This window comes from Paenibacillus sp. FSL R7-0312 (assembly GCF_038004445.1).
Taxonomy (GTDB): Bacteria; Bacillota; Bacilli; order Paenibacillales; family Paenibacillaceae; genus Paenibacillus_AQ.
On the sequence record NZ_JBBORE010000001.1, the window covers coordinates 1,209,900 to 1,267,570 of the forward strand.

Annotated in this window: 50 protein-coding genes, 11 tRNA genes, 5 rRNA genes, 1 other RNA gene and 2 riboswitches (2 of these 69 cut by a window edge); of the genes, 14 read left to right on the top strand and 53 right to left on the bottom strand. The window is 50.8% G+C overall.

Features of this window, described 5'->3' with window-relative positions; all coding sequences use genetic code 11:
- The 32 genes from lgt to rpoE form a co-directional block, all read right to left on the bottom strand.
- Positions 1–110: the 5' portion of a prolipoprotein diacylglyceryl transferase gene (gene lgt / locus MKX70_RS05055; RefSeq protein ID WP_042231547.1), read on the bottom strand. The gene continues 922 nt to the left of window position 1, outside the view; only the first 110 of its 1,032 coding nucleotides appear in the window; the start codon lies at positions 108–110; the stop codon falls past the left edge of the window.
- Between the two features lie 12 nt (positions 111–122).
- Positions 123–1,061 carry an HPr(Ser) kinase/phosphatase gene (hprK, locus tag MKX70_RS05060; RefSeq protein WP_042132736.1) on the bottom strand — a complete coding sequence of 313 codons (939 nt, stop codon included), beginning with the start codon at positions 1,059–1,061 and terminating at the stop codon, positions 123–125.
- 287 nt (positions 1,062–1,348) lie between these two features.
- Positions 1,349–2,470: an ABC transporter ATP-binding protein gene (locus tag MKX70_RS05065; protein ID WP_042231545.1), complete on the bottom strand. Its 1,122-nt coding sequence runs from the start codon at positions 2,468–2,470 to the stop codon at positions 1,349–1,351.
- Positions 2,471–2,579: 109 nt separating this feature from the next.
- A complete protein-coding gene (locus MKX70_RS05070; protein ID WP_052415844.1) occupies positions 2,580–3,677 on the bottom strand; it encodes a PucR family transcriptional regulator in 1,098 nt (365 codons plus the stop codon).
- Between the two features lie 116 nt (positions 3,678–3,793).
- A complete protein-coding gene (locus tag MKX70_RS05075; RefSeq protein ID WP_340839643.1) occupies positions 3,794–4,738 on the bottom strand; it encodes an NAD(P)/FAD-dependent oxidoreductase in 945 nt (314 codons plus the stop codon).
- A gap of 157 nt (positions 4,739–4,895) precedes the next feature.
- A tRNA-Lys gene (locus tag MKX70_RS05080) sits at positions 4,896–4,968 on the bottom strand.
- 11 nt (positions 4,969–4,979) lie between these two features.
- A tRNA-Tyr gene (locus tag MKX70_RS05085) sits at positions 4,980–5,062 on the bottom strand.
- A 4-nt stretch (positions 5,063–5,066) separates the two neighbouring features.
- Positions 5,067–5,142: transfer RNA gene (locus MKX70_RS05090), tRNA-Phe, on the bottom strand.
- Positions 5,143–5,169: 27 nt separating this feature from the next.
- Positions 5,170–5,247: transfer RNA gene (locus tag MKX70_RS05095), tRNA-Asp, on the bottom strand.
- Between the two features lie 17 nt (positions 5,248–5,264).
- Positions 5,265–5,340 (bottom strand) — tRNA-Thr (locus tag MKX70_RS05100).
- Positions 5,341–5,370: 30 nt separating this feature from the next.
- Positions 5,371–5,446: transfer RNA gene (locus MKX70_RS05105), tRNA-Val, on the bottom strand.
- A gap of 9 nt (positions 5,447–5,455) precedes the next feature.
- Positions 5,456–5,532: transfer RNA gene (locus tag MKX70_RS05110), tRNA-Met, on the bottom strand.
- Positions 5,533–5,556: 24 nt separating this feature from the next.
- Positions 5,557–5,648, bottom strand: a tRNA-Ser gene (locus MKX70_RS05115).
- 82 nt (positions 5,649–5,730) lie between these two features.
- Positions 5,731–8,659 (bottom strand): 23S ribosomal RNA (locus tag MKX70_RS05120).
- A 291-nt stretch (positions 8,660–8,950) separates the two neighbouring features.
- Positions 8,951–9,026: transfer RNA gene (locus MKX70_RS05125), tRNA-Ala, on the bottom strand.
- A 28-nt stretch (positions 9,027–9,054) separates the two neighbouring features.
- Positions 9,055–9,131: transfer RNA gene (locus tag MKX70_RS05130), tRNA-Ile, on the bottom strand.
- Positions 9,132–9,175: 44 nt separating this feature from the next.
- Positions 9,176–9,292 (bottom strand): 5S ribosomal RNA (gene rrf, locus MKX70_RS05135).
- 124 nt (positions 9,293–9,416) lie between these two features.
- A 16S ribosomal RNA gene (locus MKX70_RS05140) occupies positions 9,417–10,972 on the bottom strand.
- The 16S, 23S and 5S rRNA genes sit together here with 10 tRNA genes alongside, the layout of an rRNA operon.
- A 302-nt stretch (positions 10,973–11,274) precedes the next feature.
- Entirely contained in the window at positions 11,275–11,541 is a 267-nt protein-coding gene (locus MKX70_RS05145; protein ID WP_042231541.1) for a pro-sigmaK processing inhibitor BofA family protein, read from the bottom strand.
- Positions 11,542–11,568: 27 nt separating this feature from the next.
- Positions 11,569–11,835 (bottom strand): DUF2508 family protein, encoded by a 267-nt coding sequence (locus MKX70_RS05150; RefSeq protein ID WP_052415842.1) that lies wholly within the window; start codon positions 11,833–11,835, stop codon positions 11,569–11,571.
- Positions 11,836–12,033: 198 nt separating this feature from the next.
- Positions 12,034–12,633 carry a recombination mediator RecR gene (gene recR, locus MKX70_RS05155; RefSeq protein ID WP_036698882.1) on the bottom strand — a complete coding sequence of 200 codons (600 nt, stop codon included), beginning with the start codon at positions 12,631–12,633 and terminating at the stop codon, positions 12,034–12,036.
- A 36-nt stretch (positions 12,634–12,669) separates the two neighbouring features.
- Positions 12,670–12,981 carry a YbaB/EbfC family nucleoid-associated protein gene (locus MKX70_RS05160; protein WP_039309650.1) on the bottom strand — a complete coding sequence of 104 codons (312 nt, stop codon included), beginning with the start codon at positions 12,979–12,981 and terminating at the stop codon, positions 12,670–12,672.
- A 52-nt stretch (positions 12,982–13,033) separates the two neighbouring features.
- Positions 13,034–14,800 carry a DNA polymerase III subunit gamma/tau gene (dnaX, locus tag MKX70_RS05165; protein WP_042231539.1) on the bottom strand — a complete coding sequence of 589 codons (1,767 nt, stop codon included), beginning with the start codon at positions 14,798–14,800 and terminating at the stop codon, positions 13,034–13,036.
- 271 nt (positions 14,801–15,071) lie between these two features.
- Positions 15,072–15,340: signal recognition particle sRNA large type (ffs, locus tag MKX70_RS05170), an RNA gene on the bottom strand.
- Positions 15,341–15,400: 60 nt separating this feature from the next.
- Entirely contained in the window at positions 15,401–15,598 is a 198-nt protein-coding gene (rpmE, locus tag MKX70_RS05175) for a 50S ribosomal protein L31 (protein ID WP_039309646.1), read from the bottom strand.
- A gap of 123 nt (positions 15,599–15,721) precedes the next feature.
- Positions 15,722–16,999, bottom strand: coding sequence for a radical SAM protein (locus tag MKX70_RS05180; protein ID WP_042231536.1), 1,278 nt, complete (start codon positions 16,997–16,999; stop codon positions 15,722–15,724).
- Positions 17,000–17,024: 25 nt separating this feature from the next.
- Positions 17,025–18,383, bottom strand: coding sequence for a transcription termination factor Rho (gene rho, locus MKX70_RS05185; RefSeq protein ID WP_042231535.1), 1,359 nt, complete (start codon positions 18,381–18,383; stop codon positions 17,025–17,027).
- Between the two features lie 166 nt (positions 18,384–18,549).
- Positions 18,550–19,803 carry a UDP-N-acetylglucosamine 1-carboxyvinyltransferase gene (locus MKX70_RS05190; RefSeq protein ID WP_042231533.1) on the bottom strand — a complete coding sequence of 418 codons (1,254 nt, stop codon included), beginning with the start codon at positions 19,801–19,803 and terminating at the stop codon, positions 18,550–18,552.
- A gap of 246 nt (positions 19,804–20,049) precedes the next feature.
- Positions 20,050–20,904 (bottom strand): class II fructose-1,6-bisphosphate aldolase, encoded by an 855-nt coding sequence (gene fba / locus MKX70_RS05195; RefSeq protein ID WP_039309634.1) that lies wholly within the window; start codon positions 20,902–20,904, stop codon positions 20,050–20,052.
- 206 nt (positions 20,905–21,110) lie between these two features.
- Positions 21,111–21,497 (bottom strand): response regulator, encoded by a 387-nt coding sequence (locus tag MKX70_RS05200; RefSeq protein WP_039309632.1) that lies wholly within the window; start codon positions 21,495–21,497, stop codon positions 21,111–21,113.
- A gap of 343 nt (positions 21,498–21,840) precedes the next feature.
- Entirely contained in the window at positions 21,841–23,448 is a 1,608-nt protein-coding gene (locus MKX70_RS05205) for a CTP synthase (protein WP_042231532.1), read from the bottom strand.
- A 393-nt stretch (positions 23,449–23,841) separates the two neighbouring features.
- Positions 23,842–24,405: a DNA-directed RNA polymerase subunit delta gene (gene rpoE / locus MKX70_RS05210; RefSeq protein WP_042231529.1), complete on the bottom strand. Its 564-nt coding sequence runs from the start codon at positions 24,403–24,405 to the stop codon at positions 23,842–23,844.
- Positions 24,406–24,825: 420 nt separating this feature from the next.
- On the opposite strand from rpoE, the gene MKX70_RS05215 reads away from it, so the two are divergent.
- Complete coding sequence (locus MKX70_RS05215) at positions 24,826–26,025, top strand: S8 family peptidase (RefSeq protein ID WP_340781401.1); 1,200 nt, start codon at positions 24,826–24,828, stop codon at positions 26,023–26,025.
- Positions 26,026–26,116: 91 nt separating this feature from the next.
- Here MKX70_RS05215 and argS read toward each other — a convergent pair whose 3' ends face one another.
- From argS to MKX70_RS05240, 5 genes are all read right to left on the bottom strand, one after another.
- The gene (gene argS / locus MKX70_RS05220; RefSeq protein WP_340781402.1) at positions 26,117–27,802 is read right to left on the bottom strand and encodes an arginine--tRNA ligase; all 1,686 of its coding nucleotides are present in this window, start codon (positions 27,800–27,802) and stop codon (positions 26,117–26,119) included.
- The gene (locus tag MKX70_RS05225) at positions 27,799–28,242 is read right to left on the bottom strand and encodes a DUF1934 domain-containing protein (RefSeq protein ID WP_042231520.1); all 444 of its coding nucleotides are present in this window, start codon (positions 28,240–28,242) and stop codon (positions 27,799–27,801) included. The genes argS and MKX70_RS05225 overlap by 4 nt, the downstream gene beginning before the upstream one ends.
- A 115-nt stretch (positions 28,243–28,357) precedes the next feature.
- Positions 28,358–29,026, bottom strand: a complete 669-nt coding sequence (locus tag MKX70_RS05230; protein ID WP_340781404.1) for a GNAT family N-acetyltransferase — start codon at positions 29,024–29,026, stop codon at positions 28,358–28,360.
- 47 nt (positions 29,027–29,073) lie between these two features.
- The gene (locus MKX70_RS05235; RefSeq protein ID WP_042231516.1) at positions 29,074–29,742 is read right to left on the bottom strand and encodes a GNAT family N-acetyltransferase; all 669 of its coding nucleotides are present in this window, start codon (positions 29,740–29,742) and stop codon (positions 29,074–29,076) included.
- A gap of 15 nt (positions 29,743–29,757) precedes the next feature.
- A complete protein-coding gene (locus MKX70_RS05240) occupies positions 29,758–30,615 on the bottom strand; it encodes a carbon-nitrogen hydrolase family protein (RefSeq protein ID WP_042231512.1) in 858 nt (285 codons plus the stop codon).
- Positions 30,616–30,837: 222 nt separating this feature from the next.
- Between MKX70_RS05240 and MKX70_RS05245 the strand changes: the two genes are divergently transcribed.
- The 3 genes from MKX70_RS05245 (at position 30,838) to MKX70_RS05255 (ending at position 34,440) form a co-directional block, all read left to right on the top strand.
- A complete protein-coding gene (locus MKX70_RS05245) occupies positions 30,838–32,910 on the top strand; it encodes a transglycosylase domain-containing protein (RefSeq protein ID WP_340839644.1) in 2,073 nt (690 codons plus the stop codon).
- A 99-nt stretch (positions 32,911–33,009) separates the two neighbouring features.
- A complete protein-coding gene (locus MKX70_RS05250; protein WP_076248769.1) occupies positions 33,010–33,690 on the top strand; it encodes a DNA-3-methyladenine glycosylase in 681 nt (226 codons plus the stop codon).
- A gap of 270 nt (positions 33,691–33,960) precedes the next feature.
- The gene (locus MKX70_RS05255) at positions 33,961–34,440 is read left to right on the top strand and encodes an AbrB/MazE/SpoVT family DNA-binding domain-containing protein (RefSeq protein ID WP_340839645.1); all 480 of its coding nucleotides are present in this window, start codon (positions 33,961–33,963) and stop codon (positions 34,438–34,440) included.
- 93 nt (positions 34,441–34,533) lie between these two features.
- Here the strand turns inward: MKX70_RS05255 and MKX70_RS05260 are convergent, their stop codons facing one another.
- Positions 34,534–35,040, bottom strand: a complete 507-nt coding sequence (locus MKX70_RS05260) for a YwhD family protein (RefSeq protein ID WP_042132720.1) — start codon at positions 35,038–35,040, stop codon at positions 34,534–34,536.
- Positions 35,041–35,144: 104 nt separating this feature from the next.
- Here MKX70_RS05260 and MKX70_RS05265 point away from each other — a divergent pair, with 104 nt between their 5' ends.
- The 6 genes from MKX70_RS05265 to MKX70_RS05290 all read left to right on the top strand — a co-directional run bounded on the left by MKX70_RS05265 (position 35,145) and on the right by MKX70_RS05290 (position 41,089).
- Positions 35,145–37,160, top strand: a complete 2,016-nt coding sequence (locus tag MKX70_RS05265; protein ID WP_042132719.1) for a M1 family metallopeptidase — start codon at positions 35,145–35,147, stop codon at positions 37,158–37,160.
- 44 nt (positions 37,161–37,204) lie between these two features.
- On the top strand, positions 37,205–38,002 hold the full coding sequence (locus tag MKX70_RS05270) for a hypothetical protein (protein ID WP_340839646.1): 798 nt from the start codon (positions 37,205–37,207) through the stop codon (positions 38,000–38,002).
- Positions 38,003–38,219: 217 nt separating this feature from the next.
- A riboswitch (cyclic di-AMP (ydaO/yuaA leader) is annotated at positions 38,220–38,358 on the top strand.
- 57 nt (positions 38,359–38,415) lie between these two features.
- Positions 38,416–38,844, top strand: coding sequence for a C40 family peptidase (locus MKX70_RS05275; RefSeq protein ID WP_042140612.1), 429 nt, complete (start codon positions 38,416–38,418; stop codon positions 38,842–38,844).
- A gap of 387 nt (positions 38,845–39,231) precedes the next feature.
- A riboswitch (cyclic di-AMP (ydaO/yuaA leader) is annotated at positions 39,232–39,375 on the top strand.
- A gap of 5 nt (positions 39,376–39,380) precedes the next feature.
- Positions 39,381–39,872 carry a C40 family peptidase gene (locus MKX70_RS05280; RefSeq protein ID WP_042231491.1) on the top strand — a complete coding sequence of 164 codons (492 nt, stop codon included), beginning with the start codon at positions 39,381–39,383 and terminating at the stop codon, positions 39,870–39,872.
- Positions 39,873–40,120: 248 nt separating this feature from the next.
- Positions 40,121–40,606 (top strand): GNAT family N-acetyltransferase, encoded by a 486-nt coding sequence (locus MKX70_RS05285; protein ID WP_042231489.1) that lies wholly within the window; start codon positions 40,121–40,123, stop codon positions 40,604–40,606.
- Between the two features lie 126 nt (positions 40,607–40,732).
- Entirely contained in the window at positions 40,733–41,089 is a 357-nt protein-coding gene (locus MKX70_RS05290; protein WP_042241255.1) for a c-type cytochrome, read from the top strand.
- Positions 41,090–41,194: 105 nt separating this feature from the next.
- Here the strand turns inward: MKX70_RS05290 and MKX70_RS05295 are convergent, their stop codons facing one another.
- A complete protein-coding gene (locus MKX70_RS05295; RefSeq protein WP_042231486.1) occupies positions 41,195–41,470 on the bottom strand; it encodes a 4a-hydroxytetrahydrobiopterin dehydratase in 276 nt (91 codons plus the stop codon).
- 212 nt (positions 41,471–41,682) lie between these two features.
- On the bottom strand, positions 41,683–41,976 hold the full coding sequence (locus MKX70_RS05300; RefSeq protein ID WP_042231484.1) for a hypothetical protein: 294 nt from the start codon (positions 41,974–41,976) through the stop codon (positions 41,683–41,685).
- 205 nt (positions 41,977–42,181) lie between these two features.
- On the opposite strand from MKX70_RS05300, the gene motA reads away from it, so the two are divergent.
- Both motA and motB read left to right on the top strand, forming a co-directional pair.
- Positions 42,182–42,982 carry a flagellar motor stator protein MotA gene (gene motA, locus MKX70_RS05305; protein ID WP_039303855.1) on the top strand — a complete coding sequence of 267 codons (801 nt, stop codon included), beginning with the start codon at positions 42,182–42,184 and terminating at the stop codon, positions 42,980–42,982.
- On the top strand, positions 42,966–43,784 hold the full coding sequence (gene motB, locus MKX70_RS05310; protein WP_042231482.1) for a flagellar motor protein MotB: 819 nt from the start codon (positions 42,966–42,968) through the stop codon (positions 43,782–43,784). Before motA ends, motB begins: the two co-directional genes overlap by 17 nt.
- 99 nt (positions 43,785–43,883) lie before the next feature.
- Here the strand turns inward: motB and rluF are convergent, their stop codons facing one another.
- Both rluF and MKX70_RS05320 read right to left on the bottom strand, forming a co-directional pair.
- Positions 43,884–44,585: a 23S rRNA pseudouridine(2604) synthase RluF gene (gene rluF / locus MKX70_RS05315; RefSeq protein ID WP_042132713.1), complete on the bottom strand. Its 702-nt coding sequence runs from the start codon at positions 44,583–44,585 to the stop codon at positions 43,884–43,886.
- Positions 44,586–44,590: 5 nt separating this feature from the next.
- Positions 44,591–46,903, bottom strand: coding sequence for an ATP-binding protein (locus MKX70_RS05320; RefSeq protein WP_042231479.1), 2,313 nt, complete (start codon positions 46,901–46,903; stop codon positions 44,591–44,593).
- A gap of 308 nt (positions 46,904–47,211) precedes the next feature.
- Between MKX70_RS05320 and tadA the strand changes: the two genes are divergently transcribed.
- Positions 47,212–47,715 (top strand): tRNA adenosine(34) deaminase TadA, encoded by a 504-nt coding sequence (tadA, locus tag MKX70_RS05325; protein WP_268794628.1) that lies wholly within the window; start codon positions 47,212–47,214, stop codon positions 47,713–47,715.
- Between the two features lie 47 nt (positions 47,716–47,762).
- The gene (locus MKX70_RS05330) at positions 47,763–48,329 is read left to right on the top strand and encodes a GNAT family N-acetyltransferase (RefSeq protein ID WP_340781415.1); all 567 of its coding nucleotides are present in this window, start codon (positions 47,763–47,765) and stop codon (positions 48,327–48,329) included.
- Positions 48,330–48,421: 92 nt separating this feature from the next.
- On the opposite strand, the gene MKX70_RS05335 is transcribed toward MKX70_RS05330, so the two are convergent.
- The 11 genes from MKX70_RS05335 to MKX70_RS05385 all read right to left on the bottom strand — a co-directional run.
- The gene (locus tag MKX70_RS05335) at positions 48,422–49,510 is read right to left on the bottom strand and encodes a DUF6612 family protein (protein ID WP_042132709.1); all 1,089 of its coding nucleotides are present in this window, start codon (positions 49,508–49,510) and stop codon (positions 48,422–48,424) included.
- Between the two features lie 103 nt (positions 49,511–49,613).
- Positions 49,614–49,766 (bottom strand): small acid-soluble spore protein P, encoded by a 153-nt coding sequence (locus MKX70_RS05340; RefSeq protein ID WP_042132708.1) that lies wholly within the window; start codon positions 49,764–49,766, stop codon positions 49,614–49,616.
- A 12-nt stretch (positions 49,767–49,778) separates the two neighbouring features.
- Positions 49,779–50,120, bottom strand: coding sequence for a hypothetical protein (locus tag MKX70_RS05345; protein ID WP_042231474.1), 342 nt, complete (start codon positions 50,118–50,120; stop codon positions 49,779–49,781).
- Between the two features lie 158 nt (positions 50,121–50,278).
- Positions 50,279–50,367: transfer RNA gene (locus tag MKX70_RS05350), tRNA-Ser, on the bottom strand.
- A gap of 65 nt (positions 50,368–50,432) precedes the next feature.
- Complete coding sequence (gene serS, locus MKX70_RS05355; protein WP_042231473.1) at positions 50,433–51,722, bottom strand: serine--tRNA ligase; 1,290 nt, start codon at positions 51,720–51,722, stop codon at positions 50,433–50,435.
- Between the two features lie 89 nt (positions 51,723–51,811).
- Positions 51,812–52,396: a pyridoxal 5'-phosphate synthase glutaminase subunit PdxT gene (gene pdxT, locus MKX70_RS05360; protein ID WP_042231471.1), complete on the bottom strand. Its 585-nt coding sequence runs from the start codon at positions 52,394–52,396 to the stop codon at positions 51,812–51,814.
- An 18-nt stretch (positions 52,397–52,414) separates the two neighbouring features.
- Complete coding sequence (gene pdxS, locus MKX70_RS05365) at positions 52,415–53,296, bottom strand: pyridoxal 5'-phosphate synthase lyase subunit PdxS (RefSeq protein ID WP_042231469.1); 882 nt, start codon at positions 53,294–53,296, stop codon at positions 52,415–52,417.
- Positions 53,297–53,414: 118 nt separating this feature from the next.
- A complete protein-coding gene (locus MKX70_RS05370) occupies positions 53,415–54,773 on the bottom strand; it encodes a D-alanyl-D-alanine carboxypeptidase family protein (protein ID WP_042241254.1) in 1,359 nt (452 codons plus the stop codon).
- A 167-nt stretch (positions 54,774–54,940) separates the two neighbouring features.
- Positions 54,941–56,398 carry an IMP dehydrogenase gene (gene guaB / locus MKX70_RS05375; protein ID WP_042241251.1) on the bottom strand — a complete coding sequence of 486 codons (1,458 nt, stop codon included), beginning with the start codon at positions 56,396–56,398 and terminating at the stop codon, positions 54,941–54,943.
- A 388-nt stretch (positions 56,399–56,786) separates the two neighbouring features.
- A 5S ribosomal RNA gene (gene rrf / locus MKX70_RS05380) occupies positions 56,787–56,903 on the bottom strand.
- Positions 56,904–57,030: 127 nt separating this feature from the next.
- Positions 57,031–57,671: ribosomal RNA gene (locus MKX70_RS05385) — 23S ribosomal RNA — on the bottom strand; it runs 2,288 nt beyond the window's last position.

Consider the following 57,671-nt stretch of genomic DNA (forward strand, 5'->3'; position numbering starts at 1 on the left):
GCAAGGAATAATCCGGCTAATGCACCAAGACCCAGTATCAAACCATACCAATGAACAGGCAGCGAACCGATGGAGAAGACAATCGGATTAATCGCTAATGAAAAAAACATGCTCTCACACTCCTAGTCCAGATCATCCATGTCTTCAGAGATGGTGGCTGTAAGTTTATTCGTAAATTGTAGAGCTGCGTTAAAGCCCATTTGTTTCAACCGGTAGTTCATCGCTGCAACCTCGATAATTACCGCAAGGTTACGTCCCGGACGTACGGGGATCGTTACAAGCGGCACATCGGTGTCAATGATCCTTGTAGTCTCCTCGTCCAGTCCGAGCCGGTCATATTGTTTATCCTGCTGCCAGGCCTCAAGTCTAACGACCAGTGTGATCCGCTTATGATTACGGATAGCTCCGGCACCGAAGAGAGTCATTACATTAATAATCCCTACCCCGCGGATTTCGAGCAAGTGACGAATGAGCTCCGGAGCTGTACCATGCAGCTGGTTATCCGAGGTCTGACGGATCTCTACTGCATCATCGGCGATCAGGCGGTGCCCGCGTTTAACCAGTTCAAGCGCCGTTTCACTTTTACCGATACCGCTGCTGCCTGTAATCAGCATACCTACACCATATACATCACAGAGAACACCGTGGATTGTTGCCGTAGGGGCCAGTCTGCCTTCCAGGAAGCTTGTCAGTCTGCTCGAGAAAATAGTAGTCGCCATCGAGCTGCGCAGCACAGGCAGTCCCTTTTCGTTACTAATTTCAATAAGCTCCTGCGGAACATCCAGCGCACGGGTAATTACAATACAAGGGGTATTATCGTTGCAAATTCCGCGAATCCGGCTTTTGCGTTCTTCCTCAGGAAGCATTGAGAAAAAGGCCAGCTCTGTTTTGCCCAGCAGCTGAACACGTTCTTCCGGATAATATTCGAAATAACCGGCCATTTCCAGTCCCGGACGATTCAAATCATCCACTGTAATCGGTCTTTTCAGACCCTCCTGTCCGGAAACAACCTCTAATTGAAAATGCTGTACCAGTTCCGATACCTTTACCTTCTTAGCCATGTATGTCCGTCCTTTCGTCACCTGCGGTTGTGTCCGCTTCCTGCACCCGGGTTCACAACTTTTCCCATTCCAGCTACAGGTAATTCTCCTGCTATCTTAATTGATAACGCCTATGAATGCAATCTTATTACCTATGGTATTGCTAAGCCTGTCCTGACGGAACACCCTGCTTTCCGGGTCTTTGGACCAATAGGTTTTATCTCCGGCTCCACATGCCCAATACAAGAAAAAGCCGCCTGTGAGGGCGGCTTTCTTCTATTATAACCTGTATCCCACTGTGCTTTGTCTTATCCCAGCAGAATGTTCAGTTCGGATTCTTTATCGAAGAGGTGAATTTTGTTCATGTCGATTGCCAATTTAGGCTTGCTGCCTTCACGGGTAGTGGAACGTCCATCTACACGGGCAATTACAGTGTTAGCGCCAAGGCCGCTCAAGTAGAGGAGCATTTCATGACCAAGGTTTTCAGTAACATCAACGAGCGAAGTGAAGATTGTATTCGGAGAAGCTTCCAGGAATACTGGCTCTTCATGAATATCTTCTGGACGAACGCCCATGATTACATCCTTGCCGATATAACCTTTGTTACGCAGCATTGTAGCTTTGCCGCCTGGAACTTCAACATCAAGGTTATCTGCGCGGAAACGGACAGCGCCGCCAACATCGGAGAGTGTACCATTGATAAAGTTCATTGTTGGGGATCCGATGAATCCTGCAACGAACAGGTTTGTAGGCTCATTGTACAATTCTTCAGGAGAAGCTGCTTGTTGAATGATACCATCGTACATAACTACGATACGGTCACCCATTGTCATAGCTTCTGTCTGGTCATGCGTTACATAGATACAAGTAGTTTCAAGGCGTTTAACCAGCTTAGTGATTTCAGCACGCATTTGACCACGAAGTTTAGCATCCAAGTTGGAAAGAGGCTCATCCATCAGGAAGACTTGCGGATCACGGACAATAGCGCGGCCTAGAGCGACACGTTGGCGTTGACCACCGGACAGTGCCTTAGGTTTGCGTTCCAGCAAATGCTCGATATCGAGAATTCTTGCTGCTTCGCGTACTTTCTTGTCGATTTCTTCTTTCTTCACTTTACGCAGTTTCAGACCGAAAGCCATGTTCTGATACACGCTCATATGCGGGTACAGGGCGTAGGATTGGAATACCATCGCGATATCGCGGTCTTTAGGAGCCACGTCATTCACTACACGGTCACCAATGTACATTTTACCTTCAGAAATTTCTTCAAGACCTGCGATCATACGAAGTGTTGTGGATTTACCGCAACCGGAAGGACCAACCAGTACGAGAAATTCCTTATCTTTAATATCAAGATTGATATCGATTACTGTTGCTTTATCAGAACCCGGGTATTTTTTGAAAATATGCTCTAAACGTACGCCTGCCATTGTATTTCCCCCTCGAGTCAATTATTGGATTAGAAAATCAAACGCTTTCTTGTACACTTATCTTACCCCAGACCTGGCCTCCTGGCTATTTGTAAGGTTCACAAAAATCCTATTTTCTTTTCGTCACTTTATACAATAACATGGCTAACTTCACAATCGCAGCATCCCCGAAACTCCGGACATCGGCTCCCGTTTCCTGTTTGATCTTGTCGAGTCTGTACAAGAGCGTATTCCGGTGGATATACAGCTTCTTCGCGGTTTCGCTGACATTGCAGTCCATTTCAAAAAAAGTTTCCAGCGTCAGCAGCATTTCCTTATCCGCCAGCACCGCCGTATAATCCCCGATCTGACCCAGCAGCTGTCTGCGGCGGTCATCGGGGATACTGTTCACCAGACGCTCCATATGAAGCTCCCAAGGCAGATGGATATAATCGCCTACCTGGAAGATCCGGCCCAGAATAATCGTCTCGCGCAGCAGAGCCACGGAGCCTGTCAGGCCCTTAACCGGAATGATGGCCGGGGAAACCGCCAGATGGAAGACGCCAACCCATTCACTGGCGATCAGTTCATGCAGACCCATAGAGGTCTGAGACAGCAGATCCTCAGCACTTTCTTCCTCATCTTCCTTATCATCTCCGCCGGTGAGCAGTTCCTTACGGGCTAAAATTAACCATTCCTTATCCAACAAGGGAATTAACAGGACTTCGTTCTCGAAATAACTGCGCAGCAGCTTCATTAAAGAACGATACGTCATCTGCGGATTATGGACATTCTCACTAACCAGCAAAAAAGGAATCATATCCCCGAACAGCCGGCCTTTTAGCGTAATATCATCCGGAATTTCCGTATCATCCTTCTCTTGCTCGAGCTGCGAGTTCAACCAGCCGCTAAGCTGACGGGCCTCCATCTCTCCTTCTTCCTTAAGGCCGGTGGCCTTGAGGGCTACCGCAAAATTACGGCCCGCATAATTGACCAGCTGCAGTTCCAGAGGCGACAGCCCTTCTGTCTCCACCCACACCGCGGTTATACGCCCGTCATTCTCATATAGGGGAATCCACAAATATCCCTCATGAAAGACTGCCTGCTCTTGATCCTTCTCCGTGCCCATGCCAAAAAGAGAAGCTGAATGCTGCCTCCCGAGCTGCTTGATTCCGGTTCTCTTTCCGGTGAGTTGCTCCAATTTTTGACGCAAAACCTCACTATCCATCGTCACCATTCTCCACCACTTTTGCTCTTTTCGCCTATTTTATCATATTTTGCTGCAAATTGCGGAATAGCTCTTCTGAACCCTGAGTGACATTTGATCAGCAGTGTATCAAAAGTCTATTTTGCTGCATAATGCTTCTTCGAAGGAGGCAGAATTACCGGATTCATCTTTTTCAAAGTCTTATGCATCCAGATCCCGGCAATGGCTCCCTCACCCATAGCGACCGTCGCCTGCTCCGCATGCACTGCAACATCTCCTGCCACCCATACATGCTCAATATTAGTCATTAATGAGCGTTTATTCGCCTCCACATGCTTATTCTTATGGAGCGTTACTCCCAGCTGTACGGCTAGCTCAGAATGTACCGGATTCTGTCCAAAAGCAATAAACCCGCGCTCTGCCGACAGCACCTCACCGTTCTCCATGGCTACCGCCTTAATTCTTCCGTTCTCTTCCTCAATGCGGGCAACCGGTTCTTCGATATACTGTATATCCTCATCCTGCAGCCGGTTACGATTTTCCGCCGAAACGGGTGTACGTTCATGATTAATGTAGGTCAAATCACCTGTGCGTTCCCTTAAAACAAAAGCCATATTAGCGCCTACATCACCAGAGCCTATCAATACGGTCTGCCGGTTCTGAATTTCAAAGCCATCACAGTCCGGGCAAACATAGATTGTCATACCAAGGGCAGGCAGTAAGCCCGGCAGCTCAGGAAACCGGTCCATTACTCCAGTAGCAAGCAACAGAGTCCGGCCTACATATTGCTGCCCCCCGGTTCCGTGAAGTATGAATAATTCATCCGGCTTCTCGGCCTTAACTATTCTATCCTTCTGAAACGTTACACCTGCCCTTTCCGCCTGAAGCCTCCCCCTGGCCCGCAGTTCCTCACCCGGCACACCGTCAGGCCAGCCCAATATATTATGATAATTCCGGCATATGCTTGATCTTCCGCCTCCTGCATCAATTACAAGCACCTGATGGACCGAGTAACGTCCCAATTGAATAGCCGCCTGAAGCCCCGCAAAACCGCCGCCCACTATAATCGCATCATATATCAATTGTCATTCCCTCATTTCTACAGCATTATAGACTTATAATTAAACGAGGGGAGCTATTTTAAACGACTTCCGGGTAATTTATATACTTTTTATTATACAGACCTCCTGAAAACATAAAAAAAGCCATCACATGAAAGTGATGACTTCTGAATTAGGATGAGCCATGAAGGACTCGAACCTTCGACACCCTGATTAAAAGTCAGGTGCTCTACCAACTGAGCTAATGGCTCATAAAAAGGGATGGAGGCTGATGGATTCGAACCACCGAACACGTACGTGAGCAGATTTACAGTCTGATGCGTTTGGCCACTTCGCTAAGCCTCCATAATGGTGGCGCGGGAGGGAATCGAACCCCCGACACAAGGATTTTCAGTCCTTTGCTCTACCGACTGAGCTACCGAGCCATAAAATAAGCCTTAAAACAAAAAAAATGGCGGAACCGACGGGATTCGAACCCGCGATCTCCTGCGTGACAGGCAGGCATGTTAGGCCAACTACACCACGGTTCCACAATTTGTTGTAAAAATGGTGCCGGCGAGAGGACTTGAACCCCCAACCTACTGATTACAAGTCAGTTGCTCTACCAGTTGAGCTACACCGGCACGGTGTAAGGCGGATCTAAAATTTAAAAATGGTGGAGGCTGAGGGGTTCGAACCCCCGACCCTCTGCTTGTAAGGCAGATGCTCTCCCAGCTGAGCTAAGCCTCCGGGTATGTATGGTAGCGGCAGAGGGGATCGAACCCCCGACCTCACGGGTATGAACCGTACGCTCTAGCCAGCTGAGCTACGCCGCCACACTACAAGTATTGGATTTATAATGGCGGAGAGAGAGGGATTCGAACCCTCGCACCGCTTACGCAGTCTAACCCCTTAGCAGAGGGTCCCCTTATAGCCACTTGGGTATCTCTCCAAATAAATGGTAGCCATGTAAATCCGCACAGGAAATTAATTCCTGAAAACTGAATCCGAAACGAATCTGCGCTCTAAGAAATTTGGATAAGCCCTCGACCGATTAGTATTGGTCAGCTCCGTGCATTGCTGCACTTCCACCTCCAACCTATCTACCTCGTCGTCTTCAAGGGGTCTTACTAGTTGGGAAATCTCATCTTGAGGGGGGCTTCACGCTTAGATGCTTTCAGCGCTTATCCCGTCCGTACGTAGCTACTCAGCCATGCTCCTGGCGGAACAACTGATGCACCAGCGGTACGTCCATCCCGGTCCTCTCGTACTAAGGACAGCTCCTCTCAAATTTCCTGCGCCCACGACAGATAGGGACCGAACTGTCTCACGACGTTCTGAACCCAGCTCGCGTACCGCTTTAATGGGCGAACAGCCCAACCCTTGGGACCTACTTCAGCCCCAGGATGCGATGAGCCGACATCGAGGTGCCAAACCTCCCCGTCGATGTGGACTCTTGGGGGAGATAAGCCTGTTATCCCCAGGGTAGCTTTTATCCGTTGAGCGATGGCCCTTCCATGCGGTACCACCGGATCACTAAGTCCGACTTTCGTCCCTGCTCGACTTGTAGGTCTCGCAGTCAAGCTCCCTTATGCCTTTGCACTCTGCGAATGATTTCCAACCATTCTGAGGGAACCTTTGAACGCCTCCGTTACTCTTTAGGAGGCGACCGCCCCAGTCAAACTGCCCGCCTGACACGGTCCCCGTACCCGCTTAGGGTACTAGGTTAGAACCTAGATACGATCAGGGTGGTATCCCAACGGCGCCTCCGCAGAAGCTTGCGCTCCTGCCTCAACGGCTCCCACCTATCCTGTACAGATCGTACCCAAATTCAATATCAAGCTGCAGTAAAGCTCCATGGGGTCTTTCCGTCTTGTCGCGGGTAACCTGCATCTTCACAGGTATTAAAATTTCACCGGATCTCTCGTTGAGACAGCGCCCAAGTCGTTACGCCATTCGTGCGGGTCAGAATTTACCTGACAAGGAATTTCGCTACCTTAGGACCGTTATAGTTACGGCCGCCGTTTACTGGGGCTTCGGTTCACAGCTTCGGGTTGCCCCTAACCACTCCCCTTAACCTTCCAGCACCGGGCAGGCGTCAGCCCGTATACTTCGCCTTGCGGCTTCGCACAGACCTGTGTTTTTGCTAAACAGTCGCTTGGGCCTTTTCACTGCGGCCCCCTCGGGCTATTCACCCTACCGAGGCACCTCTTCTCCCGAAGTTACGAGGTCATTTTGCCGAGTTCCTTAACGAGAGTTCTTCCGCGCGCCTTAGAATTCTCTTCTCGCCTACCTGTGTCGGTTTGCGGTACGGGCACCTTCTCCTGGCTAGAGGCTTTTCTTGGCAGTGTGAGATCATGACCTTCGCTACTACAATTTTCGCTCCCCATCACAGCCCAGCCTTATTGATGTGCGGATTTGCCTACACATCAGCCTCACTGCTTAGACGGACACATCCATCAGTCCGCGTCACTACCCTCCTGCGTCACCCCATCGCTCATAGCGGATTACGGTGGTACAGTAATTTCAAACTGTTGTCCTTCGACTACGCCTTTCGGCCTCGCCTTAGGTCCCGACTTACCCTGAGCGGACGAGCCTTCCTCAGGAAACCTTGGGCTTTCGGCGGATCAGATTCTCACTGATCTTTTCGTTACTCATACCGGCATTCTCACTTGTATGCTGTCCAGCGCTCCTTACGGTACACCTTCAACCCACATACAACGCTCCCCTACCCCAGATACAAAGTATCTAGCCATAGCTTCGGTGGTGTGTTTAGCCCCGTTACATTTTCGGCGCAGAGTCACTCGACCAGTGAGCTATTACGCACTCTTTCAATGGTGGCTGCTTCTAAGCCAACATCCTGGTTGTCTGTGCAACTCCACATCCTTTCCCACTTAACACACACTTGGGGACCTTAGCTGATGGTCTGGGCTGTTTCCCTTTTGACAATGGATCTTAGCACTCACTGTCTGACTCCCGGCAAGAAGTTAATGGCATTCGGAGTTTGACTGAGCTTGGTAACCCTTGCGGGCCCCGCACCCAATCAGTGCTCTACCTCCACCACTCCATTCACCGAGGCTAGCCCTAAAGCTATTTCGGGGAGAACCAGCTATCTCCGAGTTCGATTGGAATTTCTCCGCTACCCCCACCTCATCCCCGCATTTTTCAACATGCGTGGGTTCGGGCCTCCAGTGCGTGTTACCGCACCTTCACCCTGGACAGGGGTAGATCACACGGTTTCGGGTCTACGTCCACATACTCATTCGCCCTATTCAGACTCGCTTTCGCTGCGGCTCCGTCTTCTCGACTTAACCTTGCATGTTAAACGTAACTCGCCGGTTCATTCTACAAAAGGCACGCCATCACCCAGTAATAGGGCTCTGACTTTTTGTAAGCACACGGTTTCAGGTTCTATTTCACTCCCCTTCCGGGGTGCTTTTCACCTTTCCCTCACGGTACTGTTTCACTATCGGTCGCCAGGTAGTATTTAGCCTTAGCAGATGGTCCTGCTGGATTCATACGGGGTTTCACGTGCCCCGCACTACTCGGGATCCGTCTCGGAGAGAACACAGTTTAGGCTACAGGGCTTTTACCTCTATCGCGGGCCTTTCCAGACCTCTTCACCTACCATATTCCTTTGTAACTCCATGTGAGACGTCCCACAACCCCAAGGGGCAAGCCCCTTGGTTTAGGCTGTTCCGCGTTCGCTCGCCGCTACTGACGGAATCACTATTGTTTTCTCTTCCTCAGGGTACTTAGATGTTTCAGTTCCCCTGGTCTGCCTCTGCGTATCCTATGTATTCAGATACGAGTAACTGCGAATTACCACAGCTGGGTTTCCCCATTCGGACACCCCCGGATCAAAGCTTGCTTACAGCTCCCCGAGGCAGTTTCGTTGTTCGCCACGTCCTTCGTCGGCTCCTGGCGCCTAGGCATCCTCCGTGTGCTCTTATTAGCTTAACCAATCGCTCCGGTATTGGCTCATTCGCTCATCTTGTTTTAAACAGCGCTTCCGGATGAATCCGTCCGCTAGTCTGTTTAAAGCCAAAAGTCGCTCATAATCCAAAACCATCGCTCAGCATGACTAATAACTATTTCAACTTGCTTATACAAGTTTCAGCTAAAAGATGTTCTAAAACGCAAATTCGTTTCGGTATCCAGTTTTCAAGGATCAAGGTGCTGTTATTATGAAACAATCACGACTGTGATGTTCGGAATAACAGACAATGTGCATATAATCTTGTAAAGAAGTATTGGTGGAGCCAAGCGGGATCGAACCGCTGACCTCCTGCTTGCAAGGCAGGCGCTCTCCCAGCTGAGCTATGGCCCCATAAAGGTATTCAATTCTAAATGTTATATGGTGGGCCTTGGTGGACTCGAACCACCGACCTCACCCTTATCAGAGGTGCGCTCTAACCAACTGAGCTAAAAGCCCATATAACAGATAACATTGTGAATCAACCAATAAATTGATTGTTCGCTTGGCGGCGTCCTACTCTCCCAGGACCCTTCGGTCCAAGTACCATCGGCGCTGGAGGGCTTAACGGTCGTGTTCGGGATGGGTACGTGTGGAACCCCTCCGCTATCGCCACCAAACGCATACGAAAGAGACTTGCTCTTTCAAAACTGAACACGAGTGAGTGTCCGAACCCGAAGGTTCATTGTGGAAGCTTTAGCTTCCGATTTGAATGTTTCCGTTGCAGGAAACGATTCTCCATAGAAAGGAGGTGATCCAGCCGCACCTTCCGATACGGCTACCTTGTTACGACTTCACCCCAATCATCTACCCCACCTTCGGCGGCTGGCTCCCTTGCGGGTTACCCCACCGACTTCGGGTGTTGTAAACTCTCGTGGTGTGACGGGCGGTGTGTACAAGACCCGGGAACGTATTCACCGCGGCATGCTGATCCGCGATTACTAGCAATTCCGACTTCATGCAGGCGAGTTGCAGCCTGCAATCCGAACTGAGACCGGCTTTGCTGGGATTGGCTCCACCTCGCGGTTTCGCTTCCCGTTGTACCGGCCATTGTAGTACGTGTGTAGCCCAGGTCATAAGGGGCATGATGATTTGACGTCATCCCCACCTTCCTCCGGTTTGTCACCGGCAGTCACTCTAGAGTGCCCAGCCTTACCTGCTGGCAACTAAAGTCAAGGGTTGCGCTCGTTGCGGGACTTAACCCAACATCTCACGACACGAGCTGACGACAACCATGCACCACCTGTCTCCGATGCTCCGAAGAGGGGCACTATCTCTAATGCTTTCATCGGGATGTCAAGACCTGGTAAGGTTCTTCGCGTTGCTTCGAATTAAACCACATACTCCACTGCTTGTGCGGGTCCCCGTCAATTCCTTTGAGTTTCAGTCTTGCGACCGTACTCCCCAGGCGGAGTGCTTACTGTGTTAACTTCGGCACCAAGGGTATCGAAACCCCTAACACCTAGCACTCATCGTTTACGGCGTGGACTACCAGGGTATCTAATCCTGTTTGCTCCCCACGCTTTCGCGCCTCAGCGTCAGTTACAGCCCAGAAAGTCGCCTTCGCCACTGGTGTTCCTCCACATATCTACGCATTTCACCGCTACACGTGGAATTCCACTTTCCTCTTCTGTACTCAAGTCACCCAGTTTCCAGTGCGACCCCAGGTTGAGCCCAAGGTTTAAACACCAGACTTAAATGACCGCCTGCGCGCGCTTTACGCCCAATAATTCCGGACAACGCTTGCCCCCTACGTATTACCGCGGCTGCTGGCACGTAGTTAGCCGGGGCTTTCTTCTCAGGTACCGTCACTCCGGTAGCAGTTACTCTACCGGACGTTCTTCCCTGGCAACAGAGCTTTACGATCCGAAAACCTTCATCACTCACGCGGCATTGCTCCGTCAGGCTTTCGCCCATTGCGGAAGATTCCCTACTGCTGCCTCCCGTAGGAGTCTGGGCCGTGTCTCAGTCCCAGTGTGGCCGTTCACCCTCTCAGGTCGGCTACGCATCGTCGCCTTGGTGGGCCGTTACCCCACCAACTAGCTAATGCGCCGCAGGCCCATCCCCAAGTGGCAGATTGCTCCGCCTTTCATTCTCTCTTCAGGAGAGGAAAGAAATTATCCGGTATTAGCTACCGTTTCCGGTAGTTATCCCAGTCTTGAGGGCAGGTTGCCTACGTGTTACTCACCCGTCCGCCGCTAAGTTAATCCAGAGCAAGCTCCTTCATAACTCCGCTCGACTTGCATGTATTAGGCATGCCGCCAGCGTTCGTCCTGAGCCAGGATCAAACTCTCCAAATTGGTTTTAGAAAGAGCGATTGCTCATTTTGAAACATCTGACGAGAATTTTCATTCTCTATTTTGGAAGTCACTTTCGTGATTTCCCACTCACTCGTTGTTCAGTTTTCAAAGATCAATGTCTCATCTTTCGTCGCCGATGTTTGTTTCAGCAGCGACCTTTATAATATATCACAGCACCTTTGTTTCAGTCAAGCGTTTTTTTAATTTCTTTTTTCGCTTCAGCTTTCAGCAAGTTATCCGAGAACATCTTGCTCAAAGGGCCGAGACTTAATGTATCATAAATCAACAACCCTCGTCAACCACTAAAACAAAGTTAATTTTAAACCCAGCAGCATTAGTACCCCGGGCAGCCCAAGAATCGTTACTGCGCCTATGGTTGTGGGATTCAGCGGGATGTGTACATTCGTTAGAATACCGGAGAAGTTAACAATATAGATGCCGATTGCCGCCAGAATAAGATGAGTTCCGAATACGCTTATCCAGGCCCACCCCAATTTTTTTCTGAATACAATTAGAATTAGCAGGAGCCCCGACAGAATCAGCACACCCATTGCAACAGTTCTTAGCATTGTGATCCTCCTCAATAGTTATTCCGGTTACATCGGCAGCCGGCTCCGGTTCAGCCCCAGTCTCTTGGCATGCTTAAGATGAATCTGGTATTTACGCTCGGCCGCCTCAAGTATATAGATGGCATAATCAATCTGGTCCTGACCCAGCGCCTCATCAAACATCAGATATGCCCGTTCCCACTCCGACTGCGCTTTGCGGACCTCATGGTACACCGTACCCCACTCATCTTCTATATGGGCATTATTCGCCCCTTCTGCATCTCTGCCCAGCCATTTCGTGTTCCACCATCCCATTGCAATCCCCTCCTATGATTGATTACTGGCGCAGCCGGGGCCGCACACCCGTTAATCTCATACATATCGGAATAGGGACAAACTTAGAACCATGAGTCAGTGCTCTTTTGTTGAATGCTGGCCGTCCTCCTGGAGTCTATACCTAATAAAAAAGAGGCCCCCAAGGGCCTCTTCAAATACAATTCAATGTCAGAACACTCAGAACAGCTCACGACGGCCTTCCAGCGCCTTCGACAGGGTTACCTCATCCGCATACTCAAGATCGCCGCCTACAGGCAAGCCATGGGCGATTCTCGTGATCTTGATCTCGAACGGACGGACTAGACGGGAGATATACATAGCCGTGGCCTCGCCCTCAATGTTGGGATTGGTCGCCATAATCAGCTCCTTCACCCGCTCATCACTGAGTCTGGTCAGCAGCTCCTTCAGCCGTATATCATCAGGTCCGATGCCCTCCATAGGCGAGATGGCGCCCTGCAGCACATGATAGTAACCGTCAAACTCTTTGGTTCTCTCTATGGCTACCAGATCCTTGGAGTCCTGAACCACACAGATTACCGAGGCATCGCGGGTTTTGTCCTGACAGATCCTGCACGGGTCAGTATCGGTAATATTACAGCAGACCGAGCAATAATGAAGGTTCCGTTTGACACTGACCAGAGCTTTGGCGAAATCAATCACCTCATCCTCCTTCATGTTAAGCACATGAAAGGCCAGCCGGGCCGCTGTCTTCGGGCCAATCCCGGGTAGACGTGTAAAAGCTTCTATCAGCTTGGCTAGCGGTTCTGGATAATACAAAGTAATGGTTCTCCTTTGGTCGGGAGTGGAGTAAGCCTAGAATAAGCCAGGGATCTTCATTCCGCCGGTGAATTTACCCATATCGTTGTTAGCCAACTCTTCAGCCTGGGTAAGAGCATCATTAACAGCAGTGATCACCAGATCCTGCAGCATTTCGATATCTTCCGGATCAACAACCTCCGGTTTAATCTGAATAGACAGCAGTTTTTTGTGGCCGTTCACCTGAACGGTAACCACGCCGCCGCCGGATGAGCCTTCAATGGTCTTACCGCCTAGTTCTTCCTGGGCTTTGAGCATCTGCTCCTGCATTTTTTTAACCTGCTTCATCATTTGGTTCATATTATTCATACATCGTCTCTCCTTTGGGATGCGCGTTATCTGCGCTAGTATGCTTGAGGCTCTATTCCTTTATGACAACAAGGTCTTCTCCAAAGAGCTGGATCGCCTCGTCAATCCATGGTTCGGGTTTGGCTTCTATAGTCTCGTGCTCATGCTCCAGATGCAGTTCTTCTGTACTGGCCTTGGAAGCCGACTTGGTTGCAGCCTCATTCCAGTCACGCAGCAGCATCGTCACCAGCCGATATGGCTTACCCAGCTTAGCAGACATCACGTTCTCGATGACCTGGCGGTTGGCCGGCTTCTCAGTCGTATCCCGGTGAATTGTATTCTTGAAGGCGACCAGCACTGCATCTTCCATAACTGCCACTGGCTCTCCATCTACAAACCACGCATGCACAGTTACTTTCTCTTCCTTCACGCCCTGCAGAACCTGGCTCCACTGCTTATACACATTGCCAAAGTCAGCGCTGTCTTTACCCGCAATGAACTTATCGAGCTGCGGCGGAAGCTTGCCTGCAGAGGATACTCTTGGAGCGCTTGGTGGGGCGGCCGCTCTCTGCGGGGCAGCCTGCTCACGCCCGCCGGCCACACCTCCGGATTGGATTGCCTGCTCAAGCTTCTTCTCCAGCGCGGCAATCTGCCGTTTGAGTACATCCAGTTCCCCCGAATCCACTGGTGAAGAACTTCTTCCCGCTTCCGGCGATACAGCACTCAAGGACGGGGCACCCGCTGAAGGAGCCTCCTGCTGGGTACTGCACAGCTTCATCAGCGCTACTTCAAATAAAGTCTGCGGATGAGTGGCATATTTCATCTCACCCAGATATCGGCTTAGGGTCTCCACAATCAGGAATAGCCGGTCACGGGTAAAGGCTGCTGCCATATCACGGAATTCCGCCGGATTCAGTACACGGTCGGTCAACTGGTCTGCCCCCGGCACCATCTTGATCATAAGTAAATCACGGAAATAATACAAAAGATTCTCCAGACATTTGTCGGCACTTTTGCCCTCGTGCATCAACTGCTCGACAAGCTCCAGCAGCAGCCCCATATCACTCTCCAAAATGGCTGTAGCCAGACGGGCAAACTGTTCGGATGGAATTCCTCCGGTCATGCCCAGCACCTGCTGATACGTCACATTCCCGTCTGTGAAAGACGAGATCTGATCAAGTATGCTCAGCGCATCACGCATCCCTCCGTCGGACAGACGGGCGATGTACTGGAGTGCGTCCGCATCTGCCGTAATGCCTTCCTTCTGGCATATCTCTCTCAGCCGGCCAGTCTGCTCCTCCAGAGAAACCCGGCGGAAGTCAAACCGCTGGCAGCGTGAAATGATCGTAGCCGGCAGTTTGTGCGGCTCTGTCGTAGCAAGAATAAACATGACATGCGGCGGCGGTTCTTCCAGCGTCTTAAGCAGGGCATTGAATGCTTCTGTTGTCAGCATATGCACCTCATCAATAATATACACTTTACGGCGTACTTCGGTAGGTGCATATTTCACCTTATCCCGCAGATCGCGAATCTCTTCAACACCCCGGTTGGAGGCCGCATCAATCTCCTGGACATCCATTACGTTGCCCGCTGTGATCCGCAGACAAGACGGACATTCATTGCACGGCTCCGGACCCGGGCCCCGCTCGCAATTGACCGCTTTGGCCAGCACCTTGGCCGCGCTCGTCTTACCGGTCCCCCGCGGGCCGCTGAACAGATACGCATGCGATACCCGCTGTTCACGGATCGCATTCTGCAGCGTCTGGATAATATGCTGCTGCCCTACCATATCCTGAAACGACTGCGGCCGCCAAGCACGGTACAGCGCGATATGTTCCACTATGCATTACCCTCTCTCAGGCTGCCGCTTTCCGGCATTTGTCGCTAATTTATTATACTATATTCCCCAGTCTTTGACCAAGCAGAAGCGCTTTCGCCATCCTCTAACGAGGACTATGCTTCCGATACAGCGATACTACGTATCGCTCTCAGGTAACCGCATCAGTGGGAAGTATTAGGATATAAAGTATGATAAAGCATATATTTCTTATCTTTCAAAAAACAAAAAGCATCTTCGCTTGTGGCAAAGACGCTACATAATAGTATTTAAACCGTGCACCCGTTATTGATGACTGCGATCCAAGCGGCAACCCTACAAAACTGCTCGGGCTAGGCCACCCTCCGGCACAAGAGTAAACTCACTTATGGCTGCTTCCTTCCGGACCTGACCAGGTTCATAAGCACTCATTGCGGAGGACCCAACCGTCAACACAGCCCATAGGAACCAAGGCCTCACATCGACAGCACCTCTAACAGGAATTCAACCTCGCTACAGCGGATTGCGAGTTACAGGGCACCGCTACCTCCCCGTCTAGCACGGCGAAGATAAGTATAGCTTACAGCCGGGCAAAAATCAACTAACATTAAAATGGAAAACCAATTAGATGCCGTATTTCTTCTTAAACTTATCCACGCGGCCGCCGGCATCCAGGAACTTCTGCTTGCCGGTGAAGAAAGGATGGCAGCTGGAGCAAATTTCGACGCGCAGCTCTTCCTTGGCAGAGCCAGCTTCAAAGGAGTTGCCGCAGGCACAGGTTACCTTAGTTACATTGTACTTGGGTTGAATTGCTGTTTGCATTTGAATATTCACCTCTCACGCCCTAAGCCTCATGCGGACTTAGAGTTATATGATTACGCAAGCTACATTCTAGCATGGAAGCCCAGGGCGCTGCAAGAGGTTTGGGAAGACTCAATCCTGCGGTTATTGGTGCACTCTGCGCTGCTTCGCACGGGCCAGTTCGGCAGGCGGAACATGGGTGAAGGAGCCGATCACAACATCCGGAAGCTCCTCGCGGAAGATCTCCAGCATCGTCTTCATTCCGAGAATCTCACCTTGAGCCGGAGGAATCAGCTCCAGATAGCTCTCCGGGTCAATATTAAGATTCCGCATCTGAATTAGCTTAATGTCTGTACGTCTGACGAACTCAACCATCGCCTCAATCTCTTCCTCGCGGTCCGTGACACCCGGAAAAATCAGATAGTTAATGGAAGTATATACACCCTGTGAAGCTGCATATTTCAGGGACTTCTCTACATTAGCCAGCGTATAGCCGCGCGGCTTGTAGTATGCATTATAGTGATCATCCAGCGCACTGATTGTGCTGACCCGCATAAGGTCAAGACCAGCATCCACAATGCCGCGGATATGATCGCTTAATCCTGCGTTCGTATTGATATTGATATAACCCATATCTGTAATAGAGCGTACTTCACGGATGGACTCAATGATTATCTTCGCCTGGGTAGAAGGTTCGCCTTCACAGCCCTGCCCAAAGCTTACAATCGACTCCGGCGTCTTAAGGTGCTCCAGCATGACTTGTGAAACTTCACTCACTGTAGGCCGGAAGTTCATCCGCGTCTGCGGCGATACAAATCCGCTGTCATCCGGCTGTTCGGAGATACAACCAAAGCAGCCGGCATTGCACGAGTAGGACACTGGAACGGCACCCTCCCAGCGGCCCAAGAAGGTATTGGACGAGGTCAGGCACTCGTATTCCAGTGCGCAGTTGGACAGATGATTATAGAGACGGTTCTCCGGGTACTTTGCGGTCAAATCACTGACGCCAATCTCTACATCCCCGCGGTCACAATTCAAAGGATTCCACTGATCCGTATCATCTGTAGGATCCGCCGCTACGTAGAATCCGCCATCCTTCCATACTACAGCGGAATAACCGAAGAGTGGAAGCTTATACGTCTTATCTGTCTTGACATAGCCGGGAAGGCACAGACGGGTAAAGCCCTGCGGCAATAGCGCTCCAACAGCCTGTGAGCCTAAAGGCAACGGCAGCATTTCACCTGTCCCGGGATCCATCCCGATTGCCCGCGTATTAGGCAGCCCTACCAGAGTAGCGCCTTCAGGCAGCGGGATCAATTCTTCCTCCAGTATCTCAACAATCATATCCCCGCTGCGGGCCAGTCCGTACAGCTCGGGATGATCATATACGTTTCCTTGCCCGTCGGCATATACCAAATACATGTTAGTCTCCTCTTGTTATCAATTCTCAGGTTGTAGGCACAGAAGGTGTCTTAGGCCGCGTGGTACGTCGGGCTGACGAACCGCTGTTCGATGTTCCGCCTTTGCTGGCGGTACTGTTTGCTGACGAGGAATCCTTGTTGCCGGCTACATCAAAAGAGGCCAGGAACTCAGCATTCGTCTTGGTGTCACGCAGTTTCTTCAGGAATCCTTCTACAAAGTCGTAGGATTCATTCATATTTTTACGGATTGACCAGATGGTATCCAGTTCTTCCTTGCTAAGCAATACTTCCTCGCGGCGTGTACCCGAACGGCGGATATCGATGGCCGGGAAGATACGGCGTTCGGCCAGCTTGCGGTCCAGGTGAAGCTCCATGTTCCCTGTGCCTTTGAATTCTTCGTAAATAATATCGTCCATGCGTGATCCGGTATCAATCAGCGCTGTTGCCAGTATGGTCAGGCTTCCTCCTTCTTCTACGTTCCGCGCGGAACCGAAGAAGCGCTTAGGGCGATGGAAGGCTGCGGGATCAATCCCTCCGCTCAGTGTCCGGCCGGATGGCGGAACCACGAGATTGTAGGCACGGGCCAGCCGGGTAATGCTGTCCAGCAGAATAACGACATCTTTCTTGTGCTCGACCAGACGAAGCGCCCGCTGTAACACAAGCTCAGCCACTTTGATATGGTTCTCCGGCAGTTCATCAAATGTTGAGGCGACTACCTCCCCTTTAACAGAACGCTGCATATCCGTTACTTCCTCAGGGCGTTCATCAATCAGCAGGACGAACAGTGCAATCTCGGGATTATTAATGGAGATACTGTTGGCAATTTCTTTCAGGAGGAGCGTCTTTCCTGCTTTGGGAGGTGCTACAATCAAACCGCGCTGTCCTAAACCTACAGGAGCAAGCAAATCCATTATACGGGTAGATAAATGGGCAGAGGAGGTTTCAAGCGGCAGCTTGACTTGCGGATATAGAGGTGTAAGCGCCGGAAAATGTAATCGTTCAGCTGCAGTTGCAGGATTCTCACCATTGACGGCATTGACTTGAAGCAATCCGAAATAACGTTCATTCTCTTTGGGTGTCCGGCATTTCCCGGATACAAGGTCGCCGCTTCTAAGATCAAACTTACGGATCTGCGAAGCAGAGATATAAATATCCTCCGCACTCGGCAAGTAGTTAATCGGTCTAAGGAAACCGTAGCCTTCCGGCAGGATCTCTAGCACGCCTTCCATAAACATAAGACCGCTCTGCTCAGCCTGCGCCCGGAGAATCGCGAAGATCAGCTCCCGCTTCTTGAGCGTTCCGTAATAAGGAATCTGGTATTTCTTAGCCAGCTTATACAGATCGGTCAGCTTCATTTCTTCCAGATCGGAAATTTGAAGATCCATGTGTAATAACCACCTATTCAATTTTTATAATGAGTTCTTCCGGCGTTCTCTGCCGGGCAAAATATGAGTCTATGAAAACGCTTATTAGGATAGGATTACCCGAATTGGAAGGAGATATGCAGTTTGTAGGCAAATTTCGCTCCTTCCTCTCGTTCCGGGCACATACTTATTCGTTCTCGCGCCAGACTTCGGCACCTAGATTGCGCAGGTTGCTTACGAGGTTATCATAACCGCGGTCTATATACTCCACGCCTGTCACTTCGGTGATCCCTTCCTCAACGGTCAGTCCGGCAATGACCAGAGCCGCCCCTGCCCGTAAATCGGCAGCCTTCACCTTCGCGGCATTGAGCTTGCCGCCCTCAATAATTGCAGAACGCCCTTCAACGCGAATCTTGGCGCCCATACGGACTAATTCAGGGACATGCTTGAACCGGTTGCTGTATACGAAATCGCTCAAGACACTAACGCCTTCCGCTTGAGTTAGCATACTTGTCATCGGAGATTGCAAATCGGTGGCGAAGCCGGGGTATATCAACGCTTTGACATCAGCATGCTGATATTTGGATCTGCCGATGACCCGGATACTCTCATCCAGCTCTTCTATATCTACTCCCATCTCCAGCAGCTTGGCAGTCAGCGCCTCCAGATGCTTGGGAATCACGTTATCTATCAGCACATTGCCACGCGTTGCCGCAGCGGCAATCATATATGTTCCCGCTTGAATTCGGTCTGGAATGATGGAATGGCGGCAACCATGCATTTCAGTTACGCCTTCAATCCGGATCGTTTCTGTACCGGCGCCTTTAATAACTGCGCCCATAGAGTTTAATAGGGTAGCTACATCTATAATCTCAGGCTCTTTAGCCGCATTTTCAATAATTGTAGAGCCTTTGGCACGTGAGGCCGCCAGCATAATATTTATTGTGGCTCCAACGCTGGATACATCCAGATAAATCTTGGCACCACGCAGTTCTTTGGCATACAAGTGAATAGAGCCATGATCGTTGGTTACAGTCGCACCAAGCGCCTCAAAGCCTTTGATATGCTGGTCAATCGGACGCGGCTCAAAATTACAGCCGCCGGGAAGACCAATCGTCGCCTCTTTAAATCTGCCGAGAAGCGCACCCATCATATAATAAGAAGCCCGGAGTTTCTTGACCGGTCCGTTAGGCATGGGAATGGATACGATACGGGAGGGATTAATTCTCATCTGGCTGCCGGTCCACGATACACTCGCGCCCAGCTCCTCCAGAATTTCGGAGTAAACGGCCACATCACTAAGAGCAGGCAGGTTATCCAGCACAACTTCAGATTCCGCCAAAATCGCCGCTGGAATAAGCGCAATTGCGCTATTCTTTGCTCCACTGATGGTTACAACGCCCTCTAGCGGACGTCCGCCGCCAATCATTAATTTTTCCATAAATTTATCTGGTTCCCCCTACGTGTATTGCGGCTTGTTCTGGCAATACCAGCTGTGGCTTGTGGTGGCATGGTGATTAGAAGAAGAAACGGCTGCGCCGCCCTAACTTAAGGACGGCACCCGTTTCTGAGGAAATCTGAAATGGCTTTACCGGAAAGACACCGGCTATGCGGTGCACTCTTCTGATAAAGATATGCATGCGGAACAGCAGAAAATAACCTGTCCCGTTACGCGGCAGAGTTAATATTACGCTTTGTTGCTGGATCCGAATTCACGGATTTTGCCAATAACGGTTTGTTTGATGGCTTCGCGACCTGGTGCGATGAATGTACGCGGATCGTAAGCATCCGGTTTAGCAGCTAGAACTTCGCGGACTACTTTGGCAAACGCGATTTGGTTCTCAGTGTTTACGTTGATCTTGGAAGTACCCAGGGAGATGGACTTCTGAATGTCATGTACAGGAATACCAGTACCGCCATGAAGTACGAGCGGAAGGTTAACCGCATCACGAATTTCTTCCATTTCCTTGAATCCAAGGTTCGGTTCGCCCAGGTAAGGACCATGTACGGAACCCAGTGCAGGAGCCAAAGTGTCGATGCCGGTTTCTTTAACAATGCGTACGCATTCGTTAAGGTCAGCGTATTGGATGCCGCCGATAACGTCATCTTCCTGTCCGCCTACAGTACCAACTTCAGCTTCTACAGAAACACCTTTAGCATGAGCATATTCAACGACCTTCTTGGTCATTTCAATGTTCTCATCGATTGGGTGGTGGGAGCCGTCGATCATTACGGAAGTAAATCCGGCATCGATTGCATCCTTACATTTGTCAAAGCTTGAACCGTGGTCCAGGTGGATAGCAACTGGAACAGTGATCTTCATGTCATGAATAAGACCTTCAACCATCTTAACTACAGTGTAGAAGCCGCCCATGTGACGAGCTGCACCTTCGGATACGCCAAGGATTACTGGTGATTTCTCTTCTTCTGCTGCACCAAGAATCGCTTGAGTCCACTCCAGGTTATTGATGTTGAACTGGCCAACTGCATATTTTCCTTCAAGTGCTTTGGTTAACATGTCTGTCATAGATACTAATGGCATGGTTTCAATCCTCCTAAAATGTTTGAGTTGCTTATATAAGCCGACATCACATACAGGCCTATTATAGCACATCCTGTGTCAAATACTAAATAGGATACACAAAAAAATGTCCCGGTGGGACGATATTCAGCCAGCCCATATTCCTGTGCGACTTTCCCTCATTAGCGTATCCGTAACAGGACTTACCCAAACTGTACATTTCTAAGCTAGCTGCATTGATCAACCGACTTATTGTACAGATGCATATTAACGGCAACCCGCATCTCATCGATATCAAACGGCTTGGTGAAATGCATCAGGGCTCCCAGCTTGGTCGCTTCCTTGATCATGTCCAGTTCTCCGTAAGCCGTCATCATAATGACTTTAATCGCCGGGTTCAGCTCCTTCAAATGCTTGAGGATCTCCAGTCCGTCCATCCCCGGGATTTTCATATCGAGCAGAACCATGTCCGGCGATTCGTTCTTGACGATCTCCAGTGCCAATTTTCCGTTAGCTGCCTGAAAGGTGGCATAACCTTCACTATTAAACACTTCCATGAGGAGAATCCGGATTCCATTCTGATCATCGACAATTAGTACTTTCTTTTTTTCCATACGATACCCTCCCAGAATTTAAGGCAGATTGTCTATACCGCGCCCTCTCACAGCTAACGGCCCCGCTTCAACTTAGTCTATACGAAACCTATTATTCGTGCTTTGTAGCCAAAATCCTGCTAATTGGTTAAAATGCGTAAATCTATGCCATATAAAGGTGTATTCCCAGTTAAAAATCGGTAGTACAGTCCCCTTGTAATTTGGGAGATATCATAAATGAGAACTAATACCAAGAGAAATATAAGAATAAAGTGAAGTGTAAAATGTATATTTCCTTTGTCTTCAATAAAGAAAGCCCCCGTTAGGAGGCTCCAGCAGGCCCGGAAGGCCTTGAAGATATTTATTACAGCTGTTCGGAATGGGTAAGCGAAGCTTTGACAAATTCACGGAACAGCGGCTGCGGACGGTTCGGACGTGAAGTGAATTCCGGATGGAATTGCACGGACAGGAACCATGGGTGACCCGGCAGCTCAACGATCTCAACCAGACGTCCGTCAGGGGAGGTTCCGGAAAAGACCAGACCTGCCTTCTCCATCTCATCGCGGTAAGCGTTATTGAACTCATACCGGTGACGGTGACGTTCATAGACCAGTTCATCATCATAGCAGGACATTGCCAGTGAACCAGGGGAAAGCTTACAAGGATACAGTCCAAGGCGCATGGTGCCGCCCATATCCTCAATATCCTTCTGTTCAGGCAAGAGGTCGATCAGCGGGTACGCGGTAGCCGGATCGATCTCGGAGCTGTTCGCACCTGTCATTCCGAGCACAGAACGGCCGTACTCAATCACAGACACCTGCATACCCAGGCAGATCCCGAAGAACGGAATAGACTGCTCACGCGCATAGCGGATAGCCGAAATCTTGCCTTCGATCCCGCGGTCACCGAAGCCCCCCGGAACCAGAATGCCGCCGATGCCGCCCAGCAGCTCGTCCACATTCTCATCCGTAACCAGCTCTGCATCCACCCACCGGAGTTTCACTTCGGCATTGGAGGCAAATCCGGCATGTGAGAGTGACTCTACAACACTTAAATAAGCATCATGAAGCGCTACGTACTTACCGACAATGGCAATTTCAACGGTGCGTTCCAGCTTCTGGATCCGCTCCAGCATACTCTCCCATTCACGCATATCCGGTGCAGGAGTAGTCAGCTTCAGGTGGTTGACTACAATCTCATCCAAGCCTTCATCGCGCAAATTAAGCGGAACTTCATACAGGGTTGATGCGTCGCGGCATTCCACCACGGCATTCGCATCAATGTCACAGAACAAAGCAAGCTTGGCCTTCATATCATCAGTCAAAGGATACTCCGTACGGCACACGATCACATTCGGCTGAATTCCGATGCTGCGCAGCTCTTTTACACTATGCTGTGTCGGCTTCGTCTTCACTTCGCCTGCAGCCTTGATGTAAGGAATCAGGGTAACATGAATGTACATTACATTCTCACGGCCGATGTCACTCTTGATCTGGCGGATCGCTTCCATGAACGGCAAGCTCTCGATGTCCCCTACAGTACCGCCAATCTCCGTAATGACCACATCCGAACCGGTCTCACGGCCCGCGCGGAATACCCGTTCCTTGATTTCATTCGTAATGTGCGGGATAACCTGAACGGTGCCGCCCAAATACTCCCCGCGGCGCTCTTTGCTGATAACCGAGGAATAAATTTTACCTGTGGTTACGTTGCTGTTCTTCGACAAATTGATATCAATAAACCGTTCATAATGCCCAAGGTCCAGGTCAGTCTCCGCACCATCATCGGTTACAAACACTTCCCCGTGCTGATAAGGACTCATAGTTCCAGGGTCTACGTTAATGTAAGGATCGAATTTCTGGATCGTTACTTTCAGACCTCTGTTCTTGAGCAGCCTGCCCAGCGAAGCGGCGGTGATGCCTTTGCCAAGGGAAGACACAACGCCACCCGTTACAAAAATATACTTTGTCACTGTAAAACCCTCCTAAATAAAGTCCAGAAATTCAGGGGACGCTTGTTGTTTATCGTAACCCTTTTTTCCATCATCAAACCGGGGAACCCATAAGTTGCTTCCACCCGCCAAAACCTAAAGCCAGCAAAAGTGCAGTTTTTTGGCATTCAAGTAGAAACGGATTTGCCGTCCCTTTTAAAGGACGGTACCGTTTCAGCGAGAAAGATAAGGAGCGTTTATTGCGTGAAGCCGATTAATTCTTATCTTTTAAAAAAACAAAAAAGTGACACCCGTAGACCCGGGGCACTTTTTATTTTAGAAAACATATTAACTTTCATTATAAGCCCATGCAATAGTTTACTCTGACGGTCCTGCCCCTGTCAAGGGACGAATTACACCGCCGGAAAGACTATTCTAAAATTTATCGTCCTCTTCCTCATCATCGGCTTCGTCTTCATCGCCGTCTTCGGAATCTTCCTCATCCGCTTCGTCTTCGTCAATGTCATCTTCATCAATGACAACATCTTCGTCAACTTCCTCTTCGCTGTCGTCGTCAGAATAGAGGTCGTCACGATCTTCATCAATCGCATCGAAATCCTCTTCCTCCGCAGCGTAATTCTCTTCTTCTTCAGCAAAGTCGTCATCTTCCAAATCGTCGTCCTCATCGTTGATGATACGTACGCGTTTGGTGTTGCCGACAGGATCATCGGAGCGTTCCAGCGGGTACCAGCGTTTCAGGCCCCAAAGGTTGGTTCCGACACAGGCAAAACGCCCGTCAATGTTAATCTCGGTATATAACTGGGCAATAGTATCTTGGCTCTCTTGATCGGTCATCCCGCGCAGCTTGGCTACCTCGACCATCAGATCACGGTAGTAGTAAGGCGTATTGGCTGCCTTGAGCACCAGGAAAGCCAGGTCGACCATCGGTATTTCTTTAACTTTCTCAGGGTCCAGCTTTAAATTGAGTGGCGTACTCACTAAAGGACACTTCCTCTCACGCATTGTTCACATTACAAATCATGCTTAATTCATGATATCCATTAACAAACCTAAGTAAAACCTATTTGCGGGCAAATTGCAAGTCTAATACACCTGCTTCTGCGGGAAATCGCAGTAGGGCTGATTATCCGCAACTTCTATGTAACCCAAAAGATTCCCCTAAATTTAAAAAGGCGGAGGGAAACCCTCCGCACATGACTGTATCCGCGCCAAGGATCGGCTCCTTACGGGATGTTGCAAAGGGGTCTTGCGGTTCCCTTCTGTTCATTTTATGTACTCCTCCGCCTTTTGACACGATGGGCAGCCCATTTCACCAAAAAAGGGCAAGTTCCCATTCGGACGTCTGCCTCTTTTCATACTATATGGCAGCACGGCACCGAGGAGGGGACGGCGTAACTTATGGATTATTACGGATTTTGGCAGATGCTGCTTGAAGAGATTAAGGCTGCCCCCACAAATGCCCAGCGGCGTATTGTGACCTTCAATGATCCCCGCATGTATGCCGCAGCGCTATCCCAGTGGAAATCACTTAAGACCAAAACGCCGGGGCTGCGGCAGGTTCAGGTATCTACGCTGATCCGGGCTTTCTTCGTGCCCGCCGCCGGAGCAGGGAAGCTGATGGACCGTTATGCTGATTCCTTATGTATAGAAGAAGATCACCGGATTCAGGTTCACTCCTTGTCACCGGATAAAAGCGGTTCTGCCATGATGCCCTGGGGGGTCAAGTCGATTCATGCCCCGCAGGCCTGGTCTAAATCTACGGGCGTCCATGTGAAAATCGGCGTCATCGATACGGGCGTGGACTTCCGCCATCCCGATCTGAAGCATTCCCTCGCTTCCGGGGTCAATCTGCTGAACCGCGGCATGATGCCGCTGGATGACAATGGCCATGGCACACATATTGCCGGCACCCTGGCTGCAGCCGGAGGAACGCGCGGCATGATGGGCGTAGCCCCCAGGGCGCTGATCTATCCGGTCAAGGCTTTTGACCACAGCGGCTCCGCCTATGTGTCTGATATTGTCCTGGGCATCGATTGGTGCGTGCAGAACAAGATCGATATCATTAATATGAGCTTCGGGATGAAAAACAGAAGCAAAGCCCTGCATGATGTGGTGATCAAGGCCTACCGGGCCGGGATTGCCATCATCGCCTCCAGCGGCAACGACGGCAAGCGCGGCGGGGATTACCCCGCGCGCTATCCGGAGACTATTGCCGTAGGCGCCCTTGACAGAAGGCAGCGCGTCGCCGCCTTCAGCAACCGCGGACCGTATATCGACGTATACGGTCCGGGCGAGGGCATCCCCTCCTGCTGGCTGCGGGAGGGGTATAAAGAAATGAGCGGCACCTCTATGGCGACATCGCATGTCACCGGTGCCGCGGCCCTTCTGCTCGCGCTGCGGCCGGGGCTGTCGCCCCGCGAGCTGAAGCTGCTCCTGCGCCGCACAGCCGCACCGGTGCGGCTGCGCAAGGGCCAGCGCCGCGCCTCTCTGGGCGGCGGCGCGGCCGATGCGCTGCGCCTGCTGCGCGCAGGCGCCCGCGCACGGCGCAGCGGCAACAGCACTAGCATCGCCAAAGCCGCAGCAGCGGCCAAGGCTTAGCATGCGGCGGTGATGCCGCCTCAGCCAGCAAGCCCATGCTAAAAAAGCGCCGCCCCTGTTACCGGGGGCGGCGCTTTGCATCATGCTATGGTTACATCCGGTCCGGTGCGGTAACACCAACCAGACGCAGGACGTTGGCAATCGTCGTCCGCGCCGCGCCCAGCAGGGCAAGACGGGCTACGGTCTGAGCGGCGTCCTCTGTGATTACACGCTCTGCCTTGTAGTAGCTGTGAAACAGCGAAGCCAGATCATACACGTAACGGACCAGGCGGTGCGGTGCATAACCTTCGGCAGCAATCGTAATTTCCGCCGGCAGCTCACCGATTTTGCGGAGCAGGTCGTATTCATGAACAGCGGTCAGCTTGCTGTAATCAATGTTTCCAGTATCCGGCAGCATAATGCCCTGTTCTTCCGCCTGGCGGAAGATGCTGCAAATGCGCGCATGTGCGTACTGAACATAAAATACCGGATTCTCATTCGATGTCGAAATCGCCAGATCCATGTCAAAGTCCAGATGAGAATCCATACTGCGCATCGTGAAGAAGTAACGGATGGCGTCCAGGCCAACTTCTTCCATCAGGTCTTCCATCGTAACGGCCTTGCCGGTACGCTTAGACATTTTGACCTTCTCGCCATTCTGGAAAAGGCTGACCATTTGGGCAATCAGCACGACCAGCTTCTCGGGATCATTGCCCAGAGCCGACATGGCAGCCTTCATCCGCGGGATGTAGCCGTGGTGGTCAGCTCCCCAGATGTTGATCATTTTGTCATAGCCGCGGCCGTACTTGTCACTATGGTAGGCAATATCCGGTGTGAGGTACGTGTATGTACCGTCATTCTTAATCAGCACCCGGTCTTTGTCGTCACCGTATTTGGTGGTCTGCAGCCAGGTGGCGCCTTCTTCTTCATACACTTCACCGCGTTCCCGGAGCTCGTCAAGCGAACGCAGCACTTCACCGTTCTCGTACAGGGAGGTTTCGCTGAACCAGATATCGAAGTTAACCCGGAAACGGCTGAGGTCGCGTTTGATTTTGTCCAGTTCCTTGGCAAGACCGTAGGTGCGGAAGAACGCAGCGCGGTCGCCCGGGGTCATTGCAAGCAGGGAGTCGCCCTTCTCGGCAACAAGCTCTTTGGCGAAGCCTTTGATATCTTCGCCGTGATAGCCGTCCTCCGGCATCTCAGCCGGCTGGCCCAGCTCCTGCAGGTAACGGGTCTCGATCGATTTACACAGATTGGCGACCTGGTTACCGGCATCGTTAATATAGTACTCGCGCGTTACCTTGTAACCGGCGTAATCCAGCACGTTGCAGAGCGCATCCCCGACAGCAGCTCCGCGGGCATGGCCTAAGTGCAGGCTGCCTGTAGGATTCGCGCTGACAAATTCCACTTCCACCTTCTGCCCTTTACCGATCTCTACACGGCCATAATCATCACCCTGCTCGGCAACGAGTGCGATGACAGGATACAGATAGCTTTTGGACAGCGTGAAGTTGATAAACCCCGGACCGGCAATTTCCGCCTTCTCAATAGAAGCGCTGCCGGTATCCAGATGCTCGATAATGGCCTCAGCGATTTGCCGCGGATTGCGTTTGGCCATTTTGGTAAGCTGCATAGCGGCATTGGTAGCCATATCTCCATGTGCCTTGTCTTTAGGTACTTCCAGCACGATAGCCGGAAGCTCTTCCCGGGACACCAGACCGGCAGCTACGATAGCCTCGGCAATAGCCTCTTTCACCCGTTCATTGGCAAGCTGAAGCGGATTTAAACTTTGTGTCATGATTGTGGTTCCTCCTGTATATTCAAACTTATAGCGAACTGTCCTGATAACTCATCATAAACGTACAAGTCGTACTCCCATGTAACCGCAAGCTTCCTTCCGGCGCGTTTGATATCGAGCTTCCGGGTATCGGTGATGAGATTAAACTGTGTATAAGGCGAGCGGTAGAACCCCGGCAGACGCTGGCCCGGCTCAAAGGATTGCTCCGACTGGACACCGCCATGGCGGATTAGCTTGATTCCACTGTCCGAAATCTTCAGGGTGTTGCGCACAGAAACCTCACCGCCCTGAGGGCCTGGCTGCGTTTCTTCATAGCGGATATACAGGAATTGCCCTTTCATAATGGCTTCCCCAACGCTTTGCACCACATTCCGCTCACTGCCCTGCACGCTTTCCAGCGTTACGCTAACGGCATATTTGCCTTGCTGTCCTTCAGTCATTACACGTTCCTCACTTATTCATACTAATATTCATTAAGGCCATATTCGCTTTCCCATTGTACACTATATCCTGATCCGTAAGAGTAGTTCAATGGCTTTTTCGCCGGCAAAATAATTACAGCGGCAGCAGCGCCAAGCGCTCTCTGCTTCTAAGCTGCTCCACCATGGAGGTCCACGCCTCCGGCTTATCTTCCAGCACTGCGTAATAACGGGTCAAAAAATCAGCAACGAGCGGCGCCCGGATCTCCTCCAGCTCTTCATTTCCGGGCATAAAACATAGATCCAGACCGGATACCGCCTCCCCGTCACCCTGCCAGGAAGGATGAACATACGGGTAATCGATCCGCTTATACCCCAGATGCGACAGCACCTCGCGGCGCACAAACGGGTCCATGGGCTTAATTCCCCCGAAGTCATGCTCGACCCGGTAAGGATCATAAATCTCGGCGAACATTCCGAACAGCTCCCGGCCATTGTCAGCCGCCAGCTTCCGCAGATCCTTCAGCCGGCGCTGTGCCAGAAAGCGGCCTACGCCCAGCCCCTCCCGGCCAATAATAGTGAAATCGGTCATCGCCACATTCCAGTCCGCATAGTAACGGTATTCCGTGGTGCCGACAACTGTACCTTCATGCACTGCGGCGAATACACGAATGCCGGGATCCTCCAAGGGTTCCTTCCATAAGCTGTATTCCAGCACCTCCTCGGGTGGAAATACTTCGGACAGCAGCTGATGTACTTGTCTGAATAAAGGATCGGTTACATTTGTAATTCTTCTATATTCCATAGTAAGGGCTCTCCTCCAATACCGGTTGTAGTTACTTTTAGAGAAGCTTATAGAAAAGGATTCCGCCATTCCATAAGCGCTGCGTAATTTCCCGATTCCTCATCTTCCAGATAATCCGCTACAACGCCGACCGGTACACGCCCGCAGCGCAGCAGAAAAGTAATGACCGGATCAGACCAGGTACCGGCCACTACTCCGGCCAGATACGCTTCCGCCGGCATCCGTGCGGCCATTAGGTGATAGCCCGGCATCCGCCCGGCCCCCAGCAGCCGTTCCAGCTTCTGCTCCACTACAGCATGATACAACGCCTGTACCAGCTCCTTACCCAGTCCAAGCTTGCGGTATTTGGGGCGGACACACAGATCGGCAATATATAGCGTGTTCCCGTCCGGCTGATGCGTAGTGAGATATCCGTCATCCGTAACTTCCGACCAGGTATGATGAAGGGCCGGTGTCTCCGGATCATAATGGATTTTGAGTCCAGTTACCGAACCGGCCAGTTCTCCGTCTACCTCTGCACATAGTGCCCCTTCTGGGAAAAGCGTTACATGATTCAGCAGCTGTTCCCGGTTCCACCACAGCTCTGCAGGATAGGGCGGCGGAAAGGCTTCGGACTGAATCGTGACCAGTTCCGCGAAATCGGCTTCCGTATAGCTGCGGATTACCGCTGGCACCGGCATTTTACCGTCAAAAGCGTAAAAGCTCTTGTAATACATTCCCTTTCTTCCTCCTTACGTCCAGTCCGTGTACAGATCCGTCCGGCGGTCGCGCCACGTAGTTACAGATCCGTGCTCACGGACGCGGTACAGCAGCTCCAAATCCAGATCGGCCGTGATGATCATATCGCCGCCTATTTCACCCTCGGCCAGCAGGCCCTGCGGAGGGAATGGAATATCATTAGGTGTAATGACTGCCGCTTGCCCAAAATTGGCCCGCATCAGATCCACGGTAGGCAGCGAGCCCACAGTACCTGTCAGTACAACGTATACCTGATTCTCAATGGCACGGGCATGGCTGGTATACCTCACCCGGTGGAAGCCATGACGGTCATCTGTACAGGAAGGGCAGAAGATTACATCCGCACCTTTGGCCCGGGCCATGCGCACAATCTCCGGAAATTCGATATCATAGCAGGTTAGCATGGCAATGGTTCCTCTGTCTGTCTGGAATACCTCCAGTCCTTCACCCGCGCCCATATTCCAGCCGTCTACCTCAGCCGGTGTGATATGAAGCTTGGCCTGCTCGGCAATTCTTCCGTCCGGATAAAATAGATGGGCTACATTATAGAGCTTACCGTTCCGGCGCAGCACATGAGTGCCCCCGATAATATGTACAGCATATTTCCTGGCATATCCGGAGAACATCTCCCGGTAACGTTCTGTGAACTGCGGCAGATCCTCTATACCGAGCGCTTCTCCCTGTTCATTGCCTATAGACATCAGCTGCGTCGTCAGAAACTCGGGGAACAGGATGAATTCAGCCCCGTACTCCCCGGCAGTCTTTATATAGTGCTCGCACCGGGCGGCAAACTCCGCGAAGGAGGAAATGGTATGCAAATGATATTGTACAGCGGATACGCGAATAGCCATGGCGGCAATCCTCCTATACGTGATATGGCGTGCATTCATAAAGTAACTAAAATTTTACCATAACAGACCACAAAATCACACAGGATGGAGATGCTGCGTACCGCCGCATGAATATCTCTTCTATTCCTTCCCCATAATGGAGAATACCAGCAGAGACGCCTTCGCCTTACCTATCAAGGGCAACCGGGCCGTTTCTGCATGAAATAGAAGGAGCCTGATGTTATGCCGCGCGATTCTACTGCACCCAAAGTCCCGAAACGCCGCCTCCGCCGGCTCTTCCGGCTGATGCTCTTCTCTGCCCTGCTGTTCCTGGCGGGCGCCGGAGTCCTGCTTGGGTTCCTATATCAGAAACCGCTCCCTCCTCTAGGGGATGATATCCGCTCCAGACTGCTTGACTCCATGGGCAATGTACTGACCACCTTCACTACTGACGGGCGCAGCCGTGATCCTGTGGAACTTAAACAAATCTCCCCGCTGCTCATCAAGGCCACTCTGGCTGTAGAGGACCGTAAGTTCTATAGTCATGCCGGCTTTGACCTCAAAGGAATGGGCAGAGCGGTGCTCGCCAACCTGCAGGCAGGAGGGCGTACGCAAGGGGCCAGTACACTAACCCAGCAGCTTGCGCGTAATTTGTACCTGACCCATGAGAAAACTTGGACCCGCAAGAGCAAGGAGGCTCTCTACACCCTTCAGCTGGAGATGAAATACAGCAAAGACGAGATTCTGAACATGTATCTAAATGAAATCTATTATGGTCACGGCGCCTATGGTATTGAAGCCGCTGCCCAAATGTACTTCGGCAAACCAGCCGCTGACCTGGATCTGGCGGAGAGCGCACTGCTGGCCGGAGTTCCCAAAGGCCCCACCTATTACTCGCCCTACACGCACCTGGATAGTGCTGTTAAGCGGCAGGGTATCATTCTGGCAGCCATGGTCGATGTAGGGGATATCACGGAATCGCAGGCGGAGGCCGCCGCCAGGGAGAAGCTGACCTTCAAGCCGCAGGGGCAGAAGGATACCACTGTAGCCGCTCCTTATTTCCGCGATTACGTGCGCAGCCTCGTTATAGACAGTCTTCATATCAGCAGTGACGAACTGGATCAGGGCGGGCTGAATGTCTACACGACACTTGATCCGGATATGCAGCGGGCTGCGGAAGAGGCCGTGGATCAGGGAATGGACCATAGTAGCGAGCTGGAAACTGCCCTGGTGTCCATTGACCCCCGTACCGGCTATGTGAAGGCCATGGTTGGAGGGACCAATTACCGTTCGAGCGCGTATAATCATGCCCTGGCTACCACACGCCAGCCCGGTTCTTCTTTTAAACCGATTATGTATTTATCCGCGCTGTCTTCCAAGGAGATGACAGGGTTGTCTGTCTTCAACAGCCAGCCGACACTGTTCCACTATGACAACAACCGCAAAACCTATCAGCCCCGCAACTTCGGCGATAAGTATCTCGGTGAGATCAACATGAAGCAGGCGATTGCCGCTTCCGACAATATTTATGCCGTAAATACAATTATGAAGATTGGCGCGGACAAGGTGGCCGCTATGGCTGCTGCTATGGGAATCAACAGTCCGCTGCAAAGTGTCCCGTCTCTGGCGCTCGGCACTTCCCCTGTCAGTCCGCTGGAGATGGCTTCCGCCTTCGCAGTTATCGGCAATGGCGGAGTTAAGCAGCCTGTTACCGCAATTCTGAAAATTACAGATGCGGGCGGACACCTTCTATATGAAGCTCCGCAGCCTCAAGGGCAGTCTGTGGTAGAACCGGCCGCCGCTTATGTGCTGACCCGGCTGATGGAAGGCGTATTTGAGAGCGGAGGAACGGGTAACCGCGTAGCCTCGATGATCAAACGCCCGGTCGCCGGCAAAACAGGCACTACCGACACAGACGGCTGGATGGTGGGCTTCACTCCTGAGCTTTCTACTGCGGTCTGGGTAGGTTACGACAAGGGCCGGGATATTGCCACCGCTGATGGAAGACGTGCAGCGCCTATCTTTGCGCAGTTTACGGAAAAAGCGCTGGGGAATGTACCGCCGAAGATTTTCCCGATTCCCGATGGCGTGGTCAGCGTATATATCAATCCACAGTCCGGCAAGCTGGCTACAGCAGCCTGTCCGGAGAAGGAGCTTACGACCTTCATCAGCGGCACTGAGCCTACTGAGTACTGCGACCAGCATGCCGCCTCCGGCACCGATGCTCCCCCGGATGGGAGCAACCCTGAGATTGCCGAGCCTGTCAAGGAGGACCATTCGCTATGGAATGACATCAAACGCTGGTGGATGAACTGATCCGGCATTGCTGCCGCCGGAGACTTGCGTTACGATGGGATGAGCCCGGCAAGGCGCTCTCTTAAGCGTTAGTCCGCCGCAGGAAGGTGTCAACCATTCATGAAGCTGAATTCTTCAGGCGAACCGGACCATTGCGCCCCGCAGCGGCTGCTTCCGCCTGAACTCTATGCGCTTGCGGCAGTAGAGGCAGCTCCGCGCCTCCTGGGCCAGCATCTCGTCCGGCGCACCGAAGACGGTGATATCCGCTGCCGTATTGTTGAGACTGAAGGCTACGGCGGCGCTGAAGACAAAGGGAGTCATGCCTACGGAGGGCGGCGGACAACCCGTACAGGAGTAATGTTCAGTGCCGGAGGCGCTACGTATGTATACCTGATCTACGGGATGCACTATTGCTTCAATGTGGTTACCGCTGCTGAAGACGAACCGCATGCGGTCCTGATCCGTGCAGTGGAGCCGCTTACCGCCAGGGACGCGGAGCTTATGGCTGCATACCGGGGAATTGCTGTCCGGAAGCCTTCGGATCTGTCCGGCGGCCCGGGCAAGCTGTGCCGGGCACTGAGGATAGACAAAAGCCTCAACATGGCCAGGCTTGATCTCCGCGGGGGGCCAATATGGCTGGAGCAAGGTGAAGCCCCGGAATCTCTGGATATTGTCCAGGCTCCGCGCATCAATATTCCCTATGCAGAAGAATACGCGCTGAAGCCTTGGCGTTTCTATCTCCGGGGCAATCCCTATGTCTCGGTCAGCAGCACGGATGCGCAGCCGGTTATCCTCACCTGAAGATAGTTTCATTCCGCTGTTTCGGCTGTGCTAATTTGGGTAAAAAATAGAGAACCCTAATAAACCTCTCCCTTGGGATTACCCGAAGGGAGAGGTTTTATATTTTTTCGGCCCCGTACCCTCTCCTGCGCCGTAAAACGGGCTATTTCCCGTATAAGCGACAAGAAACAACATAATTTGTATGCGCTTTCCCCGTTCTCTAAACTTACAATTACTGCTATAATCAGAGATATCCACAAAAAATATAAAGATGTAAATGAGGGACATGGGATGAAAGATACAGGCATGATCCGGAGTTTAGACAGTCTTGGTAGAATTGTGGTTCCCGTAGAAATCCGCATGACACGAAATATTGACATTGGGGATCCCATCGAGTTTTTTATTCTGAATGAGGAAATTATCGTCCTCAGAAAGTACACCTCCACAGAATGCACATTTTGCAGAAGCCTTGATCATGTAACCTACTATAAAGATCAATTCATTTGCAATACCTGCCTCAAAGAGCTGAGCGACCCCGGGCGCGGATCTGAAGAGATCACAATCTCTCCAGGCCCTGCAGAGGAGAACGCCGAACCTGTCCGCAGTGGACGGAGAACGAAGACGGAGGAAATGAGACAGCGTCTGGAGAAAGCGATGGAGGACCACCCCTATGCCAACCAGAAGGAGCTTGCCGAGGTGCTCGGAATCAGCCAGGCCAGAGTAAGCCAGTTGAAGCGCAAGCTAAATACTGCCGGCAGAGTGACTCCGTAGCAGCGCATATCCCATCATCTTATACATAAGGCTTGGCCCTCTGCTAACAGAGAGCCAAGCCTTGTTTTTTGATATGCATGTTCGTTCAGCTTACTACTCCGACAATGCCGCTTTCAGCTCGTCAGGCGAAGCGGCCCACCACTCTTCATTATGTGCGATCAGCAATGATTTCAGCGCATTCCGCTCCGTAGACCCAAGTCCCTCCACAATAATCTTCCGTTTCAGGGCTGCATCCAGCTTATTGACATGATCGGCAAGAATCTTCCAGCCCCGGCGGGCTTCGGAATCAATCCACATCTCACAGGCGGTAATTCCGCCGTAGAACTGGCCCTCCGGTGTACGGTCCACAGCAACCCAGACCACCCAGACCTGTCTTCCTTCCGGTACATCCTCACGGTTCACGGAGAACTTAATCCCCTTCTCCACTTTGCTCTTGGCATGCATGGCACCGATATCGATAACGGCGATACCTTGATCAATAATAACAGGCGATACATTACCCAGATCAATGGAGCCTGCCCCGAAGCCTTTATGCTTACTCTTGGCATTCACAATATTCAAGGCAATCTGCTTTTTGCCCTCTGGTTGTACGTTATCCACAAGTGCACATCCTTTCCATTCACTAATTATTTAATTTTAGCTAATAATGCGCCGATTGCAAACATATACATCCCGTAGATGCTTGTCACGGGAGGAATCACAGTATGAAGCCACATTCATTAAGGTATACCCTCATCTTCGCAGCTCTGGCTGTTCTCACCTTGCTTGGAGGCGGAATATGGTTTCTTTCAGGGCACAGCCCTGCCGTATGGACTGCCTCTGCCCCAAAAGAGGCCAAGTCCCCCGCCGTCCTGCCGCAGCAGCAAATTGTGCAGTCCACTCTTCCGGAGATTACTCCGCCTCCGGTGTCGGAGGTTTTAAGCCAGCGTGTGGTGGAATACCACATGGATGTTCAACTGCTGGCCGATACGGGAACCTTAGCAGCTTCCGAAACGGTGACCTGGATCCATCCGGGCAAAAAACCGGTCCAAGAGCTCTATTTTCACCTTTACCCCAATGCATTCGCTTCCGGCAATACAACCTTTATGAAGGAATCCGGAGGAACGCTCCGGGGCGACTCCATGCCTGCGGGCGGATACGGCAGCCTGACGCTGACGGATCTGCGGACCTCCGAGGGGATTTCGCTAATGCAGCGCACCCAGTATGTGCAGCCTGACGACGGCAATGTGAATGACAAGACCCTGCTTAAGGTCCACCTGCCCCAGCCGGTAAACGGTGGTGAGAGCGTAACACTCAAACTCCAGTTTGAGGTCAAGCTGCCGAAAATATTCGCCCGTATGGGAACCGCCGGCAACTTCGTCATGGCCGGCCAGTGGTTTCCCAAGCTCAGCGTCTACGAGCCCGCTGGCACAAGGGGAGTACAGGAGGAAGGCTGGAATCTGCATCAGTACCATGGCACATCTGAGTTCTACAGTGACTTCGGTATTTACAATGTAACCATCTCCGTCCCGTCCGATTACAAGGTTGCCGCCACCGGATTTCCGGTGAAGAACGCGCGGCTGGTACAGGACCGCAAAATCTATCAGTTCTACGCAGATGATGTTCATGACTTCGCCTGGGCGGCATCGCCGGATTTTGTGGTTGCCGAGAAGGCCTTCTCCGCGCCGCAGGTGCCCGGAGTAAAGATCAAGCTCTATCTGGACCCGCTGCATAAGGATCTTCAGGAGCGCTACTTCCAGGCCGCAGAGGCTGCCCTGACCGCCTTCAGCAAATGGTATGGCCCGTATCCTTACTCCACCTTATCCATTGTAGTCCCGCCTGAATCTGGCAATGGGGCCGGGGGGATGGAATATCCGACGCTGATCACTGCCTTCGGTGCTGCCGAGGCATCGCCCGGCACTTCGCTTGAACGGACCGTGATCCATGAGATCGGTCACCAGTATTTCTATGGCATGGTCGCCAGCAATGAATTCGAGGAGGCGTGGCTGGACGAGAGCTTCACCTCATATGCCGAAGACCGGCTGATGGAGCAGGAATATGGCGTTGCCTCAAGCCTCCCGCTGCAGTCCAGTCTGGTCTCCTCCTCGCAGCCGCTCAATCTGGAGACGTGGAAATACACCGGAGATGATGCCTACACACGCAATGTCTATATCCGGGGCAAGCTGGTGCTCCGTGACATCGAACGGTTAGCAGGAGCCAAGAACATGGATGCCATTCTCGCTGCCTATGCCCGTAAATACCGCTTCAAGCATCCCTCGACCGCTGACTTCCAGAAGATTGTGGAGAAAGTGACCAAGCAATCCTGGCAGACTTATTTTGACCAGTACGTCTACAGCGGCGGAGCCCCTGATTTTGCAGTAGACGACATCAGGCTCACAGCTAAACGGGACGGCGGCAACGGAGCAGGCATTCAATATGATGCTGTAGTTGAGGTAAGTAACAAGGGCAGCCATTATGGGGATGTCCCTGTAAAATTTATTTTCTCGGACGGGTACTCGGTTCAGCAATACTGGAACGGCGAAGGGAAGACAACATCGTTTGAATTATCGTATAAAGCACCTCTGGTCTCCGCCGAGATTGATCCGGGACATTCCATACTGCTGGAGAGCAAGCATCTCAATAATTTCAGAATGGCGGAGCTTGAGCACAATACTCTTTCCCGCTGGACGCTCAGTGCGACGACACTGCTTGAAACCCTGCTCGGAACTCTTGTCTGGTGAGGTGAAGGATTGTGAAAATTTCGATAACCCGCGGTTGGCACAGCATGAAAGAGCAATTTTATATCCTGATTCTGCTATTTATCTACCGGCTGTTCTGGGGCTACTTCATGTACAAATTCATTAAAAGCGCCGTCGTTCCGGTACTGCTGCGCTATCCGGATGCGAATGCCGGCGGCAGTAGCATAGGCAGGCTGCTGTATTATATTGAGGGGCAGGCTGCGTTGCACACGGACCCGGACGTCCGGCAATGGCTATGGCTGCTCTTGGCACTGACTGTGTTGCGGCTGCTGCTCTCCCCCTTTATCCGGGCGGGCCTGCTGCACGAGCTTCACCAGGAACGTGCCGGGGAGCGCGGACTGTTCTTTTTTCCCGGGATGAAGCGTTATGGTCTGCCTGTACTGCTGTTCAGTCTCGTTGAATGGGCGCTGGCCCTTCTGCCGCTCTATTGGCTGTTGCCGAAGATGTACCGTCTGCTTCTGAACGGCATTCTCGATTATCCGCTGCTGCTGACGCTCGTGCCTTATGTGCTGGGCTGGCTCGTCTACCTCTTCCTTATCCGCAAGCTGCTGCTGTATATGCAGTTCGGTTATACCGCCGGCACGGGCATGTTCACTTCGCTGCTGATCTGTCTGAAAGTCCTTCTGCACTCCATCGGGATATCTGTCATTTTGGGCGCAGGAAGTCTGGTGATGCTGATCCTCTGCGGCGCTGCAGCGCTCTTCTTTCCGGGTCTCCCGGCCCTGCTCCTGCGCCAGGCTGCCCCTCTGCCATCCACTCTATTCAAAATGTGGGGCATAGCCGCGCAGTATCATCTCTGGTCCAGTAAATCATTCCCACAATAATCGGCCGCCAAAACGGCATACTAAAAGAGTCATCGCCCCTCTGGTGAGGTGCATGACTCTTTTTTGTTTACAGCTGCGACAAGTGCATTTGCAAAACTGTAAATCCTTTGGTACAATGATGCCTGTACTACTAGTAACAAATTTGTAATCTTTCAAATGGAATTATGCAGCTATGTAACCGAAGCCATTAACCTTATGTCGATATGTCACTATTCTGGTGCACAAAACGCCGAATTCCCAGCACCGGGGAGTGGGGGAACCATATTTTGGGTGAATTGATCTCGCTTTAGAGGGGTCATAGGGGAACCTTCTACCGAATCCTTAAGCTAACCTCGCAGGCCTTGGAAGGAGTACATCTTTTGAGAAGTCAGAACTTTAAGAAGAAATGCACCGCAGCAGCGCTAGGTCTTGTGATGGTATTTACACTCGGAGCGGGCAGCGCTTTCGCAGATTCCAAAATGGATACTGTGATCTCAAAAACCATTGGAACGTCATATAAAACCGGGGGCACCAGCACCAGCGGCTTTGATTGTTCCGGATTCACCAAATACGTATTCAAGAGTATCGGCCTGACCTTGCCGCGCACCTCTAAGGCACAGTACAGCGTTGGAACAGCCGTATCCAAGAGTAATTTGCGTTCCGGTGATTTGGTATTCTTCAATACCCTGGGCAACGGAGTTTCCCATGTCGGTATTTATGTTGGCAATGGAAAATTCGCACAATCCTCCACTTCGCGTGGTGTAACCATCAGTTCGCTGAGTCAGGCATACTGGGCCAACCGCTACGTTGGCGCTAAAAGAGTAATGAGCACAACAGCCTACCAAGCTGTCGCTTACGATTGAACCCTTGAACATTTCCTCGAATATTTGTACCTCTAACATCTAAATGTAACTTATACGAGCCCGGTTTTGATTATTGCCGTAATCATTTCCGGGTTTTTCCTTTTCCTTATTCTACCTTTTACACTCATCTGCAGGCCCTGAAACACCTTTTTATCCCAAATCCAAAGAAAATTCATCAACAGCTCACCCGCTGCGTTAAATATGAGTCTTTCTATGCAGCTATAACTCTAAAAAACGCAAAAAAAATGCATTAATATGTTATAAGTGATTGCCAAGCGCCCTAGTCTTTGCTACAATTATCGCAGTGAGCTTTTAGTAACATTTTTGTAATTATTGAATCGCTTTTAACAAAGGTTTTGTCATGTATTGAATAACAGCTAATCCTAATCAACAGTCGTGCCGAGTTCCCTAAAGATTTAGGGAAACGGGGGAACCAACTTTGGGTGAATTGACCTCCTATTCTAAGAGGGGTCATAGGGGACCTTCAACCGAACCCTTAAGCTAACCTCGTAGGCATTTGGAAGGGGTATTTACTTTTGAAGAAGAAGCTAGCAGCCGCAGTACTAAGCTTTTCCATCATCTTCACCATTGGAGCAGGAAGCGCTTTCGCGGATTCCAAAATGGATAAAGTTATCGACAAAGCCATCGGGACCAAATACGTATCCGGCGGTGTATCCACGAACGGTTTTGATTGCTCCGGATTTACAATGTATGTTTTTGATAAGATCGGAATTAACCTGCCCCACCAATCCGGCTCCCAATATCAGATGGGCACTGCTATATCCCGTGATGAGATGAGACCGGGCGATCTTGTATTCTTCAATACAAGCGGCAAAGGCGTTTCCCATGTCGGTATTTATGTTGGTGACGGTGAGTTCGCACATGCTTCTTCCTCGCGTGGTGTAACCATCAGTTCGCTGAGTGACAGCTACTACGTCAACCGCTACGTTGGCGCCAAACGGATTATGAGTACAGATGCTTACAAGACTGTAGCTACTGATTCCGAAGACAATGACGATGTGCAATAATTTGTCCTAAATATAAGCGCTTTTCCAGGATTTTTGCCGAAATCTTGGAGGAGGGCTTATTTTTTTGTCTATAAAATTACTTACCCCGCTCTATATTTGTAAAACATCAATTCGGCCCTTTCCTAAAATATTTTTTGGCGTTTGTCAAGTTCCGGTCTATCTGCAAGGTTTTTGCGTCGTATCCTGCTCATTTTGTATATAATATTTATAGAATGAAGTAATGTTCCCTTGAAAGGTGGCCTCCGCTTATGATAAGTTCTCCGGTATCTTTTTATGTTGTTGCTATGGAGTCGCGGCATGGCGCTGAGATCTGTGAGTGGAACTATAGGCCCCCGTATAATATTTACGGCTGGATGCCCTGGGAGCAGATGCAGGCGCTCGGTGTTGAATTCGGTGATCCGCAGCTGCGCAGCGAACAATACGTTTCCATCGTGAACGGACAGGGAATCCTATGCGGCTTCGCCCAGCTGTTCCCTATGGAGGGTGTAGTCCGGCTCGGAATCGGCATGCGGCCCGATCTGTGCGGTCATGGCATGGGACATCTCTTCATGAAGGCCATCGTTCAGGCGGCTCTGTTGCGTTATCCGGAACGGGAGATCGATTTGGAGGTACTGACCTGGAATCAGCGGGCCATCCGTGCTTACCAGAAATGCGGATTTACCATAACGGATACTTATGAACGAAGAACTCCATCTGGCGATAAACCATTTTATTGTATGGTCTATGAGAAATAGCATTCCACTTCTGTATGTATGCAAATTTCCCAGGAGTTTCGTTCATTTTTTTGACACAAATACTATGATAACGCTTCACCATCCGGTATAATGAAGGAAGCAGCTTACATGAAGGGACGGATGCAGATGCAGAAATGGATCATGAGCGGTTTGTTTTTTGCCGCCTGTGCCTTTGCCGTGGTCTTAATGTTTACCCTGCCCGGCAAAGCCGAGGTGGCTGAAGAGAACAAGCCTACAATGCCTGAGGTTGTGCTGGACGCAGCCAGCGCGGAGGCCCTGGTAAAAGCCAACTGCATCACCTGCCACGGGGATCAGCTTCAGGGCGGTGTAGGGCCGAACCTGCAGCAGGAGGGCGCTCAGCATGACGCGGCGCAGATTTACAGCATTGTGACCAAGGGACGCGGGCAGATGCCTTCTTTCAAAGACAAACTAGCCCCTGAGGAAATTGCGAATGTCGCTTTATGGCTGGCCGAGAAGAAATAATAACATGCCCAAAGCAAAATGCCCGCTGCAAAAGATACCTGGTATCCTTGCACGGGCATTTTTATGGATCAGGCAGTACTGTCATTTCCATAAGGATCCTGTCCTCTAACGGTTTTTCTCAAAAGCCTCGTTAATTTCATTGGCCTGGCGGATATCCAGCTTCTGCACATCTGCAGGCAGACGCACGATAACGGTCTTGTAATCAATGGTGATATGCGGGTGATGGTCGAACGCTTCCGAGATCGCAGCAACCTCATCTACAAAGGCAATTCCCTTCATATATTCATTGAACATATATTTGCGTACCATAATATCCTCTTCCAATTTCCAGCCTTCCAGCTTGCCGATCTGCTCCCGCAGTTCTTCCTCTGTAAATGGCAATTTGTTTCCTCCCTTGCTTAATTAGCTACATCACAGCAGTCCTGTCTTTTAAATAAAACATCCCTCAGCTTCTTAAAGTCCAAGGGATGTGCCGGGCCAAAGATTTTTTTCGATTAAATGTATTCTTAAATCCCGGCCAATAGTACTTCTTATCCCAATTTTAACATGGGCAGATGCCTGGGGACAAACTCCGCTCCGCGGCTGCCTCCAGGCTACACCAGAACGACCGACGCCAAATCCTCGTCGCCGAGCAGAATATTGATCCGGTGCGTTTCTTTATCGTACATTACAACACCGCTTCCGACCTTAATCACCGGCTCATTGCCCAGTGCGTAGAACAGATCCTCCGCAAGCGCCTCCCATACCTCCAGCTTCGACTCCTCCGGCAGGTTCTCCCACTCCTCTGGCTCCATTTCGAAAAAAATATACCCGTCGGAAATCCGTCCGACTGCGCTTGTCAGCTCAACCAGAATTTCACTGTAATCTCTGCCATGCTTTACTCCCACGTCAATCACTCCGTTTTCTTCGCTGATGAATAATTACTTACCTTATCCATTATAGCCGAAAAAATCACTTCACAAAAAAGGGAATGCTGTCGATAAATAAGAATATACGTGATTTGGTTACGTGCAGAGTGTCCTCCCGCGGTTCAAGGATGATAAACGCGGTATAGTCGGATCACTTCTTAATTCTCATGGACGAGGTGCATAAATGGAAATTTCAACAATACTAGGACTGGTTTTTGGTCTGATCGCAGTAGTCTGGGGGATGGTACTCAAGCATGCTCCGCTTGAAAGCTTGAACAATCCCGCCGCCTATGTAATTATCTTTCTTGGTACGGCCGCCTCAATCTTCATGGCCTTTCCTATGTCGGAAGTCAAGAATTTCCCTAAGCTGCTAAAGATCCTATTTGTGAAGAAAAAGATGGTCGGCAAGCCCGAACTGATTACAATGTTCATGGAATGGGCATCGATCACCCGCCGTGAAGGTCTGCTTGCGCTGGAATCCAATGTTGATGAAATTGAAGATAATTTCCTAAGAAACGGTATGCGGATGATTATCGACGGCAATGACCAGGAATTTGTCCGCGATGTATTAATGGAAGATATTCACGCTACAGAAGATAGACATAAAGCCGGCGCCTTAATCTTCTCCCAAGCCGGGATGTACGCCCCTACACTGGGGGTGCTCGGGGCTGTTATCGGGCTGATTGCCGCCTTGGGGGATATGAGCAACATGGACGTCCTGGCCCACGCGATTGCCGGAGCCTTCATTGCTACTCTCCTGGGGATATTCACCGGTTACGTAATGTGGCATCCTATGGCCAACAAGTTAAAGCGAATTTCCAAACGCGAGATTGAAGTCCGCCTGATGATGGTAGAAGGTTTACTGTCCATTCAGTCCGGGGTCTCCACCATTGCTATCAATCAGAAGCTTTCCGTCTTCCTTACTCCGTCCGAACGGGCCAAGCTAAGTGAGAAGGAGGGCGCCTCCAATGAGCAAAAAGACTAGGCATGAGGAGCACGAAGAGCATGCCGATGAATCCTGGCTGCTGCCCTATTCCGATCTGATGACCCTACTGGTTGCTCTATTCCTGGTTATGTATGCTATGAGTGCTACGGACGCCCAGAAGTTTGAGCAAATGGCCCAAGCATTCAATTCAGCGCTTAGCGGCGGTGGCGGCGTACTGGAATTCCGCTCGGATTCACCTACGAGTACTCAATTAGACCAAGGTTCAAAAGATAAACTGAATAATGTTATAGATAAAAATACAGGCACCTCCGAGATCTCCAAACTTCGTGCCAAAGAACAGGAGGATCTGGAGAAGCTGAAGGAGCAATTCGATCAGTACATCAAGAATAACGGAATGACTGATCTGCTCAGTACGAAGCTGAATCAGTCCCAATTAATGATTACGATCAGCGACAACGCCTTATTTGCTTCGGGACAGGCTATAGTCAAAGATGACTCCCGCCAGCTGGCCAAGTCGATCTCGACGATGCTGCAGCAGTTTCCCGATTATGATATATTAGTGCAGGGACATACGGATAATATTCCTATCTCCAATAGCAGCTACTCCTCCAACTGGGATCTTAGTGTGGCCCGCGCCCTTCAATTCATGAAAATTCTGTTGCTTAACCCCAATCTGGACCCGGTCAAGTTCAGTCCGATCGGATACGGGGAATATCATCCCATCGCTGAGAATACGACTGCCGCCGGACGGGCCAAGAACCGTCGTGTAGAAGTTTCCGTTCTCCGCAAATACAAAGATGCAACAACAGAAACAACTGATGTTGCCGCTCCCGGTAAATAATGCGAACATTCATAGTACATCAAGCACAAAGAGCTGTTCCAAAGGCCATCATCAGCCTTCCGGAACAGCTCTTTATTTACTCACTTGATACGTTGCTCCTTATTGCAGCTCATAGTTCAGCATCGCCCCAAGCTCCTGCTTCTCCTGCGGTGACAGATCACGCCATTCCCCGGTCTGCAGGGCGCCCAGCCGGATGTTCATTACCCGGATGCGCTGCAGACGCCGCACTTCATAGCCAAACGCGCTGCACATGCGGCGGATCTGCCGGTTCTTGCCCTCGGTAAGAATAATCCGGAATACCCGCTCGCTGATCCGCGTTACCTCACAAGGTAGCGTTCTGCTGCCCAGAATCTTCACCCCGGTGGCCATACCTGTAAGGAAAGATTGCGTGACTGGCCTGTCCACGGTAACTACGTACTCCTTCTCATGTCTGCCTTCAGCACGCAATATTTTGTTCACAATATCCCCGTCATTCGTCAGCAGAATTAATCCCTCAGAATCCTTGTCGAGCCGGCCGATAGGGAAAATACGCTCTTCATGTCCAATGAAATCTACAATATTGCCCTGAATATGGCCTTCTGTTGTAGAAGTGATGCCTACCGGCTTATTAAGTGCGATGTAAACGATCCTGCTGCCTGTTTCCAGGCGTTTGCCGTCGATCAGCACCGTATCTCCGGCTTCTGCCTGACTGCCCAGCAGAGCGGTCTCACCGTTGATGGTGACTCTTCCCCCTTCCACCAGCTTGTCTGCTTCACGGCGCGAACAGTACCCTGTCTCACTGATGAACTTATTAATTCTCATATCTGTCATTCACTCCGTTCTATATACATGCCTGACGGAAGGTTATTCTCCCCGGCTTCAGGCAGCTTAATGGTCACCTGCGCCCCCCGTCCATACTCACTGCGGATCTCAAGACTGCCCTTATGGGCTTGTATAATACGCTGACTGACCATGAGTCCAAGCCCGGTCCCTGACTCTTTATTCGTGAAGAACGGCTCGCCCAGCTTAGGAAGCATATCCTCCGGAACCCCTCCGCCTTCATCAGAAACAATAATAACCACAGAATTATTCTGCTGCTGCTCCTCCAGGGTAATCGTCCCTCCGTCAGGCATAGCCTCAATCGCATTTTTGATTACATTAATGAATACCTGCTTCAGCTGATTCTCCTCACAGTGCACCATAGCCGGCATATCCGAGAAATACGTTACAAACTCTATGCCAAAAAGATGGGCTTGGCTATCCAGCAGAGAGATCACATCGCCGACAATATGCCGCAAATCCCTCAACTGAAAATGAACGGCCTGCGGCTTGGCCAGGATCAGGAACTCACTTACAATCAGATTGATCCGGTCCAGCTCCGAGAGCATAAGATCAATATGCAGCGGGACCAGAACCTTCTTCTCCTGCTGCAGCTGCAGGAACCCTCTCAAGGTGGTCAAGGGATTGCGGATCTCATGGGCAACTCCTGCTGCCAGCTGGCCGACCGTAGTCAGCTTCTCAGAGCGTCTGAGCAGCTCTTCAATCCGGTTGCGCTCAGTCATATCACGGGATACATGTACAAAAGACTGCGGCTGCCCTTCCTCATCCCGGATCACCGAGGTGCTCACACTGACTTCTACGATAGAACCGTCACGTTTCAGACGTACGGTCTCTACCGGTGGCAGAGACATTCCGTTCTTGAGTTGCCGCAAACGGACATCTTCCTGCTCCTGTACTGTAGCCGGCACCAGATATGGCGTCTTGACCAGCGCTTCCGCAGCACTCCATCCATAGAGCTCTTCAAAGGCTCTGTTCGTGCTGATAATCCGTCCATCCATATCCACCGTATGAATCGCATCGGAGGTGCCGTTAATCACCGATTCGAGATGCTCTTTAACCGCCCTATTCTCTTCCAGTGTCTGTCCCAGCCGGTCCGTATGCTGCAGCAAGTGGGAGGTCATCGCGTTGATCCGATGGGCCAGCTGTCCGAGTTCATCCCGGCTCTCTACATTTAATGGAGGCTCAAATTTGCCCTTGGCCACATCATTCACCTTAGCCAGTATATCCTGAATCGGCCGCGTGACGAAGCCGGCCATAATATAACTGGCCAGGAAAAAGATAATAAGCAGCAGCACGGACGTGGTGATATTATTGAACAGCTGCTCTTTAATTACGGATGAGATCAGCGAGTAATCCATAACCACAGTAATTACATAATCGTCGGCTCCCGGCTGTTTGATTGGAATGAAGCTCTTGAGCACTCTTTTGCCCAGAACCTCCGTATCCAGCGTTACCGGCTCACCCCCGTTGATCGCTTCCCGTATTGCAGCTTTATCCTGTGCAACGTTGCCGTACGTATACGTACCGTAATGAATAGGACGGTTGCGCAGCTTCACATTGATCGGGTCACTGCCATCGGGCAGCATGCTGGGCGATCCGAACGTTTTGGGATTAAAGCCTGTGATCTCCAGGATGCCGGGGTTCACAGCTTTGGAGTCCTGAATAATTTCGTCAGGTCCCATAATCTTGACGTAATCGCTTACGGCAGTACTGCGGATATAAGGATCTATGATATAGTTGCTGGTGCCATCATAATAGTAACCCCATTTATCAATGTACTCGGGATTTGAGGTTGAATATTCGAAAGGGCCGGACCAGAAATTATCCATCGTCTGCCCCTGGTCAACGGATACCCGCTGGCCTGCAAACAACTCCAAAAAAGCCACATACCAGTATCCCATGCCTTTGGTCGAGAGTCCGATCTCTGTGGGATCTGATGACTTGGCTACAACAATATCATTATCAGTCTTGACCAGAAGCGAGATATTAGACACGCCCAGCTTGATGGCCAAGGCCTGCAGCTCCCTATTGTCCACATTCTTGATATCCGGATCAAGCTCAAGCGAAGCCAGAATAGAGGTCATCCTCAGGTTCTGGGCAATTTTATGCTGCACATAGTTGGAACTATAACTGCTCTGCTCAACCGAAACAGCGATCTGCATGGCAGTTATCTTCATATTACTCAGACTTTCATTACGCAGATTATTCCGGACGGCATATAGATTAAGTGTAAGATTCAGCGTCAGGATTAAGAGTACCGAGCCGAAAATAATAGCCGATAATTTCGTTTTTATAGACAAGCGTATTGTTCACCTCTTACCGCTGGTAAATCCTAGCGGAGCATTCATAATTATCATACCTTTTGCCTCTCCATTTGAAAAGACATTTCAAACAGGGATAACCTGGGGAACATATTGAATTCTTCAGACACTTTCTCTACAATAAGTAGGAAACCATCCACAGGTTATGCACATATAAACATTTTGCTAAATCGCGATGTGTACAATTTTGTGCATAAGTCGGGCTTTATCCACAGAGTTGTCCACAATTTGTTAAGAACGAATATTTGTTCGTTGTACAAGGGGCTATTTTAGAAGGGAAGATGAACTTGAATACACGACTTGAAGAGTTGCCGCCTGACGAGCGGGCAATTCATGAATATTGGATGAACGAGGCAATAGGCGAAGCCCGCAAAGCAGAAGCACTGGGTGAAGTGCCGATCGGGGCAGTGGTTGTCCGTGAAGGTAAAATTATCGGGCGCGGCTACAATCTGCGTGAGACCACGCTCGATTCCACTGCCCATGCGGAGATGGTTGCCATCCGTGAAGCGAGTACGGCCCTTAATTCCTGGCGTCTGCTCGACTGCCAGCTCTACGTGACCCTGGAGCCCTGTCCCATGTGTGCAGGAGCCATGGTGCAGGCCAGAGTCCCGCTCACCGTGTATGGTACTCCTGATCCCAAGGCCGGCTGTGCAGGGACTCTGATGAACCTGCTGGAGGAATCGCGTTTTAACCACCGTACAGAGGTCATCCAGGGTGTGCTGCAGGAAGAATGCGCAGAGCTGCTGACTTCGTTCTTCCGCCGGCTGCGGCAAAGACCTGCCAAGCTCTAATGAAACGGATCAGATATATCATTCTATTGTGACCAGGAGGGCGATCCATGTCTTTTAAGCTGTACAATACCCCGAAGGGAATCTTTATCTCTTTATTGAAGCTCACGGATGCCGAAGCACTGCTTAACCTCCGTCACCGCAACCGCAAGGAGCACCAGCAGTTCGAACCCCTCCGTGACAATGACTACTTCACCCTGGAGAGCCAGCGGCAGCTGATTAACCAGCGCATCCTGGACGCCCGGCAGGATAGTGCTTATATGTTCGGCATCTATCTGCTCAGCGGCGAGCTGATTGGCCAGATTACCATTTCTAATGTGGTACGGGGTGTCGGACAATTTGCCGATATCGGATATTTTATTGATTATGAAATGCAGGGTAAAGGGTATACCAGCGCAGCGGTGCATCTGATCTTGGGCTATGCCTTCCGTTCCCTCGGCCTTCACAGGCTGCAGGCGGCCATCCTGCCTCATAATGACGGCTCCCGCAGAGTACTGGAGAAGAACGGATTTCAGGCTGAAGGGCTTGCCCGCCGCTTCATCAAAATCAACGGAGAATGGCAGGACCACCGCACTTACGCCATTCTGGCTGAAGATTTTCTTCCACAGGAGCAATAGCCTGATCTGCCGGAGCCGCCGGCAAGCAGCACAAAAATCCCGTATGAGCGGAGGTTCGCTTATACGGGATTTCTGTGTTGCTGCAGTATTTATTAATAAGTGCCTGTGGCTCCGAACTGCTGCTGCAGCTCTTCCAGGGTAATCACATCTTCGCCTTGCGGAATTCCGATCTGGAAGGTTTGTTTCTCATTGATCTTGCTGTATTGATTGCTAGCGGTCATAGATAGAGCGACATTCTCACCTTGTTCAGGATCATTCACTTTGATATCCATTAGCATATCCTGATACACCGGGAAGTTATCGTCATTGATCGCCGTGTTAAGATGGAACTGGTTAATCGTGAGATGCGTATTCAGCTCAGCCAGATCCTTATCGAATTCAGCACGTGCTTCACTGGACTGCAGCTCTTCCTTCGCTTTAGCCAAGTCGGCAGCATCGATCTTCAGCAGTTCCTTGTATTCATCCTTGCCGAGAATATCGATGATCTTAGGCAGCGCATTGTTCACCAGGATGGTGAGCGCCTCTTTGACATTATCATTCGTTACCTGGAACTGGACAACCTGTTTGGCTTCAACCCCTTCAGGCAGGCCGGCTTCCTTAGGTTTGATTTCGTTAAAGTACTTCTCTTCGTCATACTCACCCAGTAATGTGTTCATCACTTCATTAGACAGCTTCTGCACTTTCTGCGTGTCCATAGCCGAAGGGTTGAATTCAGCCCCCTCCTGCTCGGCCAGTTCCTTCAGATCCACTTCAACAAATTTACCTACGATTGTCTCGGGAAGCGGCAGGAACGGAATGGACGGCACTTTGACATACAGCTTCTCTGCTGTCATTACCATCGGAACCGTGAAGGACATCGCCATATCCCCCTTCAGATTCAGAACCATTGTAAGCTCTGTCTGCATCGGCTCTGCCTGGTAGACTCCATCAACTGTAAGCTCAGCATTCTTAAGCATGCTGAGAATCTGACCCGTTGTAGCATCAGCTTCGCTTGTACCTGTGTCGATCGTCAGGTCATTAACGGTAAGCTTCGTCTTCATTTCATACGATGTCATCGCCGCAACTTTATTTGCAGCAGCGGACAATGCCTCTTTCGGAGCCTCTTTCTTTGCACACCCCGGCAGAATTACTGCGGCGGTGAGCAGCAATGCGGCAGCGGATAACCCCCATTTTTTATTCATTATTGTTCTCCTCTCCCATGTGAAAAATTCTTTCCCCTCCCTAATGATAAACCATTTGGCAAATATGAGAAACATTTCTCTCCATTTTCATCTCCGGCTAGGGTCAGCCCTGAGGATTATTATGGTCAACGTGGTTAGCCTGTTTTACCTTTTTTGAACCGGACAACGGCTCAGGACCTGATGAATGATGTTCCTTGCGCGGTCCCTGATTATCCTGCTGTACACCGGGTACCGGCATGCTTTTTGGTTTGCTCACTTTGTTCACCTCCTATGGATTGGTTAAGCCCTGAAGCGCCTGCGCGCATTCATGAATCTGCCTTGTATACTGCTGCGCCAAAAGCTGTACGGCATCCGTACGTTCGTCCGCCACGCGCCCATCCTGCTCGGCATCGAGCAGATCCACAGCAACCTCGCGGCTATCCACATAGGTGCAGCGGAAATCGAGGGAATACCCTTGACGCCCGGATGCATTGAAATGAATAAGCAGACTGTTCTGGTCCGCCGCATCCCCCTGCACACTGAAGCTGTCCCCATCCTCCATCAGTGCAGGCAGGCGCTCCTGCCAGGCAGACACCAGATTCTGCTGATCTACTTGTAATTGTCGGTCCATCTTTATGATCATCCTCCTTCTCTAATACATTGCCGAGAAAGAGAGCTTTTTATTCTCTTTGGAACAGGTTCCATCCAAAAGAATCCTCTGAGTACAACAAAAAACCGTCCCCCATAAGGAGAACGGCTTCTATCTGCAAATCTTTGAGTGTAAAGGAATGGCGGAGAGGATGGGATTCGAACCCATGTGGGCTTGCACCCTAACGGTTTTCAAGACCGCCCCGTTATGACCGCTTCGGTACCTCTCCAATGCATCTAAATTTCACATGCATTAGGAATTATAACACACCCAACAAATAATATGCAACTATAATTATTGAGCAGTTTGTGCGCTTATGGATTTCACGTTACGCATATACGGCTGCAGGCATTCCGGAATCAGAACACTGCCGTCTTCCTGCTGGTAATTCTCCAGAATAGCCGCTACCGTACGGCCTACGGCCAGCGCAGAACCATTCAGCGTATGCACGAATTCCGGCTTGGACTTGGGCTCTTTGCGGAAGCGGATATTGGCCCGGCGGGCCTGGAAATCCTCGGTGTTGGAGCAGGAGGAAATTTCGCGGTACATTCCGCTCTCCGGCAGCCACACCTCCAGGTCATACGTCTTCGCCGATGTGAAGCCCATATCTGCCGTACACAGCAGCAGGACGCGGTAAGGCAGTCCCAGGAGCTGTAGGACGCGTTCAGCATCGGCTGTCATCTTCTCCAGCTCCTCATAGGAGGTCTCCGGACTGGCAAGCTTCACAAGCTCCACCTTATTGAACTGATGCTGGCGGATCAGACCGCGGGTATCACGCCCCGCAGATCCGGCCTCCGAACGGAAGCAAGAGCTGTAGGCTACATGGTACTTCGGCAGATCACCAGCCGTCAGAATCTCTTCACGGTAGTAGTTCGTTACAGGCACTTCTGCTGTAGGGATCAGATAATATTCTGTATCACGCAGCTTGAACAAATCCTCTTCGAACTTCGGCAGCTGTCCTGTTCCATACAGGCTGTCCTTGTTGACAATGTACGGCGGCAGCATCTCTTCATAGTTATGCTCTCCGCTGTGCAGATCCATCATGAAGTTGATTAACGCGCGCTCCAGTCTTGCTCCCAGCCCTTTGTAGAAGGCGAACCGGGAACCCGTAACCTTGGCTGCCGCTTCAAAATCAATGATATCCAGCTGCTGCGCCAGCTCCCAGTGTGATTTCGGAGTGAATCCGAACTCTCTAGGCTCCGACCAGCGGCGTACTTCAACATTGTCCTCCTCGGACTTACCAACCGGCACCGATTCATGCGGGATGTTCGGAATGCTCATGGTTAATTCATCAATCTTAGCTTCGAGCTCTCGTACTTCATCGTCCAGCTCTTTGATCCGGTCGGACACCGTACGCATTTCTGCAATCAAATCATCCGCCGGTTCTCCATTTTTCTTCTTCTTGGCTACATCTCCGGATACGGTGTTCCGGCGGTTCTTAAGTCCCTCTGTTTCCTGAAGCAGCTCACGGCGGCGCAGATCAAGCTGCGGGAAGCTGGCAATCAAATCGAGCGACTTTCCTCTTTTAGTAAGGGCCTCTTCTACTCTGGCATAATCACTACGCAACACTTTAACATCTAACACAAAGTTTCCCTCCTGAAAACAGCCCAAACTCTTTCAAAATGCTGATTTGTTTACAGCTTTGAAAGAGTCAGGATGTTTTATATGCAGTTCTATTGATTGGCTGCGATACTGTCCTCTACCATGTCGGCAAAATATTGATGCAGCCTGTAATCATCAGTCAGTTCCGGGTGAAAAGAGGATACCAGCAGGTTGCCCTGACGTGCAGTTACAATCTCATCCTTATAGATGGTAAGCACATCGACATCCGGACCCACCTCGTTAATGAGCGGAGCACGGATAAATACCGCACGTACCGGCTCAGCAATCCCTTTAACCTCCAGATCACATTCAAAGCTTTCCCGCTGGCGGCCAAAGGCATTCCGGGAAACGGTAATATCCATCAGCTCCAGATGGCCGGGTTCGCCTCCGGCAATGTGCTTGGCCAGGACAATCATACCGGCGCATGTGCCAAAAATCGGCTTGCCTTGACCCGCAAACTCACGTATAGCTTCTATAAAGCCATATTTGCGCATCAGTTTGCCGATGGTCGTGCTCTCGCCGCCGGGAATAATTAGACCCTCTACCTCTTCCAACTGCTCTACACGCTTGATAGGCAGACCCTGCGCACCCGTCTTCTCAATACTGACGATATGCTCTGTTACAGCGCCCTGAAGCGCCAACACTCCTATTCTCATCCGGAAGCCTTCTCTCTATTAACGGCCGCGTTCCGACATACGTTCAGCCGGAGTCAAAGTGGCAATATCAATCCCCTTCATCGGGGCGCCAAGGTTCTTCGACACTTCAGCAATCAGCTTGTAGTCTGTAAAGTGGGTGGTCGCTTCTACAATGGCACGCGCGAATTTCTCAGGGTTGTCCGACTTGAAGATCCCCGAGCCGACGAACACGCCGTCAGCACCAAGATGCATCATGAGCGCAGCATCGGCAGGTGTAGCTACACCGCCGGCCGCGAAATTAACGACAGGCAGCTTACCAAGCTGGTGAACCTCCAGCAGCAGCTCATAAGGAACAGCCAGTGTCTTAGCTTCATTATAAAGCTCATCAAGCGAGAGGTTAGTCACTTTGCGGATTTGACTGTTTATGTAGCGCATGTGGCGGACGGCTTCAACGATATTGCCGGTTCCCGGCTCACCCTTAGTACGGATCATCGAAGCTCCTTCGTTAATCCGGCGCAGGGCTTCCCCAAGGTCCTTGGCTCCGCATACAAAAGGAACGGTGAATTCACGTTTATTGATATGGAACACTTCATCAGCCGGCGTGAGCACTTCGCTCTCATCCAGATAGTCAACACCGAGGGATTCAAGAACCTTGGCTTCTACATAATGGCCAATACGGGCTTTAGCCATAACAGGAATGCTCACTACCTTGATAACCTCTTCTACAATAGTAGGATCGGCCATACGTGCTACACCACCCGCTGCGCGGATATCGGAAGGTACACGTTCCAGAGCCATAACGGCTACTGCGCCCGCTGCCTCAGCAATTTTTGCCTGCTCTGCATTCATGACGTCCATAATGACGCCACCTTTTTGCATTTCTGCCATGCCTCTTTTAACTCGCGATGTTCCTGTTTCCATGTCTAAGCCTCCCGAATGATCTATCCTAATCTAACTTGTAATTTTACCGCAAGGCGGTGATATATACAACCTATTTACTGGGATTTTGTTGTATTGCTGGCATTAGGCTGCCTTGCAGTTAGAACAAGTTCTTAATTCCTGTAAACAGGTCGCCAAAAAACTCTCCGATTGCTCTCATCAGCAATTTGAACCAGCCAGCCTTCTCTGCTTCCTCAGCAGTAATCAGGTTAACCGTCTTCTCCTGAACCTGAGACATTCCTTCGATCTGGTAGCTATAAGTGACCTTACCTACTTTACTGGCTCCGGCAATCGGCGCGATCAAAGTTGCGGGGTCGTTCGTCACCACTGTAGTTTTGATCTGTGGAGAAACCGTACCCTTTGGTACCATGAACGTAACTCCAGCGTCGGTAACAACGGATACTTCCTTGTTCTTCCCTTTCAGTACAGGCACTGTTTCAGTTCCGGCAATGACTGCCTTAGGCGCTACAACCTGCTTAATCTCGAAGTTATTGAAGCCGAAATCAAGCACCTTCTTCGTTTCCGTGAAACGGTGTGCTTCTGAGTTGGCCCCCATGACTACGCTGATCAGACGCATGCCATCACGAACGGCCGTACCAGTGAAACAGTTGCCGGCATTGGTGGTATGTCCAGTCTTCAATCCGTCGAGACCCGGATAGGCATAGGCCTTGAAATTAGCAATATCTTTGTTGGCTTCCAGCATCCAGTTATAGTTAATCATCGGTTTCGCGTCACGTTCACGGAACTTGTAGGACTGAATTGTCGTGAACTCGGTGAAATCCGGATGGTCCGTTACAATAAACTTAGCGAGCAGGGCAGCATCCATAGCGGACATTAACGTTTCGCCTTCAGCCTCCGGACGGAATTTCTCCGGCATATCAGCGCGGTCAAGCCCTGTGGAGTTAATGAAGTGGGCGGTCTTCATCCCCATCTTCTTAGCGGTTTCGTTCATTAGGGTTACGAATTCCTGCTCAGAACCCGACACCAGTTCAGCCAAAGCTACCGTGGCATCATTGGCTGACCCGACGGCCATGGCTATGTAGAGTTCTTTGACGGTATGTTCATCGCCCTCGGCTAAGAAAATACGTGACCCGATCTGCTTCGACGCATTCTCCTGTACAACAACTTTCTCATCCCAGGATATCTGTCCGTTCTTCACCGCATCAGACACGAGATATTCTGTCATCATCTTCGTCATACTTGCCGGTGGCAATGGCTCGTCCGCATTCAAAGATAAGAGGATCTCTCCTGTGGTCGGCTCTATTAATACTGCAGACTTCAGATTAAGTCCGAGTGACTCCACGCTTGGAATCTTGGTTACTGCCGTTTTGGCAGGTGTTGCCGCTGTCGATGGAGCCGCAGCCTCTGTTGCAGCCGGTGTGCTTACCGCCTCTGCCATGGCAGACGCTGCCGGGAATGCTAGCATATTTAAAAGCAGACCTACTGTCGCTGTCTTCATCACAAGTTGCTTACTACTTAGTTTCCGCTTGTACTTCAATGATTACTACTCTCCTTTAATCCTCAGATCAGTGCTTGTTCTATTCTAACACAGGGGTATCTGCAAAAAAAGACAGACAGGACGAATTTAGTCCTGCCTGTCCGCAAAAATATGCGATTCTTCCCGGTTTACAGGGAATAGTTCGGCGCTTCTTTGGTAATCTGCACATCATGCGGGTGACTCTCACGAAGACCCGCGCCAGTGATACGGATAAATGAGGTATCATTGCGCAGTTCCTCTAATGTCTTCGTACCACAGTAACCCATACCTGAGCGCAATCCGCCGATCAGTTGATGAACGGTATCGGACAACGGCCCTTTAAAAGCAACCCGCCCCTCGATGCCTTCAGGAACGAGCTTCTTATCATCATCCTGGAAGTAACGGTCTTTACTGCCCTGCTTCATGGCGCTCATGCTGCCCATTCCGCGGTATACCTTGTATTTACGTCCCTGATAAATTTCCGACTCCCCAGGACTCTCTTCCGTACCGGCGAACAAGCTGCCCATCATCACTGCAGCAGCTCCGGCAGCAATTGCCTTAGTAATCTCTCCGGAGTACTTAATTCCCCCGTCAGCAATAACTGGAATCCCGTATTCGCGGGCAACCGTTGCACAATCATAGATTGCTGTAACCTGTGGAACGCCGATACCTGCAATTACACGGGTTGTACAAATCGACCCGGGTCCAATACCGACCTTGACCACGGATGCTCCGGCTTCAATCAATTCCCGGGTAGCTTCACCTGTAGCTACATTACCAGCCACAATAGTAAGATCAGGATACAATTCGCGCAGCTGGCGGACCGCGTCGATAATATTAATATGGTGTCCGTGTGCCGAATCCACTGTGATAAGGTCAACACCGGCTTTTACCAATGCCTCTGTGCGTTCTAATGTATCCTTAGAAATACCGATTGCAGCTCCAACAAGCAGACGGCCTTGAGCATCCTTGGCCCCGTTAGGGAACTGGATAGCTTTCTCTATATCTTTAATAGTAATGAGACCTTTAAGAATATTGTGCTCATCCACCAGCGGCAGCTTCTCAATCTTGTGACGTTGAAGGATGCCTTTCGCTTCCTGAAGCGTTGTACCTACAGCAGCGGTAACCAGATTCTCATGAGTCATAACTTCTTTGATCTGAATATTGAAATCGTGGATAAAACGCAAATCACGGTTAGTCAGAATACCAACAAGCTTACCGCCTTCATCTACGATAGGTACACCTGAAATGCGGTATTTCCCCATCAGAACTTCAGCATCGGATACCCAGTGGTCTGGCGTAAGTGAGAATGGATTGGTAATAACGCCGCTCTCGGAGCGCTTCACACGGTCCACCTCTTCCGCCTGCTGCTCCACGGACATATTCTTATGAATGATGCCGATCCCGCCCTCACGGGCAATAGCAATCGCCATAGCTGCTTCCGTGACTGTATCCATACCTGCACTCATCAAAGGGATGTTCAGCTTCACATTCTTGCTAAGTACAGTGGTTAAATCCACTTCCTTAGGCAGTACCTCGGATTTACGCGGAACCAGCAGCACATCATCAAAAGTGAATCCTTCTTTACCAAACTTATCTTCCCACACCTGGGTCATTCCTCCTCGAAATATTCTTTTCTCCACCTGCCTGCTAACTTATGAATAAAAAAACTCCTGCTTCAAGTCCATACCCGATAGACAGCGGTAAAGGCTTGGGAGTTATACATAATAGTGTCTTCAGTTAAGGTTTGAGATGCTTGTCCAAAAATATATTAGAGCTATCTTAGCAAAGGGCTTTTGGCCTGTCAAGAATATTACATCTTCTGATAAGGTATTAAGAAATCTTGCTCCGGGTAAGCGAATTCTTGGACTAAAGTCCGTGTACAGTGGACAGATTATATAATCATCCATAATTTAACACCGTAACGTCTATGCATTTTCCATGTATAAAAGTATACAAAAAAACCATTGTCGATTGCTCAACAATGGCTCATGTGCTTGGCGGCGTCCTACTCTCCCAGGACCCTTCGGTCCAAGTACCATCGGCGCTGGAGGGCTTAACGGTCGTGTTCGGGATGGGTACGCGTGGAACCCCTCCGCTATCGCCACCAAACATGCGTCTGTGAAACAGACGCTGCCGCTTGAAATTCGGTTCATCACGGATGTGTGAATGAATTTCATGGCGTACAGGCTTGATCGCCTGAAAACTGAATCCGAAACGAATCTGCGCTCTAAGAAATTTGGATAAGCCCTCGACCGATTAGTATTGGTCAGCTCCATGCATTGCTGCACTTCCACCTCCAACCTATCTACCTCGTCGTCTTCAAGGGGTCTTACTAGTTGGGAAATCTCATCTTGAGGGGGGCTTCACGCTTAGATGCTTTCAGCGCTTATCCCGTCCGTACGTAGCTACTCAGCCATGCTCCTGGCGGAACAACTGATGCACCAGCGGTACGTCCATCCCGGTCCTCTCGTACTAAGGACAGCTCCTCTCAAATTTCCTGCGCCCACGACAGATAGGGACCGAACTGTCTCACGACGTTCTGAACCCAGCTCGCGTACCGCTTTAATGGGCGAACAGCCCAACCCTTGGGACCTACTTCAGCCCCAGGATGCGATGAGCCGACATCGAGGTGCCAAACCTCCCCGTCGATGTGGACTCTTGGGGGAGATAAGCCTGTTATCCCCAGGGTAGCTTTTATCCGTTGAGCGATGGCCCTTCCATGCGGTACCACCGGATCACTAAGTCCGACTTTCGTCCCTGCTCGACTTGTAGGTCTCGCAGTCAAGCTCCCTTATGCCTTTGCACTCTGCGAATGATTTCCAACCATTCTGAGGGAACCTTTGAACGCCTCCGTTACTCTTTAGGAGGCGACCGCCC

What these genes read in the sequence shown, in the direction of transcription:
- MKX70_RS05150 (WP_052415842.1), bottom strand. Translation starts at nt 11,835, where the DNA reads ATGGGATGGTGGAACACGAAATGGCTGGGCAGAGATGCAGAAGGGGCG.
- MKX70_RS05285 (WP_042231489.1), top strand. Translation starts at nt 40,121, where the DNA reads ATGATAAGTTCTCCGGTATCTTTTTATGTTGTTGCTATGGAGTCGCGG.
- MKX70_RS05335 (WP_042132709.1), bottom strand. Translation starts at nt 49,510, where the DNA reads ATGAATAAAAAATGGGGGTTATCCGCTGCCGCATTGCTGCTCACCGCC.
- MKX70_RS05180 (WP_042231536.1), bottom strand. Translation starts at nt 16,999, where the DNA reads ATGTATTTGGTATATGCCGACGGGCAAGGAAACGTATATGATCATCCC.
- argS (WP_340781402.1), bottom strand. Translation starts at nt 27,802, where the DNA reads ATGACACAAAGTTTAAATCCGCTTCAGCTTGCCAATGAACGGGTGAAA.
- MKX70_RS05235 (WP_042231516.1), bottom strand. Translation starts at nt 29,742, where the DNA reads ATGTATTACAAGAGCTTTTACGCTTTTGACGGTAAAATGCCGGTGCCA.
- rluF (WP_042132713.1), bottom strand. Translation starts at nt 44,585, where the DNA reads ATGAGAATTAATAAGTTCATCAGTGAGACAGGGTACTGTTCGCGCCGT.
- hprK (WP_042132736.1), bottom strand. Translation starts at nt 1,061, where the DNA reads ATGGCTAAGAAGGTAAAGGTATCGGAACTGGTACAGCATTTTCAATTA.
- MKX70_RS05230 (WP_340781404.1), bottom strand. Translation starts at nt 29,026, where the DNA reads ATGGAATATAGAAGAATTACAAATGTAACCGATCCTTTATTCAGACAA.
- MKX70_RS05065 (WP_042231545.1), bottom strand. Translation starts at nt 2,470, where the DNA reads ATGGCAGGCGTACGTTTAGAGCATATTTTCAAAAAATACCCGGGTTCT.
- pdxT (WP_042231471.1), bottom strand. Translation starts at nt 52,396, where the DNA reads ATGAGAATAGGAGTGTTGGCGCTTCAGGGCGCTGTAACAGAGCATATC.
- MKX70_RS05145 (WP_042231541.1), bottom strand. Translation starts at nt 11,541, where the DNA reads ATGCTAAGAACTGTTGCAATGGGTGTGCTGATTCTGTCGGGGCTCCTG.
- MKX70_RS05345 (WP_042231474.1), bottom strand. Translation starts at nt 50,120, where the DNA reads ATGGACCGACAATTACAAGTAGATCAGCAGAATCTGGTGTCTGCCTGG.
- MKX70_RS05245 (WP_340839644.1), top strand. Translation starts at nt 30,838, where the DNA reads ATGCCGCGCGATTCTACTGCACCCAAAGTCCCGAAACGCCGCCTCCGC.
- pdxS (WP_042231469.1), bottom strand. Translation starts at nt 53,296, where the DNA reads ATGGAAACAGGAACATCGCGAGTTAAAAGAGGCATGGCAGAAATGCAA.
- MKX70_RS05270 (WP_340839646.1), top strand. Translation starts at nt 37,205, where the DNA reads ATGAAAGAGCAATTTTATATCCTGATTCTGCTATTTATCTACCGGCTG.
- rho (WP_042231535.1), bottom strand. Translation starts at nt 18,383, where the DNA reads ATGGATCTTCAAATTTCCGATCTGGAAGAAATGAAGCTGACCGATCTG.
- MKX70_RS05330 (WP_340781415.1), top strand. Translation starts at nt 47,763, where the DNA reads ATGTCTTTTAAGCTGTACAATACCCCGAAGGGAATCTTTATCTCTTTA.
- MKX70_RS05275 (WP_042140612.1), top strand. Translation starts at nt 38,416, where the DNA reads ATGGTATTTACACTCGGAGCGGGCAGCGCTTTCGCAGATTCCAAAATG.
- MKX70_RS05250 (WP_076248769.1), top strand. Translation starts at nt 33,010, where the DNA reads ATGAAGCTGAATTCTTCAGGCGAACCGGACCATTGCGCCCCGCAGCGG.
- fba (WP_039309634.1), bottom strand. Translation starts at nt 20,904, where the DNA reads ATGCCATTAGTATCTATGACAGACATGTTAACCAAAGCACTTGAAGGA.
- MKX70_RS05200 (WP_039309632.1), bottom strand. Translation starts at nt 21,497, where the DNA reads ATGGAAAAAAAGAAAGTACTAATTGTCGATGATCAGAATGGAATCCGG.
- MKX70_RS05160 (WP_039309650.1), bottom strand. Translation starts at nt 12,981, where the DNA reads ATGAATAATATGAACCAAATGATGAAGCAGGTTAAAAAAATGCAGGAG.
- MKX70_RS05190 (WP_042231533.1), bottom strand. Translation starts at nt 19,803, where the DNA reads ATGGAAAAATTAATGATTGGCGGCGGACGTCCGCTAGAGGGCGTTGTA.
- motB (WP_042231482.1), top strand. Translation starts at nt 42,966, where the DNA reads ATGAGCAAAAAGACTAGGCATGAGGAGCACGAAGAGCATGCCGATGAA.
- rpmE (WP_039309646.1), bottom strand. Translation starts at nt 15,598, where the DNA reads ATGCAAACAGCAATTCAACCCAAGTACAATGTAACTAAGGTAACCTGT.
- MKX70_RS05215 (WP_340781401.1), top strand. Translation starts at nt 24,826, where the DNA reads ATGGATTATTACGGATTTTGGCAGATGCTGCTTGAAGAGATTAAGGCT.
- MKX70_RS05370 (WP_042241254.1), bottom strand. Translation starts at nt 54,773, where the DNA reads ATGAAGACAGCGACAGTAGGTCTGCTTTTAAATATGCTAGCATTCCCG.
- MKX70_RS05070 (WP_052415844.1), bottom strand. Translation starts at nt 3,677, where the DNA reads ATGGATAGTGAGGTTTTGCGTCAAAAATTGGAGCAACTCACCGGAAAG.
- MKX70_RS05265 (WP_042132719.1), top strand. Translation starts at nt 35,145, where the DNA reads ATGAAGCCACATTCATTAAGGTATACCCTCATCTTCGCAGCTCTGGCT.
- MKX70_RS05240 (WP_042231512.1), bottom strand. Translation starts at nt 30,615, where the DNA reads ATGGCTATTCGCGTATCCGCTGTACAATATCATTTGCATACCATTTCC.
- motA (WP_039303855.1), top strand. Translation starts at nt 42,182, where the DNA reads ATGGAAATTTCAACAATACTAGGACTGGTTTTTGGTCTGATCGCAGTA.
- MKX70_RS05225 (WP_042231520.1), bottom strand. Translation starts at nt 28,242, where the DNA reads ATGACTGAAGGACAGCAAGGCAAATATGCCGTTAGCGTAACGCTGGAA.
- MKX70_RS05255 (WP_340839645.1), top strand. Translation starts at nt 33,961, where the DNA reads ATGAAAGATACAGGCATGATCCGGAGTTTAGACAGTCTTGGTAGAATT.
- MKX70_RS05290 (WP_042241255.1), top strand. Translation starts at nt 40,733, where the DNA reads ATGCAGAAATGGATCATGAGCGGTTTGTTTTTTGCCGCCTGTGCCTTT.